This window comes from Sphingomonas pseudosanguinis (assembly GCF_014196255.1).
GTDB classification, from domain to species: Bacteria; Pseudomonadota; Alphaproteobacteria; order Sphingomonadales; family Sphingomonadaceae; genus Sphingomonas; species Sphingomonas pseudosanguinis.
Window position 1 is genome coordinate 678,648 of sequence record NZ_JACIDH010000001.1, and the last position, 55,369, is coordinate 734,016.

Annotated in this window: 59 protein-coding genes and 1 tRNA gene (2 of these 60 only partly in view); 38 read left to right on the plus strand and 22 right to left on the minus strand. The window is 66.6% G+C overall.

Going from position 1 to position 55,369, the window contains the following annotated elements:
- Together GGR48_RS03180 and GGR48_RS03185 are read right to left on the minus strand one after the other, a co-directional pair.
- A protein-coding gene (locus GGR48_RS03180; RefSeq protein WP_183950425.1) for an AAA family ATPase crosses the window boundary here: on the minus strand, positions 1–2,838 show its 5' portion. The gene continues 549 nt to the left of window position 1, outside the view; 2,838 of the gene's 3,387 nt are visible here — the first part of the coding sequence; its start codon is at positions 2,836–2,838; the stop codon falls past the left edge of the window.
- A gap of 107 nt (positions 2,839–2,945) precedes the next feature.
- Positions 2,946–3,356 (minus strand): hypothetical protein, encoded by a 411-nt coding sequence (locus GGR48_RS03185; protein ID WP_183950426.1) that lies wholly within the window; start codon positions 3,354–3,356, stop codon positions 2,946–2,948.
- Positions 3,357–3,446: 90 nt separating this feature from the next.
- Between GGR48_RS03185 and GGR48_RS03190 the strand changes: the two genes are divergently transcribed.
- Positions 3,447–3,785, plus strand: coding sequence for a hypothetical protein (locus GGR48_RS03190; protein ID WP_183950427.1), 339 nt, complete (start codon positions 3,447–3,449; stop codon positions 3,783–3,785).
- A 220-nt stretch (positions 3,786–4,005) separates the two neighbouring features.
- On the opposite strand, the gene GGR48_RS03195 is transcribed toward GGR48_RS03190, so the two are convergent.
- The gene (locus GGR48_RS03195) at positions 4,006–5,241 is read right to left on the minus strand and encodes an NAD(P)/FAD-dependent oxidoreductase (RefSeq protein ID WP_240456171.1); all 1,236 of its coding nucleotides are present in this window, start codon (positions 5,239–5,241) and stop codon (positions 4,006–4,008) included.
- 75 nt (positions 5,242–5,316) lie between these two features.
- Between GGR48_RS03195 and GGR48_RS03200 the strand changes: the two genes are divergently transcribed.
- Complete coding sequence (locus GGR48_RS03200) at positions 5,317–6,330, plus strand: 4-hydroxyproline epimerase (RefSeq protein WP_206362546.1); 1,014 nt, start codon at positions 5,317–5,319, stop codon at positions 6,328–6,330.
- 86 nt (positions 6,331–6,416) lie between these two features.
- On the opposite strand, the gene GGR48_RS03205 is transcribed toward GGR48_RS03200, so the two are convergent.
- The 3 genes from GGR48_RS03205 to GGR48_RS03215 form a co-directional block, all read right to left on the minus strand.
- Positions 6,417–7,619, minus strand: coding sequence for a M24 family metallopeptidase (locus GGR48_RS03205; RefSeq protein ID WP_183950429.1), 1,203 nt, complete (start codon positions 7,617–7,619; stop codon positions 6,417–6,419).
- Between the two features lie 51 nt (positions 7,620–7,670).
- Entirely contained in the window at positions 7,671–11,015 is a 3,345-nt protein-coding gene (locus GGR48_RS03210) for a class I SAM-dependent DNA methyltransferase (RefSeq protein ID WP_183950430.1), read from the minus strand.
- A gap of 237 nt (positions 11,016–11,252) precedes the next feature.
- Positions 11,253–12,758 carry a S10 family serine carboxypeptidase-like protein gene (locus GGR48_RS03215; RefSeq protein ID WP_183950431.1) on the minus strand — a complete coding sequence of 502 codons (1,506 nt, stop codon included), beginning with the start codon at positions 12,756–12,758 and terminating at the stop codon, positions 11,253–11,255.
- Between the two features lie 149 nt (positions 12,759–12,907).
- Between GGR48_RS03215 and uvrA the strand changes: the two genes are divergently transcribed.
- The 3 genes from uvrA to GGR48_RS03230 all read left to right on the plus strand — a co-directional run bounded on the left by uvrA (position 12,908) and on the right by GGR48_RS03230 (position 17,205).
- The gene (gene uvrA, locus GGR48_RS03220; RefSeq protein WP_183950432.1) at positions 12,908–15,808 is read left to right on the plus strand and encodes an excinuclease ABC subunit UvrA; all 2,901 of its coding nucleotides are present in this window, start codon (positions 12,908–12,910) and stop codon (positions 15,806–15,808) included.
- A gap of 379 nt (positions 15,809–16,187) precedes the next feature.
- Positions 16,188–16,595, plus strand: coding sequence for a glycine zipper 2TM domain-containing protein (locus GGR48_RS03225; RefSeq protein ID WP_183950433.1), 408 nt, complete (start codon positions 16,188–16,190; stop codon positions 16,593–16,595).
- A 286-nt stretch (positions 16,596–16,881) separates the two neighbouring features.
- Positions 16,882–17,205 (plus strand): hypothetical protein, encoded by a 324-nt coding sequence (locus GGR48_RS03230; RefSeq protein WP_240456172.1) that lies wholly within the window; start codon positions 16,882–16,884, stop codon positions 17,203–17,205.
- A 4-nt stretch (positions 17,206–17,209) separates the two neighbouring features.
- Here GGR48_RS03230 and GGR48_RS03235 read toward each other — a convergent pair whose 3' ends face one another.
- The 14 genes from GGR48_RS03235 to GGR48_RS03300 all read right to left on the minus strand — a co-directional run bounded on the left by GGR48_RS03235 (position 17,210) and on the right by GGR48_RS03300 (position 31,732).
- On the minus strand, positions 17,210–18,205 hold the full coding sequence (locus GGR48_RS03235; RefSeq protein WP_183950434.1) for a cell wall hydrolase: 996 nt from the start codon (positions 18,203–18,205) through the stop codon (positions 17,210–17,212).
- A 159-nt stretch (positions 18,206–18,364) separates the two neighbouring features.
- Positions 18,365–21,208, minus strand: coding sequence for a M16 family metallopeptidase (locus tag GGR48_RS03240; RefSeq protein ID WP_183950435.1), 2,844 nt, complete (start codon positions 21,206–21,208; stop codon positions 18,365–18,367).
- Between the two features lie 25 nt (positions 21,209–21,233).
- Positions 21,234–21,446 carry a hypothetical protein gene (locus GGR48_RS03245; protein ID WP_183950436.1) on the minus strand — a complete coding sequence of 71 codons (213 nt, stop codon included), beginning with the start codon at positions 21,444–21,446 and terminating at the stop codon, positions 21,234–21,236.
- Positions 21,447–21,469: 23 nt separating this feature from the next.
- Positions 21,470–22,600, minus strand: coding sequence for a tRNA guanosine(34) transglycosylase Tgt (gene tgt, locus GGR48_RS03250; RefSeq protein WP_183950437.1), 1,131 nt, complete (start codon positions 22,598–22,600; stop codon positions 21,470–21,472).
- Positions 22,597–23,106 carry an EF-hand domain-containing protein gene (locus GGR48_RS03255; RefSeq protein ID WP_183950438.1) on the minus strand — a complete coding sequence of 170 codons (510 nt, stop codon included), beginning with the start codon at positions 23,104–23,106 and terminating at the stop codon, positions 22,597–22,599. The genes tgt and GGR48_RS03255 overlap by 4 nt, the downstream gene beginning before the upstream one ends.
- Complete coding sequence (queA, locus tag GGR48_RS03260) at positions 23,103–24,140, minus strand: tRNA preQ1(34) S-adenosylmethionine ribosyltransferase-isomerase QueA (protein WP_183950439.1); 1,038 nt, start codon at positions 24,138–24,140, stop codon at positions 23,103–23,105. Before queA ends, GGR48_RS03255 begins: the two co-directional genes overlap by 4 nt.
- Entirely contained in the window at positions 24,137–24,889 is a 753-nt protein-coding gene (locus GGR48_RS03265; protein WP_183950440.1) for a peptidylprolyl isomerase, read from the minus strand. Before GGR48_RS03265 ends, queA begins: the two co-directional genes overlap by 4 nt.
- A 226-nt stretch (positions 24,890–25,115) precedes the next feature.
- A complete protein-coding gene (coaD, locus tag GGR48_RS03270) occupies positions 25,116–25,619 on the minus strand; it encodes a pantetheine-phosphate adenylyltransferase (RefSeq protein ID WP_183950441.1) in 504 nt (167 codons plus the stop codon).
- The gene (locus GGR48_RS03275; RefSeq protein ID WP_183950624.1) at positions 25,616–26,503 is read right to left on the minus strand and encodes a polyprenyl synthetase family protein; all 888 of its coding nucleotides are present in this window, start codon (positions 26,501–26,503) and stop codon (positions 25,616–25,618) included. Before GGR48_RS03275 ends, coaD begins: the two co-directional genes overlap by 4 nt.
- 17 nt (positions 26,504–26,520) lie before the next feature.
- Complete coding sequence (locus GGR48_RS03280) at positions 26,521–26,760, minus strand: exodeoxyribonuclease VII small subunit (RefSeq protein ID WP_007406073.1); 240 nt, start codon at positions 26,758–26,760, stop codon at positions 26,521–26,523.
- 70 nt (positions 26,761–26,830) lie between these two features.
- A complete protein-coding gene (locus tag GGR48_RS03285) occupies positions 26,831–27,028 on the minus strand; it encodes a hypothetical protein (protein ID WP_183950640.1) in 198 nt (65 codons plus the stop codon).
- A 24-nt stretch (positions 27,029–27,052) separates the two neighbouring features.
- The gene (locus tag GGR48_RS03290; RefSeq protein WP_183950442.1) at positions 27,053–28,777 is read right to left on the minus strand and encodes a diguanylate cyclase domain-containing protein; all 1,725 of its coding nucleotides are present in this window, start codon (positions 28,775–28,777) and stop codon (positions 27,053–27,055) included.
- A 241-nt stretch (positions 28,778–29,018) separates the two neighbouring features.
- Positions 29,019–31,334, minus strand: a complete 2,316-nt coding sequence (clpA, locus tag GGR48_RS03295; RefSeq protein ID WP_183950443.1) for an ATP-dependent Clp protease ATP-binding subunit ClpA — start codon at positions 31,332–31,334, stop codon at positions 29,019–29,021.
- A 203-nt stretch (positions 31,335–31,537) separates the two neighbouring features.
- The gene (locus GGR48_RS03300; RefSeq protein WP_183950444.1) at positions 31,538–31,732 is read right to left on the minus strand and encodes a DUF1192 domain-containing protein; all 195 of its coding nucleotides are present in this window, start codon (positions 31,730–31,732) and stop codon (positions 31,538–31,540) included.
- Between the two features lie 99 nt (positions 31,733–31,831).
- Here GGR48_RS03300 and GGR48_RS03305 point away from each other — a divergent pair, with 99 nt between their 5' ends.
- From GGR48_RS03305 to GGR48_RS03320, 4 genes are all read left to right on the plus strand, one after another.
- Complete coding sequence (locus GGR48_RS03305) at positions 31,832–32,851, plus strand: NAD(P)H-quinone oxidoreductase (RefSeq protein WP_183950445.1); 1,020 nt, start codon at positions 31,832–31,834, stop codon at positions 32,849–32,851.
- Positions 32,852–32,957: 106 nt separating this feature from the next.
- Positions 32,958–33,662: a hypothetical protein gene (locus GGR48_RS03310; RefSeq protein WP_183950446.1), complete on the plus strand. Its 705-nt coding sequence runs from the start codon at positions 32,958–32,960 to the stop codon at positions 33,660–33,662.
- A gap of 168 nt (positions 33,663–33,830) precedes the next feature.
- Entirely contained in the window at positions 33,831–34,508 is a 678-nt protein-coding gene (locus tag GGR48_RS03315) for a cell cycle transcriptional regulator TrcR (protein ID WP_183950447.1), read from the plus strand.
- 124 nt (positions 34,509–34,632) lie between these two features.
- Positions 34,633–34,953, plus strand: a complete 321-nt coding sequence (locus GGR48_RS03320) for a hypothetical protein (protein WP_183950448.1) — start codon at positions 34,633–34,635, stop codon at positions 34,951–34,953.
- Between the two features lie 188 nt (positions 34,954–35,141).
- Here the strand turns inward: GGR48_RS03320 and GGR48_RS03325 are convergent.
- Positions 35,142–35,217, minus strand: a tRNA-Trp gene (locus GGR48_RS03325).
- Positions 35,218–35,522: 305 nt separating this feature from the next.
- Here GGR48_RS03325 and rpsL point away from each other — a divergent pair.
- From rpsL to GGR48_RS03465, 28 genes are all read left to right on the plus strand, one after another.
- Entirely contained in the window at positions 35,523–35,894 is a 372-nt protein-coding gene (rpsL, locus tag GGR48_RS03330) for a 30S ribosomal protein S12 (protein ID WP_007406072.1), read from the plus strand.
- A gap of 66 nt (positions 35,895–35,960) precedes the next feature.
- Entirely contained in the window at positions 35,961–36,431 is a 471-nt protein-coding gene (rpsG, locus tag GGR48_RS03335; protein ID WP_042491196.1) for a 30S ribosomal protein S7, read from the plus strand.
- 147 nt (positions 36,432–36,578) lie between these two features.
- The gene (gene fusA / locus GGR48_RS03340; protein WP_183950449.1) at positions 36,579–38,654 is read left to right on the plus strand and encodes an elongation factor G; all 2,076 of its coding nucleotides are present in this window, start codon (positions 36,579–36,581) and stop codon (positions 38,652–38,654) included.
- 135 nt (positions 38,655–38,789) lie between these two features.
- Positions 38,790–39,983 carry an elongation factor Tu gene (tuf, locus tag GGR48_RS03345; RefSeq protein ID WP_183950625.1) on the plus strand — a complete coding sequence of 398 codons (1,194 nt, stop codon included), beginning with the start codon at positions 38,790–38,792 and terminating at the stop codon, positions 39,981–39,983.
- Positions 39,984–40,596: 613 nt separating this feature from the next.
- A complete protein-coding gene (gene rpsJ, locus GGR48_RS03350; protein WP_007406109.1) occupies positions 40,597–40,905 on the plus strand; it encodes a 30S ribosomal protein S10 in 309 nt (102 codons plus the stop codon).
- Positions 40,906–41,189: 284 nt separating this feature from the next.
- Positions 41,190–41,924, plus strand: coding sequence for a 50S ribosomal protein L3 (gene rplC / locus GGR48_RS03355; RefSeq protein WP_056430750.1), 735 nt, complete (start codon positions 41,190–41,192; stop codon positions 41,922–41,924).
- A gap of 3 nt (positions 41,925–41,927) precedes the next feature.
- Positions 41,928–42,554 (plus strand): 50S ribosomal protein L4, encoded by a 627-nt coding sequence (gene rplD / locus GGR48_RS03360; RefSeq protein WP_183950450.1) that lies wholly within the window; start codon positions 41,928–41,930, stop codon positions 42,552–42,554.
- A complete protein-coding gene (locus GGR48_RS03365; RefSeq protein WP_042491181.1) occupies positions 42,547–42,858 on the plus strand; it encodes a 50S ribosomal protein L23 in 312 nt (103 codons plus the stop codon). The genes rplD and GGR48_RS03365 overlap by 8 nt, the downstream gene beginning before the upstream one ends.
- A gap of 4 nt (positions 42,859–42,862) precedes the next feature.
- Positions 42,863–43,714, plus strand: coding sequence for a 50S ribosomal protein L2 (gene rplB, locus GGR48_RS03370; protein WP_183950451.1), 852 nt, complete (start codon positions 42,863–42,865; stop codon positions 43,712–43,714).
- Between the two features lie 6 nt (positions 43,715–43,720).
- On the plus strand, positions 43,721–43,999 hold the full coding sequence (gene rpsS / locus GGR48_RS03375) for a 30S ribosomal protein S19 (protein WP_037569384.1): 279 nt from the start codon (positions 43,721–43,723) through the stop codon (positions 43,997–43,999).
- Positions 43,999–44,376: a 50S ribosomal protein L22 gene (rplV, locus tag GGR48_RS03380; RefSeq protein ID WP_007406087.1), complete on the plus strand. Its 378-nt coding sequence runs from the start codon at positions 43,999–44,001 to the stop codon at positions 44,374–44,376. Before rpsS ends, rplV begins: the two co-directional genes overlap by 1 nt.
- The gene (rpsC, locus tag GGR48_RS03385; protein ID WP_007406047.1) at positions 44,376–45,086 is read left to right on the plus strand and encodes a 30S ribosomal protein S3; all 711 of its coding nucleotides are present in this window, start codon (positions 44,376–44,378) and stop codon (positions 45,084–45,086) included. The genes rplV and rpsC overlap by 1 nt, the downstream gene beginning before the upstream one ends.
- Positions 45,087–45,098: 12 nt before the next feature.
- The gene (gene rplP, locus GGR48_RS03390; protein WP_007406071.1) at positions 45,099–45,533 is read left to right on the plus strand and encodes a 50S ribosomal protein L16; all 435 of its coding nucleotides are present in this window, start codon (positions 45,099–45,101) and stop codon (positions 45,531–45,533) included.
- Entirely contained in the window at positions 45,533–45,733 is a 201-nt protein-coding gene (rpmC, locus tag GGR48_RS03395) for a 50S ribosomal protein L29 (protein ID WP_007406063.1), read from the plus strand. The genes rplP and rpmC overlap by 1 nt, the downstream gene beginning before the upstream one ends.
- A gap of 12 nt (positions 45,734–45,745) precedes the next feature.
- Complete coding sequence (gene rpsQ, locus GGR48_RS03400; RefSeq protein ID WP_183950452.1) at positions 45,746–46,018, plus strand: 30S ribosomal protein S17; 273 nt, start codon at positions 45,746–45,748, stop codon at positions 46,016–46,018.
- A gap of 232 nt (positions 46,019–46,250) precedes the next feature.
- Entirely contained in the window at positions 46,251–46,619 is a 369-nt protein-coding gene (rplN, locus tag GGR48_RS03405; RefSeq protein WP_007406105.1) for a 50S ribosomal protein L14, read from the plus strand.
- Complete coding sequence (gene rplX, locus GGR48_RS03410) at positions 46,619–46,936, plus strand: 50S ribosomal protein L24 (RefSeq protein ID WP_183950453.1); 318 nt, start codon at positions 46,619–46,621, stop codon at positions 46,934–46,936. The genes rplN and rplX overlap by 1 nt, the downstream gene beginning before the upstream one ends.
- On the plus strand, positions 46,929–47,510 hold the full coding sequence (gene rplE, locus GGR48_RS03415; protein WP_037569379.1) for a 50S ribosomal protein L5: 582 nt from the start codon (positions 46,929–46,931) through the stop codon (positions 47,508–47,510). The genes rplX and rplE overlap by 8 nt, the downstream gene beginning before the upstream one ends.
- 57 nt (positions 47,511–47,567) lie before the next feature.
- Entirely contained in the window at positions 47,568–47,873 is a 306-nt protein-coding gene (gene rpsN, locus GGR48_RS03420; RefSeq protein ID WP_007406083.1) for a 30S ribosomal protein S14, read from the plus strand.
- Positions 47,874–47,885: 12 nt separating this feature from the next.
- Positions 47,886–48,281 carry a 30S ribosomal protein S8 gene (rpsH, locus tag GGR48_RS03425; RefSeq protein WP_037569377.1) on the plus strand — a complete coding sequence of 132 codons (396 nt, stop codon included), beginning with the start codon at positions 47,886–47,888 and terminating at the stop codon, positions 48,279–48,281.
- A complete protein-coding gene (gene rplF, locus GGR48_RS03430; RefSeq protein WP_183950454.1) occupies positions 48,281–48,814 on the plus strand; it encodes a 50S ribosomal protein L6 in 534 nt (177 codons plus the stop codon). The genes rpsH and rplF overlap by 1 nt, the downstream gene beginning before the upstream one ends.
- Positions 48,814–49,170, plus strand: a complete 357-nt coding sequence (gene rplR, locus GGR48_RS03435; RefSeq protein WP_058733095.1) for a 50S ribosomal protein L18 — start codon at positions 48,814–48,816, stop codon at positions 49,168–49,170. The genes rplF and rplR overlap by 1 nt, the downstream gene beginning before the upstream one ends.
- A gap of 1 nt (position 49,171) precedes the next feature.
- Positions 49,172–49,888 (plus strand): 30S ribosomal protein S5, encoded by a 717-nt coding sequence (gene rpsE, locus GGR48_RS03440; protein WP_007406126.1) that lies wholly within the window; start codon positions 49,172–49,174, stop codon positions 49,886–49,888.
- A 6-nt stretch (positions 49,889–49,894) separates the two neighbouring features.
- Positions 49,895–50,071 carry a 50S ribosomal protein L30 gene (rpmD, locus tag GGR48_RS03445; protein WP_183950455.1) on the plus strand — a complete coding sequence of 59 codons (177 nt, stop codon included), beginning with the start codon at positions 49,895–49,897 and terminating at the stop codon, positions 50,069–50,071.
- A 239-nt stretch (positions 50,072–50,310) separates the two neighbouring features.
- Complete coding sequence (gene rplO, locus GGR48_RS03450; protein WP_183950456.1) at positions 50,311–50,841, plus strand: 50S ribosomal protein L15; 531 nt, start codon at positions 50,311–50,313, stop codon at positions 50,839–50,841.
- A 157-nt stretch (positions 50,842–50,998) separates the two neighbouring features.
- On the plus strand, positions 50,999–52,363 hold the full coding sequence (gene secY, locus GGR48_RS03455) for a preprotein translocase subunit SecY (RefSeq protein WP_183950457.1): 1,365 nt from the start codon (positions 50,999–51,001) through the stop codon (positions 52,361–52,363).
- A 43-nt stretch (positions 52,364–52,406) separates the two neighbouring features.
- Positions 52,407–53,054: an adenylate kinase gene (locus tag GGR48_RS03460; RefSeq protein ID WP_183950626.1), complete on the plus strand. Its 648-nt coding sequence runs from the start codon at positions 52,407–52,409 to the stop codon at positions 53,052–53,054.
- Positions 53,055–53,297: 243 nt separating this feature from the next.
- Entirely contained in the window at positions 53,298–54,176 is an 879-nt protein-coding gene (locus GGR48_RS03465) for a tyrosine recombinase XerC (RefSeq protein ID WP_183950458.1), read from the plus strand.
- A gap of 6 nt (positions 54,177–54,182) precedes the next feature.
- Here GGR48_RS03465 and GGR48_RS03470 read toward each other — a convergent pair whose 3' ends face one another.
- The gene (locus tag GGR48_RS03470) at positions 54,183–54,788 is read right to left on the minus strand and encodes a DedA family protein (protein WP_183950459.1); all 606 of its coding nucleotides are present in this window, start codon (positions 54,786–54,788) and stop codon (positions 54,183–54,185) included.
- Positions 54,789–54,899: 111 nt separating this feature from the next.
- Between GGR48_RS03470 and lepB the strand changes: the two genes are divergently transcribed.
- A protein-coding gene (gene lepB / locus GGR48_RS03475; protein ID WP_183950460.1) for a signal peptidase I crosses the window boundary here: on the plus strand, positions 54,900–55,369 show its 5' portion. Its footprint extends 328 nt past the window's final position; 470 of the gene's 798 nt are visible here — the first part of the coding sequence; it begins with the start codon at positions 54,900–54,902; its stop codon lies off the right edge, out of view.

The following is a 55,369-nucleotide window of genomic DNA, read 5'->3' on the forward strand; positions in this document are numbered from 1 at the left end:
GCGCTCGGCGGCATTGGCGATACCGGCGGCCTCCAGTTCGGCCAACTCGCGCTCAGCGACCAGATTGACCGGGCCGATGCGTTCGCGGTCGGCGGAGAGCTTTTCGTGCAGGCCCCCTTCGACCTGGGGCGAGCCGACGCTGGCCGCCTCGAACGCCAGCCGTTCGGGCAGCACCGGCGCGGGACAGGCGAAGCGCTCGCCCGACACGCGGCCCAGTTCGACCCGGCGCAGTTCATGATTTTCCACCCGCGCCAGCGCCCCCGCACGCGCTTCGCGCGCGGCGGAGAGCAGGGCATTGGCGCCGGCATGCGCGGCCTCGGCGGCGCGAAGCGCGCGCTCGGCGTCGGCCTCCTCCGCCTGGGTCCGCTCGGCATCGGCGCGCGCGGCGTCATGCGCGGCGGCGAGCGTCGCGATCTCCTCGGCGAGCTGTGCGGGGCGATCGGCGAGCGCGGCGGCCTCGGCGGCGAGCGTCGCGGCGCGCGCATCCATCTCGGCGATCCGGCCTGCCGCCTGACCCTCGCGCTGGTCCCAGCTCTCCGCCTCGGTCGTCGCCGCCTCCAGCCGGTCGCGGGTCTGGGCCAGACTGCGGTCGAGCGTCGTCCGCTCGGACCGGGCCAGCGCCACGGCGGAGCGCGCCAGCTGCGTCTCGGTCTGGAGCCGCGCCGTCTCCGCCGCGCTGGCCGAACCGTCGGGCAGCGCCTCCAGCGCGGCGGCGGCGCGTTCGCATTCGGCCAGCGCCTCGTCCATCTCGGCAGCGATACGCTCGGCCCGGGTGGCGAGGTCGGCGCGCTGGCCGGCCAGCCGTTCGACCTGCGCCTGGGCGCGATCCTCCGCCCGTTGCGCGTCGCGGTGCGCGGCCTCCGCCTTGGCCAGCAGCGCGCGTGCACTGGCGGCGGCCAGGCGCGCGCGGGCGATACGGTCGTCGATCGCGGCGCGCGCCTCGGTGGCGACGCGCAGGCTGGTCTCCACCGCCGGCCGTTCGGCCTCCAGCTTGGCCAGCCGATTGCGCCGCTCCATCCGCTCGGCCGCCGCCGCGCCGCCGCCTTCGCCGATATAGCCGTCCCAGCGCCGCAGCCGCCCTTCGCGGGTAACCAGTCGCTGTCCGACCGCCAGCGCCTGTCCCGAATCGGCTTCGACCAGGAAAATCTGCGACAGCCGCCGGGCGAGCGTCGGCGGCGCCTTGATCCGCGCGCCGAGCGACAGCGTCCCGACCGGCGCGGGCGGATCATCCTCCGCCATCTCCGAGCCGTGCCAGTCGGCCAACGGCGTATCCAATTCGTCGCCCAGCGCGGCGGCGAGGGCGCGTTCGAACCCCGGCTCGGCCTGCACCTCGTCCAACAAACGGTCGCCGCCCTTGCGCTCGGTGGCGCGGATCAGCGTCGCGACTTCGGCGTCCAGCGCGGCGAGCGCGGCGATCGCCTGTGCCCGTGCGGTCTCCGCCGCATCGCGCTCGGCGGTGGCGGTCAATTCGCTTTCCTCGGCCCAACCGAGCGCGGCGCGCGCCTTGTCGGCATCGATGCGCGCGGCGGCCTGGGTGGCGATGGCGGCTTCGCGCTGTGCCTCCTGATCGGCCATGTCGGGCAGCGCGGCGATGGCGGCGGCGACCCCGCGCGCGTCGCGTTCCGCACGTTCGTGGCGACCGCGCGCCGCCGACAGCGCGCCCTCGGCGATCCGGCGTTCGGCCGCCTCGGCGGCTTGGGCGGACAGCGCCTTGGCCAGCGCGATCTCGGCATCGCGGTTCCGGCTTTCCGCCTCCGCCAGCAGCGCGTCGAGCCGGGGCATGGCCTGTTCGGCATGGGCGATGCGGGCGTTCAGGTCCTCGCGCTCGTCGGCCAAGCGGCGGATCGCGGCGGCGGCGTCATGCGCCAGCGCATCCTCGCGCGCGCGATCCTCGTCGATGCGGGTGCGCGTGGCGGCCAGTTCCTCGATCCGGCGTTGCAGGCCGTGGCGGCGGTCGCGCGCGCGGGACAGCGCATGGCCCGCCTCGCTTAGGGCATCGCGGGCGGCGAGTGCGGCGGCGCGGGTACGCGCGGCGAGCGCGACCGCCTGTTCCTGTGCCTCCGCCGTGCTGCGCTCGGTGGCGGTGGTCGCCTCCACCTGCGCCTCGGCAACGGCGGCTTCAGCCTTGGCGGTGGTCGCGGCGGCGGCGGCATCGCGCCAGCGGGCGAAGATCATCCGCCCCTCGGCTACCCGGATCTGGTCGGACAGCAGGCGATAGCGTTCGGCCGCGCGTGCCTGTCGCCGCAAGGCAGCGACGCGCGCGTCCTGATCGGCGATCGCCTCGTCCAGCCGCGCCAGATTGGCCTCGGTCGCGCGCAGTCGCGTTTCGGCATCGCGGCGGCGGACGTGCAGGCCCGAGATGCCGGCGGCTTCCTCCAGCATGGCGCGGCGCTCGGCCGGCTTGGCGGCGATGACCGCGCCGATCCGGTTCTGGCTAACGAGCGCGGGCGAATGCGCGCCGGTCGCGGCATCGGCGAACAGCAGCGCCACGTCCTTGGCCCGCACGTCGCGGCCGTCGATCCGGTAGGCCGAGCCCGCGCCGCGTTCGATCCGGCGGACGATCTCGGTTTCCTCGCCCTCGCGCTCGGCCAGGATCGTGACCTCGGCGAAGTCGCGCGGCGGGCGGGTGGCGGTGCCGGCGAAGATCACGTCTTCCATACCGGCGCCGCGCATCGACCGCGCGCTGTTCTCACCCATCGTCCAGCGCAACGCCTCGAGCAGGTTCGACTTGCCGCAGCCATTGGGCCCGACAACGCCGGTCAGCCCCGGTTCGATGACCAGATCGGCCGGATCGACGAAGCTCTTGAAACCCGAAATGCGAAGCCGCTTGATCTGCACGGACCCGGTCGCTGCCCTCACGTCGATACGTGGTTAATCGATAGCGAATGGGGGGGGATTGTCGAGGGGGGCGTCGACACAAGTCGCACGCGGTATCCGGCGGCGATCTACCGCGCCGGTCCTTCGCGCGCGACGAGGCTGTCGCGAAGAAGGACCATGCTGGAGACTGCGCTGATCAGCGTGAGGGCAAAGCCGATGGCCTCCGGCATCCCATCGCCGCTATCGATCGCCAGCGCCAGGACGGCGCCCGCGATGACGACACAGAGGAGCATGGCCGGTTTCCACCAGCGGACGGGCCGGGGTTCGAACCGCGCCAAGCCGGTCGACCACCAGACCGCCGGGAGCATCAGTATCCAGTAGAGCGGATTGGTGCGCGCCTGATACTGGCTGCCCTCCACCAGCAGACCGATCAGCATGACGGATGCCGCGATCGCGGCGAGCGCCGCCATCCCCGCCGCCCAGTTGGAGCGGGGGTCTTTGCGGAGCCGTTGCCAATAGTCCTTGTCCCGACGCATCATCGACCTCGTCCAGCCGCTTTCCCGCCATTCGAACCATCTACGACCGATGACGGGCAGGGAGCCGATCGCATATTGTCGTGTTTCCGGACCATGAAGTGCAAGCTGCTCCTGCTCTGTCTGCTGGCATCGTGCGGTTCGCAAGAGCGCGAGGTGTGGACATCGGTCGCGATGGACGGGCGGCGACGATCCGGTTTTGAGATCGTCACGCAGGACGGACAGATCGTTGCGGGGTTTGACGGCTGCAACCGATGGGCCGTGTCCGCGCAAAAGGATATGATCAACACCGAGCTGGAAGAGTGCGCATCCGATCCGCTGCGGGCGGCCTATTGGGCTCTGGTACGGGATGGAGGGGCAAAGCCGGTACGCCAGGAGCGCCAGCTTCTGTTGCGACGAAGCGGCCATCAAGGGATATTCATCCCCAAGCAATAGGTGCGGTCAGCCGCCAGGCGAGTGTTGGCCTAAGGGTGGATCGACATTCATCCTGTTCCTCCCCTGGAAGGGGAGGGGGACCATCCAAAGGATGGTGGAGGGGTGCCCCCGGTCGGGGATGCGGCTCAACCTCTCAGACCAAGACACCCCTCCGTCAGGCCTTTCGGCCTGCCACCTCCCCTTCCAGGGGAGGAAGGAGATGAATGTCGATCCGGCCGTCTTAGCTGAAGCGTTCCAGACCGAATGGGGTCAGCGACACCGCTGTCGCATCCCCCTCCAGCATCCCCGCGACCAGCTCCCCCGTAATCGGCGCCAGCGTCAGGCCGAGATGGTTGTGCCCGAAGGCATAGGACACCCCCCGCACGCCCGGCACCCGGCCGATGGCGGGCAGATAGTCCGGCAAGGTCGGGCGTGCGCCCATCCAGGGCTTGGCGTCCTCGCCGATCGGCAGGCCGAGCGCCGCGATGTGGTGGCGCAGGCGGTTCCACTTGGCCGGGTCGGGCCTGGCCTTGGCGCGCGCGAATTCGACGATACTGGCGGCGCGTAAGCCCCCGGCGAAGCGGGTGACGATCATCGAGCGATCCTCGAACACCACCGGGGGCAGGTCGGCGGGCCAGTCGACCTGGGGGCCGGTCTGCAGGTGATAGCCGCGCTCGGCGATGATCGGGGCTTTCAGGCCGAAGGGGCGGAGTAGCGTGGCGCTCGCCACGCCCGCCGTCACGACGATCTCGCGTGCCGACAGGCGGCGGTCGTCGGTCAGGCGGACCTCGCCGTCGCCGATCGCTGCGACCCGACCGGTCAGCAGCGTGCCGCCGTCCGCCAGGAAGCGCGTCCGTGCGATGTCGGCGAGCTGGGTCGGGTCGGCGATCTGGCCGCTGCCCTCGAAGCGGATGCCACCCGCGATCGGGCTGGCGATCCGGCTTTGCCATTGCGCCAGCTCCGCCTCGGTCAATGCCCGGAAACGTGCTGTGCCGGTGTCCGCCGCCTGCCAGCCGGCCAGTCCGCATGCGGCGCTCTCGGGCGTTTCCCACAGCACGACATGCCCGTCCTCGCGCAGCAATCCGGGGGTGTCTAGCGCCGCGACATGCCGCCGCCAGGCGGGCATCGCCTCCGCCAGCAGCGCGGCCAGCGCGGTATGTGCCCGCGCATAGCGATCCGCACGCGCCGCCCCCAGCAGTCGCAGCGCGAAGGGCAGCCAGGTCCCGATCTCACGCGGTGGAAGCGCCAGCGCACCGCCCCGGCAGAACAGCCTGCCGGCAAAGCCGCGCACCATCTTGGGCGAAGCGATCGGCTCGGCCTGTTCGGTGGCGATATGACCGGCATTGCCCCAGGATGCGGCGCGGGGGTTCTCTTCCGCCTCGACCAGCGTCACCGTCCAGCCGCGCCGTTGCAGCATCAGCGCGGTCGTCATCCCCACGACGCCGCCGCCGATGATCAGCGCGGTTCGATCGGACATGGAGGGAGACGCATTTTCCGGCTTGGGCATATGCCATATGATACCGTATACGGATTGTGTAGCAAGGAAATCCCGATGACGACACCGACGATCCGCCACACCTTTTTCTGTATCGACGGCCATACCGCCGGCAATCCCGTCCGGCTGGTAGCGGGCGGTGCGCCGCTGCTGCGCGGGGCCAGCATGGCCGAACGGCGGCTGGATTTCCTCGAACGGTTCGACTGGATTCGCACCGGGCTGTGCTTCGAGCCGCGCGGGCATGACATGATGTCGGGCGGCTTCCTCTATCCGCCGTGCGAGGCCGACAGTGACGCGGCGATCCTGTTCATCGAGACCAGCGGCTGCCTGCCGATGTGCGGCCACGGTACGATCGGCATGATCACCTTCGGCCTGGAAAACGGCCTGATCACCCCGCGTGAGCCGGGCAAGCTGAAGGTGGAGGTGCCGGCGGGCACCATCCATATCGAATATGAGAAGCAGGGCGCGAAGGTCACGGCGGTGCGCATCCGTAACGTGCCCGCCTATCTGGCGGCCGAGGGGATCGAGATCGACGTGCCGGGCTTCGGCCCGCTGACGCTGGATGTCGCCTATGGCGGCAACTATTATGCCATCGTCGAGCCGCAGGGGGCCTATACCGGCCTCGACGATCTGGGCGCGTCGCGGCTGGTGGAACTCAGCCGCACGATCCGCGAACTGGTGCGCGAGAAGTTCGAGCCGGTGCACCCGCTCGAACCCTCGATCCGGGGGGTCAGCCATGTGCTCTGGGCCGACAAGCCCTCGGCCGAGGACGCCGATGGCCGCAACGCGGTCTTCTATGGCGAGCGGGCGATCGACCGGTCTCCGTGCGGCACGGGCACCTCGGCGCGCCTCGCGCATCTGGCGGCGAAGGGGCGGCTGAGCGTCGGCGACCGCTTCGTCCATGAAAGCTATATCCGCAGCCGCTTCATCGGCCGGGTCGAGGAAGCGACCGAACTTGGCGGGCAGGCGGCGATCGTCCCGTCGATCCAGGGTTCGGCGGTGTCGACCGGCTTCAACACCATCTGGATCGATCGTGAGGACCCGTTCTGGGCCGGGTTCACGGTGGTGTGAACCCCTACAGCCGTTCAGCCTGAGCGAAGTCGAAGGCCGAGGGAAGGCGCTTCGACTTCGCTCAGCGCGAACGGTTCGGGATTGGCTCAGCCCAGATCGTCGATCGCGGGCTGGGGCTCGGTGAACCAGGCGGCGCCCGTCTCGGTCACGTAAAAGTGATCCTCCAGCCGCACGCCGAAGCGTTCGGGCACGACGATCATCGGCTCGTTGGAAAAGCACATGCCCGGCGTCAGCGGCGTCGTGTCGCCGCGCACCAGATAGGCGGGCTCATGGATCGACAGGCCGATGCCGTGGCCGGTGCGATGCGGCAGGCCGGGCAGGCGATAGTCGGGGCCGAGGCCCGACCGGTCGAGCACCGCGCGCGCGGCATAGTCGACCGCCTCGCAACGTACACCCGGGCGGACGGCGGCGAGGGCGGCGGCCTGGGCTTCCTTCTCGATGTCCCAGATGCGGCGGACCTCGTCGCCGACATCGCCGAACGCATAGGTGCGGGTGATGTCGCTGTGATAGCCGTCGATCAGCGTGCCGGTGTCGACCAGCACGACATCCCCGTCGCGCAGCACATCGTCCTGCGGCAGGCCATGCGGGAAGGCGGTCGAACGGCCGAACTGCACCGCGCAGAAATAATTGCCGGTCGACGCGCCCAGCGCGCGGTGCGCGGCGTCGATGAAGCGGATGACGTCGGACGCGCGAATGCCCTCATGCAGGATACGCGCGGCGCGGCGATGCACCTCCAGCGTGATGTCCATCGCCTGTTGCATCAGCGCGATTTCGGCCGGCGACTTGATCATGCGGCACCCGTCGACGACCGGTGCGCCGCTGACCAGCGCGACGCCGGGTGCTGCGGCGCGGATACGCTCGACGAACAGGAAGGCCATCGCCGGATCGATGGCGAGCGTGGTCGCGCCCGCCGCCCTCAGCGCGTCGGCGACCAGCGCGGAGGGGCTTTCATCCTCCTCCCAAAGCCGGATGTCGGTGGCGGGGATGGACAGGCTCGCCTCGAACGATCCCAGTTCGAAAGCCGGGCAGATGAAGATCGGATCGCCCGCGATCGGCAGGAGCATCGCGACCAGCCGCTCGGTCGCGCCCCAGGCGACGCCGGTGAAGTAACGCAGGCTCGCACCCGCGCCGATCAGCAGCGCATCGGCGCCCATCTGGCCCATCCGTTCGCGCGCACGGTCGATGCGGCGGGCGCGTTCCTCGGCGCTGATGACGGGGGCGGGGTTGGCCCAGGGCGACAGGCTCGCCAGTTCGCGCTCCGCAGTCGATCCGCCGATCATCCCTGCCATGTCATTCGCTCCGTTTCGTATACGGTTGCGGCTCTAGCGTGGAATGGATGCTCATGCCACCCGGCGCAAGCGATAGCCCTCCGGCCCGTGCGCGACATAGCCGAGCCGGACCGCCCCCTGAAGCGCCGCGACCACCGCGCGTTCGACCTGGCGGCCTTGCGCGAAATGCCGGGCGATCTCGGCGGCGGTGAGGGGGCGGTCGGTGGCGAGCAGCGCGAAGACGCTGGCGATGCGCCCGCCCAGATCGCGCGGGAAACTGGGCTTGGCATCGGCCGGCTCGGCGAGCGGCAGCGTGCGGTCGGCCTGGGCGAGCGGGGTCGCGCCGGCGCGGCGGCTCTGGAAATCGGGGCGCAGCCATGGCACGCGGCCGCTCCGTTCCTCACCGCGTCGCTCGGCATTGAGCGCGACCAGCCGCGAGACCATCTCCGGCGCGGCGATGTCGGCGGGCCAGCCATAGGCGGCGATGACGGCGGCATCGATCTGGTCGTGCAGCCGCGCGATCAGGTCGACCGAGCCGATGCGGCGCTGGCCCTCTTCCTCGGCGGTCAGGGGCTGGCCGGCGACCAACTTGGCGCGCAGATTGTACAGGCCGGTCAGGGTCAGGTCGGGCGTCCCGGCCAAGATGCGCTTGCGGGTGGCATCGAGTTCGTTGGCCAGATCGGCGATCGTTCGACCGCTGGAGTCGCTGGCATCAGGGAAAGGGAAGGGATCGAAGACCTGCGTCTTGGTATATCGATGCCCTTGCTCGAACTTCGCCACGCCCATCAGCCCGCAATTGGCATAGGTCCATGCCAGACTGGCGGAGGAAGACAGGACGCCCAGATGATGCGCATCCTCGCTGGCGACACAGACCAGCATGTTGTCTGGCAGCGTATCTGAATCGAGAAACTGGAAGATGCGGTGCTTGGCGGTCTCGACCGTCGCGATATAGCGGGAGAGGCCGTCGAGAGCCGAGCGCAATTCGGTGCGGGGTTTGCCCATGATCCACCAGCTATCGAGATAGGCCCGGGCATCTGCGGTTGGTGATTTGTTGAATTGCTGTTGTCTGGCCTTTCGAACCGTTCGCAGCAAATGCCCATACACCTCGGGAAAGCGCTGCCGCACCTCGGCTTCGGACAGGCCGAGCAGGTCGATCACCATCGCACCCCGCGTCCGCGCGGTCAGGTCGCGGCCGTGGCAATAGGGGCGGATATGGCGCTCCAGCCCTTCGCGGCGGCCAAGACCCAGCATCTCCGCCTCCGCCCGTGACACGATGAAGCCCGCACCGTGGAGCGATACGCCGCGCGAGCACAGCCATTGGTTGGCGAGCAGCGGCTTGGCGCTTGCGACATCGGCCCCCACCGACAGGTCCGCATTGATCCGCCCGATCGTCTCGGTAAAGCGGATGTCCGGCGTGTCGCTGTCCAGCCCGCCTTCATGCACGATGCGCAGACGGCGGCCGTCCTGCCTGCCGCGCGCGATGACCGTCATCGCGATCCGCACCATCGCGGCGTCGGAGGTCGCCTTGGTCCAGGGATGGTCGGGGATGGCCAGCAGGATCGACAGCGGCGGCGACGCCTCCAACGCACGCGCGATGACGCGGCGGCCAAAGGTCTGGGTGATCGAATTGGTGGTGACGAAGCCGAAGCGGATCAGCGGGGACCCCCTGGCGGCCAAGGCCTGCGCCGTGCGCTCCCACCAATAGAGCACATAGTCCGCCGCGCGCGGCATCTTGGGGTAGGCGCACCACAGCGCCTCGGCCATGCCCGCAGGAAGTCGGCCGCGCAGATCCTTGCCGCCGATGAAGGGCGGGTTTCCGATGATGAACTCCGCCTCGGGCCAGGGCGTGCGGGCGCCCGACGGGGTGAGCAGTGCATCGCCGGTGACGATCGACTGGACATCCTCCAGCACCGGGTCGGACACCTGCCCGCCATTGCGCAGCTGCCAGCGGATATAGCCCAGCCACAGCACCAGCTGCGCGATGGCGGCGGCGCGGGCATTGACCTCGATCCCGTGGAAATTGCGCGGATGTACCGTCTCGGTGTCGAGATGGAGGATTTCCTCGCCCGACAATTCGGCGAGCACTTCCAGCACCTCGCCCTCCAGCCGCTTCATCAGCTCGAGCGTGACATAGAGGAAATTGCCGGTGCCGCAGGCGGGGTCGAGGATGCGCGTCGCCGCCAGCCTGCGGTGGAAATCGCGCACCCGCTGCACGGCGGCGCGGGGATTGTCGGTCCGCTCATTCTCCATCGCGCTCAGCACCTGCGCCCAATCGTCGCGCAAGGGCGCGATGACGGTCGCAGTCACCAGCCGCTCGACATAGGCACGCGGCGTATAATGCGCGCCCAGTCGCCGCCGCTGGTCGGGATCGAGCGCCTGTTCGAGCAGCGTGCCGAAGATCGCCGGCTCGACATCGCGCCAGTCGCGCCTGGCGGCGGCGAGCAATTCGCCGATCTCCTCGCGATTGAGCGGCAGCGCGTCGGCGGTGTGGAACAGCCCGCCATTGAACCGCCGCACGGCACAGCGCAGCACATTGGCCTCGCCGCCCCGGTCCATCGAGCGCCACAGATCCTCGATCCACGGCACGAAGGCGTCGGGCCGCTCGCGCGCATCGGCCAGCAGCGTGACGAAGCCGTCCGGCGGCAACAGCCCGCTATGCTCGGCGAACATGGTGAACAGGCAGCGCATCAGGAACAGCGCCACCTGTTCCGGGTCATGCCCGCGCTCCTCCAGCAGCTTGGAGATGCTCGCCAGCCGCGCGGCCACGTCGCGGGTGACGGCGGCGGCGTGGCGGGTCGGATCGAGCGCAAGCGGCGCTTCCCAGATCGCCGCCAGCCGCTGGCGCACCTCCTCGCGCCGCAGATCGTCCAGCGTGATGCGGAAGCGGGCACGGTCGGGGAATTGCTTGTAATGTTTGCCCTGGCCGGAAAAGTCGGCGAACAGTTCGATCACCCGGCCGACATCGACGACGATCAGGAAGGGCGGCCAGCCATGCTCGACCGGCAGCGCCCTGGCATATTGCTCGGCCTGTTCGCGCGCGCGGCGCATGAGGAGGTCCCATTGCCGCGAGCGGGGCGCGGCACCGGGTTCGTCGGGCAGCAGGCCGGACAATATGGGGCCGAGATCGGCGAGCGATTTGGCGCCCAGCCCCTCGCGGCTCTGCTTGGCCTCCAGCACGAAACAGCCGCGCTTGTAGAGGTCGATCCGGCCGCGCCGATCCTCCTCGCCCGGCAGGACGACCGCGCGTTCGAAGACATAGTCGTTGCGCGCGCTGGTGGCGTGGGCGGGTTGGGGCGGGGCGACGCCGATGATCGCGCACAACTCGGTCAGGAACAGCGCATAGTTCGCGCGCTCCGCCCCGCCTTCGCAGGCCTGCCAGCGCCGGATGAACGCCTCGATCGCCGTCGGGGTCGCCATATGTTGAAATCCTCCCGATGGGGATCATCGGGAGGATTTGGATTTACGCGAGCAAATGCCGGGCCGTTTCGGATGTCCGAAACGGATCTTTTTATGCATCGCCGCGCGCTCCGTTCAGCCTGAGCTAAGTCGAAGGCCAAGGGAATCACCGGGCCAAGCACGAACCGGCAAAGCGTACGCTTCGACTTCGCTCAGCGTGAACGGCGGCGGGATATTGTCGGGTAATGATTTGGAGGCTCACCCCCCATACATCGCCATCGCATCCCGGCGGAACGCGGCCCCGCTGTCCGACCGGCTGTAGAACATATGCCCGCCCGGATAGACGTTCAGCGTCACCCGCTGCGCCACGCCGTAGCTCGGCATCTGGTCGACGATCAGCCGCGACGCGAAGTACGGGCAGGACAGATCGTCCCAGCCATGCACGATCATCACCTTCATCTTCGGATCGTTGGCGATCGCCTTGCGCAGGTCGGTAACGGGCGTGTCCTCGGGCCGGCCGCGATCCCAGGCGGCGTTCACCTCATAGGACAGCGCGTGATAGCGGGCATCGGTCTTCCAACCCACTTCGCGCGTCACGAAATCGACCATCGCGCTGGTCGTCGGCGCGATCAGCGAGTCGAGCAGCGGGTCGTTCGATTTCTGCTGCGACGACCAGGGGAAGGGGTCGAAGGCGGTGACGTTGGAGTCGTAGATGCTGCCGATCGTCGCGTCATTGCGGTGAATCTCGCGCAAATAGGTCCGCGTGTCGATCCGCCCGCCCAGCTTGCGAACGAGGGCGGGGTCGAGCCCGGTCAGCTCGGTGACGCGCGTCACCATCCGGTCGACCGCCTGGGTGTCGGACCGGCCACGCATCAGGTCGCGTAAGTAATCGCCGCGGGCATAGGCCTCGACCCCCGCCATGGCTTCCGGCGTCAGCTTGCCCTGACGCTCCAGTTGCGCGGCGGCCATCGAGGGCAGGTCGATCATCCACGGCAAGGGCGACAGCGCGGTGGCATCGTCGCCCGAGGCCGGGTCGAGATAGGGCGACACCATCACGATGCCGTTGACGCCGACGCCGATCTGCGACTGAAGCTCATAGGCGATGCGCGGCGCGCGATAGCCGCCATAGCTTTCGCCCATGATGTATTTGGGTGAGCGCAGCCGCCCTTCCTTGACCAGCCAGTCATAGACGGTCTTGGACAGATACTTGATGTCCGGGTCGTTGGCGTAGAAAGCCTTTTTCGTCTCGCCCTCATCGACCAGGCTGCGGCTGAAACCGGTGCCGATCGGATCGATGAAGACCAGATCGGTGAAGTCCAGCCAGCTATTGGCATTGTCGGTCGTGACCGGCGAGTCGGAGGGGGCATCGCCCTGCGCGCCGAACTGGACCCGCTTCGGCCCGACCGCGCCCATGTTGAGATAGACCGAGGCCGCCCCCGGCCCGCCGTTGAAGGCGAAGGTGACGGGGCGGCGGACATCGCCGCCGGGCACGGTATAGGCGGTATAGACGACCTGCCCGATCTCCTTGCCCTTGTCGTCGCGCACCGCGATCTTGCCCACGGTGGCCTTGTAGCTGACCAGCTTGCCGCCGATCCGCGCGGTCTGGGTGATCGTCTTGTCGGCGGGCAGCGGCGGGCGCTTGCTGTCGTCGTCCTTGGTCTCGGTGGTCGTCTTGGTTTCGGTCTTCTCGGCCTTTTGCGCGACGGCGGGCGTCGCGCCGGCGGCGATCAGCAGCAGCGCGGACAGATGCAGGATTTTCGGCACGTTCGGAAATACTCCCCCACGGACATTCGCTCGGCCGGGATCATGCGCCCAGTCCGCGCGTTCCCGCAACCCCGCCCCCTCGAAACCCGGACCGCCGCTTCCTATCTCGTCTCTGGCATTCCTCCCGGAACAGAAGTAGAACCTGCCCCATGCTGACCAAGATTTCCGTCCGCGGCGCGCGCGAGCATAATCTCAAGGATGTCGACATCGACATTCCCCGTGACACGCTGACGGTGATCACCGGCCTGTCGGGGTCGGGCAAGTCTTCGCTGGCCTTCGACACCATCTATGCCGAGGGGCAGCGGCGTTATGTCGAGTCGCTGTCGGCCTATGCGCGCCAGTTTCTGGAGATGATGCAGAAGCCCGATGTCGACCATATCGAGGGGCTGTCGCCCGCCATCTCGATCGAACAGAAGACGACCAGCCGCAATCCGCGCTCGACCGTGGCGACCGTCACCGAAATCTATGACTATATGCGCCTGCTCTGGGCGCGCGTCGGCATCCCCTATAGCCCCGCCACCGGCGAGCCGATCGCGGCGCAGACGGTCAGCCAGATGGTCGACCGGGTGATGACGCTGCCGGAGGGCACGCGCCTCTATCTGCTCGCCCCCGTCGTGCGCGGCCGCAAGGGCGAATATCGTAAGGAAATGGCCGAGTGGCAGAAGGCCGGCTTCACCCGCGTCCGCATCGACGGCCAGCTCTACGAGATCGACGAGGCCCCCGCGCTCGACAAGAAGTTCAAGCACGACATCGAGGTGGTCGTCGACCGTCTGGTCGTGCGCGAGGATATCGCGACGCGTCTGGCCGACAGTTTCGAGACCGCGTTGAAGCTGGCGGACGGGTTGGCCTATGTCGACCCCGCCGATCCGGTCGAGCCCGCAACGCCCAAATCCGCCGTGCTGGGCAACAACGCGCCTGATGGCCGCATCGTCTTCTCCGAGAAGTTCGCTTGCCCGATCTCCGGCTTCACCATTTCCGAGATCGAGCCGCGCCTGTTCTCGTTCAACGCGCCGCAAGGCGCCTGCCCGGCCTGTGACGGGCTGGGCGAAAAGCTGATCTTTGACGAAGACTTGGTTGTCCCCAATCACGAACTGTCGATCAAGAAGGGTGCGGTCGTGCCCTGGGCCAAGTCCAACCCGCCCAGCCCCTATTATATGCAGGTGCTGGGCAGCCTGGCGCGCGAGTTCGGCTTCTCGCTGGAGACGCCGTGGAAGGATCTGGAGGAGAAGGTCCGCGAGGCGATCCTGCACGGGACGAAGGGCAAGGCGGTCACGCTGACCTTCGTCGACGGCAAGAAGTCGTACGACGTGAAGAAGCCGTTCGAGGGCGTGATCGGCAATCTCAACCGCCGGATGCTCCAGACCGAGAGCGCCTGGATGCGCGAGGAACTGTCCAACTACCAGTCGTCGCAGCCCTGCGAAGTCTGCCACGGTGCGCGGTTGAAGCCCGAGGCGCTGGCGGTGAAGATCGCCATGCAGGACATCTCCTACGCCACCCATTTGTCGGTGGTCGATGCGCTGGCCTTCTTCACGGGGCTCCCCGAACACCTGACCGACCAGCAGCGCGCCATCGCGCAGCCGATCCTGAAGGAGATCATCGAGCGGCTGGGCTTCCTCAACAATGTCGGGCTCGATTACCTAAATCTCGACCGGACCAGCGGCACGCTGTCGGGCGGTGAGAGCCAGCGGATTCGGCTGGCGTCGCAGATCGGGTCGGGCCTGTCGGGCGTGCTCTATGTGCTCGACGAACCATCGATTGGCTTGCACCAACGCGACAACGACATGCTGCTCGCGACGCTGCGGCGTTTGCGCGACCTGGGCAACACCGTGCTGGTGGTCGAGCATGACGAGGATGCGATCCGCACCGCCGACTATGTCATCGACATGGGGCCGGGGGCGGGCGTGCATGGCGGGCAGATCGTCGCGCACGGCACGCTGAAGCAACTGCTGAAGTCCAAGACCAGCGTCACCGCCGATTATCTGAACGGCACGCGCGAGGTCGCCGTGCCCGCGAAGCGCCGCAAGGGGTCGGGCAAGAAGCTGACCGTCCACAAGGCGACCGCCAACAACCTGCAGGGCGTGACCGCGAGCATTCCGCTCGGCACCTTCACCTGCATCACCGGCGTGTCGGGATCGGGCAAGTCGAGCTTCACCATCGACACCCTTTACGCCGCCGCCGCGCGGTCGCTGAACGGTGCGCGCATTCTGGCGGGCAAGCATGAGAAGATCACCGGGCTCGACCATCTCGACAAGGTGATCGACATCGACCAGTCGCCGATCGGCCGCACCCCGCGCTCGAACCCGGCGACCTATACCGGCGCCTTCACCCAGATTCGCGACTGGTTCGCCGGGCTGCCCGAGGCGCAGGCGCGCGGCTACAAGCCGGGCCGGTTCAGCTTCAACGTCAAGGGCGGCCGGTGCGAGGCGTGCCAGGGCGACGGCGTGCTCAAGATCGAGATGCACTTCCTTCCGGATGTCTACGTCACCTGCGACGTCTGCCACGGCGCGCGCTATAATCGCGAGACGCTGGAGGTGAAGTTCAAGGGGCACTCGATCGCCGATGTGCTCGACATGACGGTCGAGGACGCCGCCGAATTCTTCCAGGCGGTGCCGCCGATCCGCGACAAGATGGCGATGTTGGTCGAGGTAGGGCTCGGTTACGTCAAGGTCGGTCAGCAAGCGACGACCCTGTCGGGCGGCGAGGCGCAGCGGGTGAAGCTGGCCAAGGAATTGTCGCGTCGCGCGACGGGCAACACGCTCTACATCCTCGACGAACCGACCACGGGGCTTCACTTCGAGGATGTGCGCAAGCTGCTCGAAGTGCTCCATGCGCTGGTCGAACAGGGCAATACGGTGGTGGTGATCGAGCATAATCTCGACGTCATCAAGACCGCCGACTGGATCGTCGACCTCGGTCCTGAGGGCGGCGTGAAGGGCGGCGAGATCGTCGCGGTCGGCACGCCCGAAGTGGTCGCCGCCGAACCGCGCAGCTTCACCGGCAAGTATCTGAAGCCGCTGCTCGACAAGCGGCAGGCGCAGGCGGCGGAGTAACGATCCTCCCCGGCACGGGGAGGGGGACCGCCGCCCAGCGGTGGTCGAGGGGGGCTTGCCGACAGGGATGCCTTATGTGGCGCTCCCCCTCCGTCAGCGCTTTGCGCCGCCAACTCGGCGTGCCGGGGAGGACCTGGTCCCGTGGCCTTCGACTTCGCTCAGGCTGAACGGGGCAGGGGGATGGGCCTGCGGTCCGTCGTAAAGGACGGAGGTTGGTTACCAGACAACCCCACCCCCGTTCGCACTGAGCGAAGTCGAAGTGCACGCTCCGCCTTTGCTCCCGAACCAGCAAGCTCCCTCACACAAAACCCACTTAACATATCGCAACCTTTCCCCACGCCGCGCGCTTCCACCGGCATCACCCATGAGAGAGGATGTGATGCGTGCACTGACACTCGGCCTGGTTGCGGCCGCGACTCTCGTTTCCGGTTGCTCGACCTATGGTGGTGGCCTGGGCGGCTTTGGCGGTCCCCGCTACGCCTATGACTATGACCGGCCCGATCCCGCTTATGGCGGCTATTATGCCGACCGCTATTATGTCGACAATGCGCGTTACCGCGAGCGCCGTCTGGGTGCGAACGACCGCGTCTATGTCGGTCAGGACGGCCGCTATTATTGCCGCCGCAACGACGGCACCACCGGCCTGATCGTCGGCGGCATCGCGGGCGGTGCGCTGGGCGCGGCGATCACCTCGGGCGGTTCGCAGACGCTGGGTACGCTGCTCGGCGCGGCCGGCGGCGCGCTGGCGGGCCGTTCGATCGAGCGGAACAACGTCCGCTGCCGTTGATCGACTGATCCGACCATCGGTCGTGAAGGGCCGACCAGTCTCCGCCGTTTCGGATGGGGCTGGCCGGCCTTTTCGCATTCGCATGAAGAGCCGGCCGGCCCGCTCTAAACGTGCAATTCATAGGCCTTGCGTGGCTACGCGAACTGCCGCCGCAAAGATGAACGAACCGCGCCGACCTGCGACAATTGGTGACAGTTTTGCCGGTCCCTCGTCACAGCTTTGCGAATGGCCGTTCCCATATTGCGAAGCGGGCCAGTATTCGCCCGTTTGCTATGGGAGTAACATGATGAAAGCCATGATCCTTGCGACGCTGGGCGTTGCCACCATCGCGGTTCCGACGATCGCCGAGGCGCAGCGCTGGACGCCGATCGCGCAGCGTCAGGTGCAGTTGGACCGCCGGATCGATCAGGGCATTCGCTCGGGCGCGCTCAACCGGCGCGAGGCGGTTCGCCTGCGTGGCGAACTGCGCCAGCTGAACCAGCTCGAATATCGCTATCGCCGTTCGGGCGGCGGGCTGTCCGTCTCGGAGCGTCGCGATCTCGACCGCCGCTATGACATACTGAGCCGTCAGGTCCGTTTCGAGAAGAACGACCGCAACTATCGCCGCTGATCGGTCAGCGTGGTGCCGCGCCCGAACCCGTCGGGCGCGGTGCCTCGGCGGGGGTGAGGGGGCGGCCGCTGTCCTTCCACTTGTCGAGAATCTCCCCCGACCGGGCCAGGCGGTCGCTGATGATGGCGCCGCTGGTTGGCGCGGTCGGCGGTGAAGTCGGTGCGACGCGTGCCGTTGCGACTGGTGGCGTGGCGGCCGGCGTAGGAACTACCGGGGTCGGCAGTGCGGCGGGCAGATCGGCTGCCACGACCTCTCTGGTCGATGGTGCGGTCGGGATCACCTCGCCACCGGTATAGCCACGCCCCATGGCGGCGGCGGTCCCCCAATAGCCCTTCCACCGATGAAACAGATGCGCGCCGACCATGTCGGTCATCACCATCGCCCGGTTCCAGGCCGGAGTGACCGCAAAGGTGTGGTAATGGGTGGCCAGACCCACCGGCGCATAGACCCCGCCGGCAAGCGCGGCAGCGGCGATCTGCGCGGCGCGCGCCCAGCCGCCGGTCGCAGGGGTGCGCGACAACGCGCCGTCGCAGACGAAGCTGAACTGGCAATGCGCGCGCTCGACGCCCTGATAGACGACGCCGCAGACGCTGGCCGGGAAGGCGGGATGACGAACGCGGTTCAGCACCACCTGCGCCACCGCACGCTGCCCGTCGACGCTCTCGCCACCGGCTTCATAATAGATGGCGGCGGTCAGGCACTGCATTGCACGGGCACGGTCGATCGCGGCGGAGGCGCCCCAGCGAAAGGGCTTGGCGGCGACGACCGTCGCGTCGGTGCCGGCCGCACCGGGCGGGATCGGCAGGGCGGGGAGGGCGACCGTTCCCGTGCTGCCGTCCGAGGCGGGCAGGACGTCGCTACCCGGTGTGGGCATGGCGCCGGGCGATGATACGGCGCTGACGGCCGTCGCGCGATCGTCGCCCGGCCGCCCTGATCGCATGACGGCGATGACACCGACGAGCAGCATCAGGCCCAGCAGGATTAGCCAGGCCTGGATCATCCGCCTTATCGTCCGCCTCGCCACCCGCAACGCGCTATCGCCCTTCCGATCGATCCTTTCGCCGCAAAAGCGATAGGGGAGAGAGGGTTAAGGAATTCGCGTCATGCGGCCGCGCATGCCCCGTGCCCGATCGAAACCGGGCATGGAGTCATCGGGAGATCAGCGCAGCTTCGGCGAGTCCAGATTGATCTGGCCCGCCGGGATCACCTCGACCTCCGGATGCGCCTGGCGGAGCGCGGGCAGGAACTGCTTGGCGTCGCCCACCACGATCACGCTCGCCGCCTTGGGATCGAGCAGCGCCGCGGCGTTCGTCTGGACCGCCGCCGGGTCGACCGCCTGGACGCGCGGGATATAGCGGCTCAGCTCGTCGAGCGGCACGCCCTGCAGCGTATAGCCCGCCAGGATGCTCGCCACGCCGTCGGTGGTTTCGATCGTGCGGCCGAAATTGCCGATCAGCACCGCCTGGCGCGTCTCCAGCTCGGCTGGCGCCACCGGCGCGGTGCCCAGCCGGCGCATCTCGGCGTCGATCAGCCCGACCACCTCGGCGGCGGAGGGGTTCTTGGTCTGGGTCCGTGCGGAGATCAGGCCGACATCGCGACCTGCCAGCACCGAGCTACCCGCGCCGTACGCCAGGCCGCGCTTGATACGGATTTCCTGGTTCAGCCGCGAAGAGAAGCCGCCGCCCAGCACCGTATTGGCGACCGCCAGCGGATAATAGCGCTCGTCGGCGCGACGGATGCCGGGACGTGCGACGACGACGCCGGCCTGTCCGGCATCGGGCATGTCGACGACGATGACGCGCGGGGCGGGGAAGGCGGGCTCAGCCGACGTCGCGGCCGTTGCCGCGCCGGCGGCGCGCCACTGGCCAAGGTGCTTTTCCGCCAGCAACCGCGCCTGGGCCGGCGTCACGTCACCCACCAGCAACAGGGTCGCCTGACCGGGCTTCCAGCTGCGCGCATAGGCGGCGGTCAGGTCGGCGCGGGTCAGCCCCTTCAGTGAGGTCGGCGTGCTGACCTGACCATAGGCACGGGTGCCGTACACGACGCGGTCGGCGACCATGCCCGACAGCTGTGCGGGGTTCTTCATCGCGACGTTCAGCCCGTCGATCGTCTGGCTGCGCGCGCGCTCGATCTCAGCGGGGGCGAAGGTCGGGCGGGTGGCGACATCGGCCAGGATGGTCATCGCGGTATCCACCTGCGCCGAGGGCACGGTCAGGTCGATGCTGGCGCCGTCATCCGACGCGCTGCTCTCGATCGAGCCGCCCAGGCTTTCGACCGCGCGCGCGATCTCGGTCGCCGAGCGGGTCTGCGTGCCCTTGGTCATCAGGTCGGCGGCCAGGCTGCTGGCACCCGCCTTGCCCGCCGGATCGGTCGCGGACCCGCCCAGCGCCACCAGCGAGGCGGTGACGAGCGGTAGGTCGTGCCGCTCGACCGTCACGACGCGGATGCCGTTGGACAGGGTGGCGACGACCGGCTGCGGCAAAGTGGGCGCGATCGGCGCGCCGGGGGCGGGGGGCAGGATGCGCTGTCCCTCGGGCGCGGGCGTCACCACTGCGATATTGGCGGGCGGGGTGAGCGCGGCGACCTGCACCGTCGGCGCGATGGCGATCGGCGTGTCGGTGGTGCCGGCGGGCTTGCCCTCGGCCGGCAGGTAGCGGATCGTCGCGCTCTGCTGGTCCTTGAGATATTCGCGCGCCACCCGCTGCACATCGGCGGCGGTGACGGTCTGGATCGCGGCGATCTGGCGATCGGCGGCGGTGGGATCGCCGTTCACGATCACGCTGTTGGCGATCAGGCTGGCCTTGCCCTCCGCCGTCTCGCGCTGCTTGAGCGCGGAGGTGAGCAGCTCGTTCTTCGCCTCGGCCAGTTCGGCGGGGGAGACGGCCGTATCGCGCACGCGCGCGATCTCGCGCTTCAGCGCCGCTTCGCCCTCGGCCGCCGTCTTGCCGCTGGCCAGCATCGCATAGGCGACGAAATTGCCGGTCGACTGCTTGGTGTCGAGGAAGGTCGAGGCCGACTGCGCCAGCTGGTCGCGGTAGACGAGGCTCTCGTACAGGCGCGAGCTTTCGCCCGCCGACAGAATGGCGTTCAGCACCATCAGCGCGGGCGTGTCCGCGCTGCGCTCAGGGGGTACGTGATAGCTGATGAGGACCGCCGGCAGCGGCGTATTCGCCTCATAGACGGTGCGCGACACCGCGGCCGTGCGGGCCGGCTCCTGCACCGTCACGCGCGGGATGGGCGCCGAGGGGCGCTTGATGTTCGCGAAATATTCGTCGACCCAGCGGTCCAGCTGCGCAGGGTCGAAATTGCCCGATACGACCAGCACCGCATTGTCGGGGCGGTAATAGGTGGCGTGGAAGGCGCGGACATCGTCGATGCCGGCCGATTCCAGTTCCTCTAGGCTGCCGATGCCCGGCCGCGCATAGGGATGCACCGAATAGGCGAGCTTGGGATAGTAGATGGAGAACAGCTTGCCATAGGGCTGGGCGAGGGTGCGCTGGCGCAGTTCCTCCTTCACTACGTCGCGTTCGCTGGCGAAGCTCTTGGGCTCGACGACCAGCGCGGCCATGCGGTCGGCTTCCGCGAACAGCAGGCGCTGCAGGTGGTTGGCGGGCACCACCTCGTAATAATTGGTATAGTCGTCGGCGGTGGAGGCGTTGTTATAGCCGCCGACATCCTCGGTCAGGCGATCCATCTGTTCGGGGACGAGGTTCCTCGTCGCCTTGAACATCAGATGCTCGAACATGTGCGCGAAGCCCGAGCGGCCCTTGGGATCGTCCTTCGACCCGACATCATACCAGACCTGGACAGAGACGTTGGGCGTCGTCGTGTCGCGAATGGCATAGACGCGCAAGCCATTGGGCAGGGTGCGCGTGCTGAAGTCGATCGGCTTCACGCTTTCCGTGCGTGCTCCCGTGGCCGTTTGCGGCGGAGCACTCTGCGCCCCGGCCAGAGTGGGAAGGGCGGCGACGCCGAGCAGGAGCGCGGCACGGAAAAGGCGCATGAAGACCCTCTTTATGGTTTGCGGATTACTTGGACTTGTTGCGCGTGCCGTACAGCACGGCGGCGGCGATCGCGGCCGAACCGATGCCGACGCCCAGCCCGATCTTGCCCATCGGCCAGTTGCGCGTCTTGTCCTTTACCGAGGCGGCGGTCGCTTCGGCGGCGGCGACGGCGTGGTCCTTGGCCTCCTTGGCAGCGGCGAGGATCTCGTTGGGGGCGTCTTCGGTGTGATCGGTCATGTTACTCTCCTACTATCCCCGGATTACTGGCCGGCAGCGTAGCGCGCCCGGAAGTCGTCCGCAAAGGCCGTGAGGCGCCCTTCGGCGATCGCGGCGCGCAGATCGGCCATCATCTGCTGGTAGAACCAGATATTATGCTCGGTCATCAGCATCGCGCCCAGGATTTCGCCTGCGCGGACCAGATGGTGCAGATAGGCGCGGCTCCAGGTCGTACAGACCGGGCAGCCACAGGCGGGGTCGAGCGGCCCCTGATCCTCGGCGAAGCGCGCGTTGCGGATGTTGATCGGGCCCTGGCGCGTAAAGGCCTGCCCCGTGCGGCCTGAGCGGGTCGGTAGTACGCAGTCGAACATGTCGACCCCGCGCTCGACCGCGCCGACGATGTCGGTCGGCTTGCCCACGCCCATCAGATAGCGCGGCTTTTCCACCGGCAACTGGCCCGGCGCGAAGTCGAGGCAGCCGAACATCGCCTCCTGCCCCTCGCCGACCGCGAGGCCGCCGATCGCATAGCCGTCGAAGCCGATGTCGATCAGCGCGTCGGCCGAGCTCTTGCGGAACCCCTCGTCCAGCGCGCCCTGCTGGATACCGAAGATCGCATTGTCCTCGGCATGCTGGCCGCCCGCGTCGAAGGCATCGCGGCTGCGCTTGGCCCACCGCATCGAGCGTTCCATCGCGCTGGCCTGTACCTCGCGGGTCGAGGTGGTCGGGACCAGTTCGTCGAACGCCATGACGATGTTCGAGCCCAGCAGCCGCTGGATCTCGATCGAGCGTTCGGGGCTGAGCAGATGGCGCGTGCCGTCCAAGTGGCTCTTGAACGCCACGCCGTCCTCGGACCGCTTGGTCAGCTCAGCCAGGCTCATCACCTGATAACCGCCCGAGTCGGTCAGGATCGGCCGGTCCCAGCCCATGAAACCGTGCAGGCCGCCCAGTCGGTTCACCCGCTCCGCACCGGGGCGCAGCATCAGGTGATAGGTGTTGCCGAGGATGATGTCCGCACCGCTCGCGCGTACGTCGCCGGGCTTCATCGCCTTGACGGTGGCGGCGGTGCCGACGGGCATGAAGGCGGGGGTGCGGATCTCGCCCCGCTTCATGGTGATGGTGCCGGTGCGGGCGCGGCCGTCGGTGGCGTGGATGTCGAACGAAAAGCGGGCGGTCATTTTCTGTCTCTGGGGCGCTCGCCCTTGGGGCGGAGCGGGCCGGTCGGGCCATTGGCGTCGACGGCGGTGGTACGGATGGTCAGCGCTTCGGCCCGGCTGATCGCGCCGTCACGGTCGCGATCGAAGCGGGAGAAGAGCCGCGAGAAATGCGCCTGCAATTCGAGCAGGGTGATGCGGTTGTCATTGTCCTTATCGACATCGAACGGGCTGGGCAGCGCGTTGCGGTCGCCCAGCCAGCGCTCGGCCCAGTCGGCGAACTGGAGATAGCCGAGCGAACCGGCGTGCGCGGTATCGATCGCGTCGAACGAGCGCTTCACGCCCGCCTCCATCTCCTCGCGGCTGGTCTTGCCGTCGCCATCGGCGTCGAGCGTCGCGATCATCATCGCCACCGGCTCGACCACCATGGTGGCGGGCGTCTGCGCAAAGGGCTTGGGCGGCGCGGTGACGGTCACCGTTTCGTTCGCCCCCGGCGTCGCCGCCTGGAGCAGCAGCGCCAGCAGGATCACGAGGACCGCCCCGGCAACAGCAGCGAGGCGTCGCCATAGGAGTAGAAGCGATAGTCGTGTCCGATCGCATGGGCATAGGCCGACTGCATCCGCTCCAGCCCCATCAGCGCGGAGACCAGCATGAACAGCGTCGAGCGCGGCAGATGGAAATTGGTCATCAGCCCGTCGATGCCGCGAAAACGATAGCCCGGCGTGATGAAGATCGCGGTGTCGCCTTCGAACGGACGGATCACGCCGTCTTCTCCGGCCGCGCTCTCGATCAGGCGCAGCGAGGTGGTGCCGACCGCGATCACCCGGCCGCCGCGTGCCTTCACCGCGTTCAGCCGGTCGGCGGTGGCGGCGTCGATGCGGCCCCATTCGGCGTGCATCTTGTGGTCGACCGTATCCTCGGCCTTGACCGGCAGGAAGGTGCCCGCGCCGACATGCAGCGTCAGCGTGGCATGCTCGATCCCCGCCGCCGCCAGCGATTCCAGCAAGCCGGGCGTGAAGTGCAGCGCCGCCGTGGGCGCGGCGACCGCGCCCGGTTCGTTGGCGAACATCGTCTGATAGTCGTCGGCGTCCTTCTCGGTCACGCCACGCTTCTGCGCGATATAGGGCGGCAGCGGCATGGTGCCGGCGCGTTCCAGCAGCAGTTCGACCGGCTCGTCGCCGGCGAAGTCCAGCGCGAAGCTGCCATCCTCTGCGCGGTCATTGGCGGTCGCGTTGACGCCCGCGCCGAAGTCGATGACGTCGCCTTCGCGCAGGCGCTTGGCGTTGCGGATGAAGGCGCGCCAGCGGCGGGTGCCCTCGCGCTTGTGCAGCGTCGCGCCGATCTTGGCGTCGCCGCGCGTGCCCTGCAACTGGGCGGGGATCACGCGCGTGTCGTTGAAGACCAGCAGATCGCCGGGGCGCAGCGCGGCGGGCAGGGCGCTCACCCGCTCGTCACGGGTGGCGTCACCGTCGAGGACCAGCATCCGCGCCGAGTCGCGCGGCGATGCCGGATAGAGCGCGATCCGCTCGGGCGGCAGCGCGAAGTCGAAGAGATCTACGTTCACTTGGTGGCCGTTGCCGCCTTCTTGGCCGGTGCCGCCTTGGCGGCGGGGCGGCGTACGGGGGTGGCGGGCGCGGCGCCGGGCAGGGTCACGGGCGCGCCCAGGCTTGGGGCAGGCGCGGGCGCGAGGGGCACATAGGCCGGGGGATTGTCCGCCGCGATATAGGCATGAACGATCCGGCTGGGGTTCGCGGGCGGCTCGCCCCGCTCGATCGCATCGACATATTGCATACCGTCGAGCACGCGGCCGAACACCGTGTACTTCTTGTCGAGCGCGAAGCGCGGCTGGAAGACGATGTAGAACTGGCTGTTGGCGCTGTTCGGATCGTCCGCACGCGCCGCCGCCACCGATCCGCGCACATGCGGCAGATAGTTGAACTCGGCCTCGACATTGGGGAGGTCCGATCCGCCGGTGCCGTCGCCCTTGGGATCGCCGCCCTGCGCCATGAAGCCGTCGATCACGCGGTGAAAGGCCAGGCCGTCATAGAAATGGCGCCGCGTCAGCGTCTTGATCCGCTCGACCATCTTGGGCGCGACATCGGGGCGCAGCCAGATCGTCACGCGCCCGCCGGTCGACAGGTCGAGCAGCCAGAGATTGTCCTTGTCGGTGATCGGCGGCGGGGTCGGGCGACCGGTGACATTGTCCTCCAGCACCTGCGCGACCTTGGCCGGCGTCTGAATCTTGGATTGCGCCTGCGCCGGAACGGCAACCAGGCTGGCCATCATCATGGCAAGAGCGGCGAGAACGCGCATCACATCTCTATCGACAAGGAAAGGAACGAGGGCGCTGTAGAGCAAATCCCGCCTTGCGCCAAACTGAACCTTCGATCCCCAATTCCTCCCCTGGAAGGGGAGGTGGCAGGCCGAAGGCCTGACGGAGGGGTGTCGCCCGTGGTTGTCTGGCAACTCCATCACGACCGGGGACACCCCTCCACCAGCTTCGCTGGTCCCCCTCCCCTTTCAGGGGAGGAATAGAGGGTCACGATCCCTTGCGGCCGATCTTCTCGACGCGCGCGACCACGTCCTCGCACACCGCCGGGGTCACAAACTTGGCGATGTTGCCGCCATACACGGCGATTTCCTTGACCAGGCGGCTGGCGATCGGCTGCAGCGCGACATCGGCCATCAGGAAGACGGTTTCGACACGCGGATTGATCTGCTGGTTCATGCCCGCCATCTGATATTCGTACTCAAAATCGGCGACGGCGCGCAGGCCGCGAACGATCACCTTCGCGCCCTCGCGCTCGGCGAAATCCATCAGCAGCGAATCGAAGGCGACGACATGGATTTCGCCCGCGACACCGGCGACCTCGCGCCGGACCATCGCCATGCGCTCGTCGAGCGTGAACATCGGCGACTTGGACGGGTTCGTCGTGACGCCGATCACCAGCCGGTCGACCAGCTTCGCGCCGCGCCGGATGATGTCCATATGGCCGAGCGTCACGGGATCGAAGGTGCCGGGATAGACGCCGATCCGGGTCACCGGTCGCGCTCCACGACGTAAGCCGCGATGGCGCGCAGCAGATCGGCCTCGGGGCCGTAATCGCGCAGGTGCGCAATCGCCTGGTCGACCAGCATCCGGCATTGTTCGCGCGCGCGCTCGACCCCCAGCAGGCTGAGGAAGGTCGCCTTGCCGGCATCCTCGTCCTTGCGCAGCTTCTTGCCCGCCGTCGCCTCGTCACCCTCGGCATCGAGCAGATCGTCGGCGATCTGGAAGGCGAGGCCCAGATCATGCGCATAGCCGCGCAAATGGGTGCGCCCCTCGGGCGGCACGCGGCCCAGGATCGCGCCCGCCTCGACCGCCGCGCAGATCAGCGCGCCGGTCTTCATCTGCTGGAGCCGGGTGACGGTGGGCAGGTCGAACACCTGCCGCTCGGCCTCCAGGTCCATCATCTGGCCGCCCGCCATGCCGCTGGGGCCGGAAGCGCGCGCCAGGTCGAGGATCAGCTCGGACCGGACGAAGGGATCGGGATGGGTCGACGGATCGGCCAAAATCTCGAAGGCGAGCGCATGGAGGCAGTCTCCCGCCAGGATCGCGGTGGCCTCGTCGAACGCCTTGTGCACGGTCGGCTTGCCGCGCCGCATATCGTCATCGTCCATCGCGGGCAGATCGTCATGGATCAGCGAATAGACGTGGATCGCCTCCAGCGCGGTCGCCACCCAGCCGGCGCAGTCGCGGTCGACATCGAACAGCCGCGCGGTCGCGAAGACGAGCAGCGGGCGCAGCCGCTTGCCGCCGCCGATCGCGGCGTGGCGCATGGCGGCATAGAGCGAGGCGCGCGGATCGCGGGGATCGGCGAGCAGCTCGGCAAAGCGGCGATCAATGTCCTGCGCGACGTCGTCGAGCGCGTCGCGCAAGCTCGGCATGACGGTGGTCGCCACGCTCAACCGGCCTGGAAGGGGCGGGTGCCCGCGGCCTTGCCCTCGGCGTCGAGGCGGATCGCCTCGATCCGGGCCTGGGCGGCGTCGAGCCGTTCGGCACAGCGCTGGCGCAGACGATCGCCGCGCTCGTAGAGGCGGATCGATTCGTCGAGCGTCGCTTCGCCGCTTTCCAGTCGGCCGACGATCCTCTCCAGTTCCTTGAGGGCGTCCTCGAACGTCAGTTCTTCGATGGGCGTATCCATGACGCCGCTATGGGGCAGCCCCGCGACACGCGCAAGCAGCGTCGCGCGGGGAAATCGCGCGGAGCCCGGCCTATCGCAGGCGCCTGACCGTCCAGGTGTAGAGAAACGAGACGCCGAAGGCGCCCAGGTCGAACGCGGCTTGCACCCGGCGCGGCGACCGGTCGGTCAGGTCATGGGTGATCAGGCGGATGTCGGCGGTCGGATGACGCTGCGCCATGGCGATCACCGCCACCAGTATCGCCACGATCGTGATCCGCCGTCTGTCCAACGTCCCGCTCCCCCGTCGGCGACGTTACGGCGTGGCGTGGTGGCGGACAAGGGGGGCGATGACCGGCAAAGGCGGGGTCGGCACATGCAGTTCGGGTGCCCAGCAGGCGCGGTCGCGCCCGCCATTCTTGGCGGCGAACAGCGCCTGATCCGCCTCGCGATACAGGCGCCGCCAATCCTCCTCGTCCTGCAGCAGGCCGGAGCACAGCCCCAGGCTGGCGGTCACCTTCAATCCGGCCGGATAGGTGGCCGTGCGCAGCCGCTTCAGGAGGACTTCCGCGTCAGGGGCATGATCGGCATCGGCCAGCAGCGCGAATTCCTCGCCGCCGATGCGGGCCGCCAGCGTACCGGGCGGCAGCGTGTCGATCAGCGCCTGGGCGAAGCCGCGCAGCACCTCGTCGCCCTCGTCATGGCCCAGCGTGTCGTTGATCCGCTTGAAGTGATCGATATCGGCCAGGATCAGCGTCTGCGGACCGCTGCGCCCCACCGCCTGGTCGAGCAGGGCGCGGCGGTTGAACAGCCCGGTCAGCGGATCGGTGTCGGCCAGGCGGCGCGCGGCACGCTCATGCGCGCGGGCCTGATCGCGCTCGCGGCTGAGCAGATAGATGCGATAGGCGACGCCCAGGCTGGCGATCAGCGCCTCGGCCCCCATCGACAACAGCGTCGACTGGTCGATCCAGGGGCGCCACTGGATCAGGTGCAGCGCATGCAGCACGCGGAACATCGCCAGGATGATCGGCGTGCCCCAGGCAATGGCGAAGGCCCATAGGAAGTTGCTGCGCCGCCGCCACGCGCTGACCAGCACCGCGATCAGGAACACCAGCAGCACGAGGAAGCCGATGACGACGGCGGTATCGAGCGGGCGTATCCAGCGGGGGGCGAGCAGCGCGAAGGCGGCGTTGGGAATGGCGATCAGCACGAAGGTGACGATCGCCCAGCGATCCAGCCAGCCCTCGAACACCTTTCGCTCGAAGAAATGGCGCGCGAAGATCACCAGCGTCAGCGCGACGCCGCCGAGCATGATCGCATTCCACCGATGGCGCTCGTTATTGTCGAGCCAGGGCAGCCATTGCCCGATCAGTCCCGACGAACACAGCGCATAGCCGGTGATGAAGAACAGCAGCATGCAATAGACCGGCTGCAAGGGCTGGCGCAGCGCGGGCCAGAGCGCGAGATTATAGACGGCCAGGCCGACCACCAGCCCCATGATGATGCCATAGACCAGGCTGAGCGACGATTCGACCGCGAGCGCATCGGCATGGTGGACCAGATGCGCGCCGCGCACCACGCCGCGCATATTGGCCGCGCCATGCGCCTCCCACAGGATGCGGACCGGCCGTGTCGTCGCGCGCGGCAACGGCACGGCGATGACCGCGCCGAGCAGCAGATAGGGGGCGGTGGTCGCGCTGGTATAGGCGACGTCGCGGATGCTGCCATCGGCATAGAGGATGTGCAGCGTCGTCGCGTCCTGCCAGGTGCTGGCGAAGGTGACGGCCAACCGCTCACGCGGATCGCCGGGCAGGACAGGCAGGGGATCGGAAAGGATCCAGAAATCGCCCGCGCCATAATCGGATTGATCATGCGCGCAGTCGAAGCGTTGCGGCGCAAGGAAAAGCGCGTGCGGCGTATCGCCGGGTTGAATGGGGCGGATACAGCCGCGCAGAACATCGCCCTTGTCGGCCCGCGCGGGGGCGAGCGGCAACAAGGCGACAAATATCGCCAGAATCAGCGCGCCAATTCCGTATCTCACCGCCCCCATTGGCAAGCGCATAGCAGAATATGGTAAATATGGCGTTAAATTTTTGTCGGCTGCTCTCTCGTCAGCCGAGCCGAAGTCGTATGACAGTTTGCTTACACCGCATGACGTCAGTCGGCGCAAGCAAACACCAGTGGCCGATCCAACATCGATTACTGTCGGCGCGCGGTTCGACAATAAAAGGGGCCGGGTATCGCTACCCGGCCCCCGATCACTTGCTTGCGGTCCCGGATGATCAGCCGGCGTCGACCGAGGCGGGCTTGCCGCCCTTCTTCGGCTTCTTGGGCGCCGCCGGTTCGATCGCGAAGGACAGCGCGCCATCCTTCATCTTCACCGTCACCTCGCCGCCATGGACCAGCTTGCCGAACAGCAGTTCCTCGGCCAGCGGCTGCTTGATCTTCTCCTGGATCAGGCGGCCCATCGGACGCGCACCATAGAGGCGGTCATAGCCCTTTTCGGTGAGCCAGCTCTTCGCCGCCTCGTCCAGGCTGATATGGACGTTACGGTCCGCCAGCTGGAGTTCGAGCTGGAGGATGAACTTGTCCACCACCCGCGCCACGACTTCGGGCGGCAGGTAACCGAAGGGCACGATCGCATCCAGGCGGTTGCGGAACTCCGGCGTGAACATCTTCTGCACGGCCTGCTCATCCTCGCCCTCGCGGGTGAGGTTGCCGAACCCGACCGTCTCGCGCGCCATGTCAGCGGCGCCCGCATTGGTCGTCATGATGATGATCGTGTTGCGGAAATCGACTGTCTTGCCGTGGTGGTCGGTCAGCTTCCCATTGTCCATCACCTGCAACAGGATGTTGAACAGATCGGGATGCGCCTTCTCGATCTCGTCAAGCAGCAGCACCGAATGCGGATTCTGGTCGACCGCATCGGTCAGCAACCCGCCCTGGTCATAGCCGACATAGCCCGGAGGGGCACCGATCAGACGGCTGACCGAGTGACGCTCCATATATTCGGACATGTCGAACCGCTGGAGCGGAATGCCCAGGATGGTCGCCAGCTGACGCGCGACCTCTGTCTTGCCGACGCCGGTGGGGCCGGTGAACAGATAGTTGCCGATCGGCTTGTCGGGATCGCGAAGGCCCGCCCGGCTCAGCTTGATTGCCGAGGACAGATTCTCGATCGCGGCATTCTGACCGAACACCACGCGCTTGAGATCGGTCTCCAGCGTCTCCAGCTGCTGACGGTCGTCGGTCGACACGCTCTTGGGCGGGATGCGCGCCATGGTGGCGATCACGGCCTCGATCTCCTTGGGCGTGATCGTCTTCTTGCGCTTGCTGACCGGCACCAGCATCTGCATCGCGCCGACTTCGTCGATCACGTCGATCGCCTTGTCGGGCAGCTTGCGGTCGTTGATGTAGCGCGCCGACAGCTCGACCGCCGACTTGATCGCATCAGGGGTGTACTTGACCTGATGATGCTCCTCGAACGCGGTGCGCAGGCCGGCGAGGATCTTGATCGTATCCTCGATGGTCGGCTCGTTCACGTCGATCTTCTGGAACCGACGCAGCAGCGCGCGGTCCTTTTCGAAGTGGTTGCGGAACTCCTTATAGGTGGTCGAGCCGATGCAGCGGATCGTGCCGCCCGACAGCGCGGGCTTGAGCAGGTTCGACGCATCCATCGCCCCGCCGCTGGTCGCGCCCGCGCCGATGACGGTGTGGATCTCGTCGATGAAGAGCACCGCGTGGGGCAGCTTCTCCAACTCGTTGACGACCGCCTTCAGCCGCTCTTCGAAATCGCCGCGATAGCGGGTGCCGGCCAGCAGCGCGCCCATGTCGAGCGAGTAGATGACGGCCTGACGCAAGACCTCGGGCACGTCGCCCTCGACGATCTTGCGCGCCAGGCCTTCCGCGATCGCGGTCTTGCCGACGCCGGGATCACCCACATAGAGCGGGTTGTTCTTCGACCGGCGGCACAGGATCTGGACGGTGCGGTCCACTTCCGGCCCGCGACCGATCAGCGGATCGACCTTGCCGAGCTTGGCCTTTTCATTGAGGTCGACGGTGAACTGCTTGAGCGCGCTCTCGGCCTTGCCCTTCTCATTAGGCTTGGCGGGCTTTTCCTCCTCGACGCCCTTGGGCGGGGTCGATTCGCTCGTCGCGCCGCCCTTGCCGACGCCGTGGCTGATGAAGCTGACGGCATCCAGGCGGCTCATGTCCTGCTGCTGCAGGAAATAGACGGCGTAGGACTCCCGTTCGGAGAACAGCGCGACCAGCACATTCGCGCCGGTCACTTCGTCGCGGCCCGAGGACTGGACGTGCAGGATCGCGCGCTGAACCACGCGCTGGAACCCGCTGGTGGGGGAGGGGTCGGTCGCCGCCTCGACCTTCAGCGCGTCGAGTTCGGTATCGAGATACTGGGCGACCGTCGCCTTCAGCTCGCCCAGGTCGACATGGCACGCTTCCATCACCTTGGAGGCGTGTTCGTCGTCGATCAGCGCGAGGAGGAGGTGCTCCAGCGTGGCATATTCGTGGCGCCGCACGGTCGCGGCTTCCAGCGCCTTGTGAAGCGTGGTCTCGAGCGCGGGGGCGAAAGATGGCATCTATGATACTCCTTCCGAAACGCCCCGGACGGACGCCTCGTTTCGACCAATGTCGGGATGGTGAGGCCCGGCATCAAGCTGGTGTAACGCGCGGCCGCTGAACAAAGCGTATCGCGCAAACAAAAACTGTCGGGGTGAAAAGCGCAGGTGCGAGACGGATCGGGCCGGGCCGGCGAAGGGGTACGCGCGGAGGCCCGGCTGCCTCACCGCTTGAAGAGCGCGTCGGCGCTGGCGCGGTGGAGCGCGGCGCGTTCCATATGGCGGCGGGTGCGTCCGATCTCCTGTTCCAGCACCGCGATTCGCGTCTCCAGCTCGGCGAGCGAGAGCGGTTCGAGATCGGCCTGGACCAGCGCGGTCAGGCTGTCGGGAATGCGGAGCGGGGAGTCGTCCTGTTCCATAATGGGATGCAGCGTTGACCCGACCGCCGCCGATGTCAATAACAGGTGCGAGAAAGCCTGGACGAACGGGGGAGCAGCGTAATGCAGGCGGATGGCGGAATGACGGGGCAGGTCCCCGAGACGATGGTCGCGATCGATCCGGACGCCGCCGGCGGTCCCGAGGTGCTGGTCCCGACCACCCGCGCGGTGCCCCGGCCGGGCAAGGGCGAAGTGCTGATCCGCGTCGCGGCGGCGGGCGTCAACCGGCCCGACGTCATGCAGCGCCAGGGCCTGTATCCGCCGCCGCCCGGCGCGCCCTCGATCCCCGGACTGGAGATCGCCGGCGAGATCGTCGCGGTCGGCGACGATGTCGGCGCGGAGATGCTGGGCCAGCCGGTCTGCGCGCTGATCTCGGGCGGCGGCTATGCCGAATATGCGCTGGCCGATGCCGAACATTGCCTGTCGGTGCCGCCGGGCCTGTCGATGGTGCAGGCGGCGGCTTTGCCCGAGACGCTGTTCACCGTGTGGACCAATGTGTTCGAGCGTGCCTATGCACGCGATGGCGAGACGCTGCTGGTCCATGGCGGCACCAGCGGCATCGGGACGATGGCGATCATGCTCGGCAAGCTGTTCGGCTTGCGGGTGATCGTGACAGCCGGATCGGACGAGAAATGCGCGGCGGCCGAAAAGCTGGGCGCGGCCAAGGCGATCAACTACCGGGCCCAGGATTTCGTCGAGGGGGTCAAGGCCTTCACCGAGGGCAGGGGCGTCGACATCGTCCTCGACATGGTGGGCGGCGACTATCTGCCGCGCAATCTGCAATGCCTGGCCGAGGAGGGGCGACACGTCTCGATCGCGGTGCAGCGTGGGCCCAAGGCCGAGGTGCCGATCTGGGAGATCATGCGCCGGCGCCTGATCCTGACCGGCTCGACGCTGCGCGGGCGCGACCGGGCGTTCAAGGCGATGGTCGCCGACGAGATCGCCCGCATCGTCTGGCCGCATGTCGAGGAGGGGCGTTTGCGCCCGCTGATCGACAAGACTTTCCCACTGGCCGAGGCCGCCAAGGCGCATGAACGGATGGAGGGCGGCGATCACCTGGGCAAGATCGTGCTGGTCGTCCGCGAGGCGCAGGCCGGCTGACTTAACATAGGCTTGAACAATCCTTTGTGGCCTGCGATGGACCGAAAGGCCGGATCGGCCGTTTTGCCGGGCTGATCCGATAAGGGACGTCCGGGGGCATGGTTGAATGAAGCAGCGTTATCGCCGGGTGATTCCGATCATGGTCGCGGCGATGATCGCGGGGCTGGGCTCCATGCCGGCGGCGGCGCAATCGGCACGCGACATCCTGACCCAGGCGTCCTTCTCCGACGGCGATGAGGCGAGCGCGCTGCGCCGGGTCACCGCCGCCTATGCCGCGGCGGGTGCGACGCTGGCGCGCAAGCCCGACGATCACGAAGCGCAACTAATGCGCGCGACCGCGCTGGGCTACCGTGCCAAGCTGACCGGCAATCGCGCCGATGCGATCAGCGCGCGGCACCAGTTCGAGGCGATGGTCGCGCAAAATCCCCGTGATGCCGAGGCGCAGCTGGCGCTGGGCGCCTGGCATATCGGCGCGGTCAAGAAGCTGGGTACGATCGTCGGGCGCGCGGCGGTCGGCGCGCAGCGAGCGGTGGGGTTCGCTTCGCTCGACCGGGCGGTCGCGCTGGGTGGCGATCGCGCGCTGTTCCCGGCACTCTCCGCGCTGTTGCGGCTGGAACTCGATCCGCGTGACCCGCGCGGACGTGCCCTGGCCGAGGCGGCGGCGAAGGCCGATGTCGTGACGCCGATCGACCGTATCCTGCAGCGCGGCGCCGTCGCGATCCTGACCCCGCTGCGCGCCGGCGATGTCCAGGCGACCCGCAAACTGGCGTCGCGGCTGCTGCCCTTCGGCCGATTCGACGACGACAATTGACCAGCGGCCTTTGGCGGGCTACCGAAATGGGCTGGCGGCCCTGCGGCCGGTTTCCAAGACTTTGTGGCACCGCACCTTGCTCTTGGGAGCGGGTCGCATTAGGTTTGCCGCCGCTACGGCCGCTCCGATGAGGGGCGGCCCTTTTATTTTCCGACTGGAGTGATCCCCGTGGCCCAGCCGCTCATGCCCCATGCGACCGCTTCCTGGCTGGTCGACAACACCTCGCTCTCCTTCGAGCAGATTGCGGATTTCTGCGGCCTTCATATCCTGGAAGTGCAGGCGATCGCCGACGACACGGCGGCGACCAAGCTAACCGGTCGCGATCCGGTCCGCGCGCACGAAGTGACGCAGAGCGAGATCGAGAAGGCGCAGGCCAATCCCGATTATCGCATGAAGATGACCAAGGGCCCCGAGCAGGTCCGCCGTACCAAGGGGCCGCGCTACACGCCGGTCAGCAAGCGGCAGGACAAGCCCGATGGCATCGCCTGGATCATCCGCAATCACCCGGAAATTTCGGACGGCGCGATCTCGAACCTGATCGGCACGACCCGCACGACGATCGCCGCGATCCGTGACCGCAGCCACTGGAACATCGCCAACATCACGCCGAAGGACCCGGTGACGCTGGGCCTGACCACCCAGCGCGAGCTGGACTCGGCGGTGGCCAAGGCGGCGAAGGCGACCGGCGGCAATGCCGAGGCGCAGCCGACTGACACCCGCCTGGAGGGCGACCGCGAAGCGCTGCTCGCCTCGCTGCGCGCCGAGCGCGAACAGCAGAGCCGCGATGCCGACAGCGCCAGCCATGGCAGCGACATCATCGATCCGCACTCGCTGTTCCGCAGCTGATCGGCGGGGCTTCGGCCCGGCCGTCGCGATCAAGGGGGCGTCCACCGATCCGGTGGGCGCCCTTTTCGTTTGTCGGGAACGGCGTCTCCCGCGCTCCGTTGACGGGGGCGAAGGAGACTGCCCCATGTCCGAAGTGGAAAAACGCCCGTCCCAGCCTTTCGACCGCGACAAGGGCTATAGCGGTCAAGGCTATCACCGCGATGACGAAGCCGCACTGGGCCGCGCCGAGCCGGCCGGCAGCGTGACGACCAAACCATCCGTCGATAGCGGCGGCAATGCGGAAGCCAGCCTGCCCGACGACAATGGCAAGCGCGCCTCGGTCGATCCGAAGACGGGTGAAGTGCATGGCAGCGGGGCAGGGGCCGGCGGCGGCAATCGCGGCGATGAGATCGACGAGGTCGATCCCGCCACTCCGCCTGGTGTCGGGCCACGGCCGGTGAACTGACAATCCTCCCCGGCACGGGGAGGGGGACCATGCGCAGCATGGTGGAGGGGGCGTGCCGCCAGGGACCTCCCATGCGGAAGCCCCCCTCCGTCAGACCTGCGGTCTGCCACCTCCCCGTACCGGGGAGGATGCACGCGGAACACCCACCGCAACAGCGGCGCCGCTCAATCCATCGATGTCATGAAAAGTGGCAGGAGTGCACGGACTCGAACCGTGGGCCCTCGGTTTTGGAGACCGATGCTCTACCAACTGAGCTACACTCCTGCGAGGCGGCCGCCACTAGCCCGACTGGCGGGGCGAGGCAAGAGCCAATATGCGATTTTCGCAATGCGGACGAAAACGCCCACCCGGACCTGAAGTCGTCCCGACATTGACCCCCGACCGACTCCCGCGTATAGGCCGCCGCTGCACGAAGGCGATTTCTCGAGATTCGGGACTTATCCGTCGGGCAAGCTTGAACATTGCTGGATGCGAATAGGGCCGGGCGAAAGCCATGATGGCCCCTTTTTGTATTCCGAAGTGCTGTGATGGCTCCAGCAAAGTAACCTCATGGAAAGGTGAAGGCTTCAATGCCGACGATCAACCAGCTGGTCCGCAAGGGCCGCGAACTGCAGAAGGCCAAGTCCAAGGTCCCTGCAATGGAGCAGAACCCGCAGAAGCGCGGCGTTTGCACCCGTGTCTACACGACGACCCCGAAGAAGCCGAACTCGGCGCTTCGCAAGGTGGCCAAGGTCCGTCTGACCAACAGCCGCGAAGTCATCTCGTACATCCCGGGCGAAGGCCACAACCTGCAGGAGCACTCGGTGGTGCTCATCCGCGGCGGCCGTGTGCGCGACCTTCCCGGCGTGCGCTACCACGTGCTGCGCGGCGTTCTCGACACGCAGGGCGTGAAGGATCGCAAGCAGTCCCGCTCGAAGTACGGCGCGAAGCGTCCGAAGTAAGCCGGTCGGGCCTCAATTGAGGCTCCTCGACCATCAAAGGCTGAAGTTTTGTAAGGAAATACGAGAATGGCTCGTCGTCGTCGTCCCGAAAAGCGGGAAATTCTGCCGGACCCCAAGTTCGGAGATGAGGTCCTGTCGAAGTTCATGAATTCGGTCATGCTGGACGGTAAGAAGTCCGTGGCCGAAGCCATCGTTTACGGTGCTCTGGAAACCGTCGAGACGCGCGCCAAGCGCGATCCGATCGGCGTGTTCCACGATGCGCTGAACAACATCAAGCCGGGCATCGAAGTCCGTTCGCGCCGCGTCGGCGGTGCGACCTACCAGGTTCCGGTCGAAGTCCGTCCGGAGCGCGCCCAGGCTCTGGCCATCCGTTGGCTGATCGGCGCGTCGCGCGCCCGTTCGGAGAACACGATGGCCGCCCGTCTGTCGGGTGAACTGATGGACGCCGCGAACAACCGCGGCAACGCGGTCAAGAAGCGCGAAGATACGCACCGCATGGCGGAAGCGAATCGCGCCTTCTCGCACTACCGCTGGTAAGGGCCTTGCGGCGGACCGGATTTATTTCCGGTCTGCCGCAACCTTTTCAGGGTGCGGTGCCGGCGGTCTTCCGCTGGTCACGCAAACAGCCTATATAAGGGGGAGCCGGGCCAACCGGCTCCCCCCTACGCTTGAGGAAGATCGATCATGGCCCGCAGCCATCCGCTCGAGAAGTATCGCAACATCGGCATCATGGCGCACATCGATGCCGGCAAGACGACCACGACCGAGCGCATTCTTTATTACACCGGCAAGTCCTACAAGATCGGCGAAGTGCACGAAGGCACCGCCACCATGGACTGGATGGAGCAGGAGCAGGAGCGCGGCATCACGATCACGTCGGCCGCGACGACCTGTTTCTGGAACGACAACCGCATCAACATCATCGACACCCCCGGGCACGTCGACTTCACCATCGAAGTGGAGCGTTCGCTCCGCGTGCTCGACGGCGCGGTCGCCTGCTTCGACGGCGTGGCGGGTGTTGAGCCGCAGTCGGAAACCGTGTGGCGTCAGGCCGACAAGTACGGCGTGCCGCGCATGTGCTTCGTCAACAAGCTCGACCGCACCGGCGCCGACTTCTATTTCTGCGTGAACTCGATCATCGAGCGTCTCGGCGCGCGTCCGGCGGTCCTGTACCTGCCGATCGGCATCGAGGGCGGCTTCAAGGGCCTGGTCGACCTGGTCCACAACCGCGCGATCATCTGGCTCGAAGAGTCGCTGGGCGCCAAGTTCGAATATCAGGACATCCCTGAGGAACTGGCCGAGAAGGCCGCCAAGTACCGCAGCGACCTGATCGAAATGGCTGTCGAGCAGGACGACGCCGCGATGGAATCGTACCTCGAGGGCAACGAGCCGTCGGTGGACGAGCTGAAGAAGCTGATCCGCAAGGGCACGCTGGAAATGGCGTTCGTCCCCGTGGTCTGCGGTTCGGCGTTCAAGAACAAGGGCGTGCAGCCCCTGCTCGACGCGGTCATCGACTATCTGCCGTCGCCGCTCGACGTTCCGGCCATCAAGGGCGTGAAGCTCGATGGCGAGACGCCGGACGAGCGTCCTTCGTCGGACACCGAGCCCTTCTCGGCGCTGGCGTTCAAGATCATGAACGACCCGTTCGTCGGTTCGCTGACCTTCGCCCGCATCTATTCGGGCAAGCTCGAGACCTCGTCGCAGGTCCTGAACTCGGTCAAGGACAAGAAGGAAAAGATCGGCCGCATGCTGCTCATGCATGCGAACAGCCGTGAGGACATCCAGGAAGCCTATGCCGGCGACATCGTCGCGCTGGCGGGCCTCAAGGATACCACCACGGGTGACACGCTCTGCGCGCAGAACGCCCCGATCATCCTCGAGCGTATGGAATTCCCCGAGCCCGTGATCGAGCTGTCGGTGGAGCCCAAGACCAAGGCCGACCAGGAGAAGATGGGCGTCGCGCTCAATCGTCTCGCTCGCGAGGACCCCTCGTTCCGCGTGACCTCGGACGCCGAGTCGGGTCAGACCATCATCAAGGGCATGGGCGAGCTCCATCTCGAGATCCTGGTCGACCGCATGAAGCGCGAGTTCAAGGTCGAGGCGAATGTCGGTGCGCCGCAGGTGGCGTATCGCGAATACCTCAAGAAGCCGGTCGACATCGACTACACGCACAAGAAGCAGTCGGGCGGCACCGGCCAGTTCGGCCGCGTCAAGGTCAAGCTGACCCCGGGCGAGCGAGGTTCGGGCTTCGTCTTCAAGGACGAGATCAAGGGCGGTAACATTCCGAAGGAATATATCCCCGCGATCGAGAAGGGCTTCCGTGAAACCGCGGAAACCGGTTCGCTGGTCGGCTTCCCGATCATCGACTTCGAAGTCCTGCTGTATGACGGCGCGTACCACGACGTCGACTCGTCGGCGCTGGCGTTCGAAATCTGTGCCCGCGGCGCGATGCGCGAAGCGGCCCAGAAGTCGGGCATCACGCTGCTCGAGCCGGTCATGAAGGTCGAAGTCGTGACCCCGGAAGACTATCTGGGCGACGTCATCGGCGACATGAACAGCCGTCGTGGCCAGATCCAGGGCACCGACACGCGTGGCAACGCGCAGACGGTCGAGGCGATGGTCCCGCTGGCGAACATGTTCGGCTATGTGAACGCGCTCCGCTCGTTCACCCAGGGTCGTGCGCAGTACTCGATGCAGTTCTCGCACTATGACGAAGTGCCGCAGAATGTTGCGGACGAGGTCAAGGCGAAGATGGCCTAATCGCGTCCGTCGCGCCCTCGGGGCAACTGGGGGCGCGACGACGCTAGGGGCTGGCAATCGCTTCAAACACCCGCTATGGGGCCGCGTTCGCGTGGCCTCGGATGCGGCACCGAATTCGATTCAGAAGGTAGGAAAATGGCAAAGGCAAAATTCGAGCGGAACAAGCCGCACCTCAACATCGGCACCATCGGCCACGTCGACCACGGCAAGACCTCGCTGACCGCAGCGATTACCAAGGTTCTGGCCGACAACGTCGCCGGCAACGCGGCGGTGGACTTCGCGAACATCGACAAGGCTCCGGAAGAGCGTGAGCGCGGCATCACCATCTCGACCGCGCACGTCGAGTATGAGACCGAATCGCGCCACTATGCGCACGTCGACTGCCCGGGCCACGCCGACTATGTGAAGAACATGATCACCGGCGCGGCGCAGATGGACGGCGCGATCCTGGTCGTGTCGTCGACCGACGGCCCGATGCCGCAGACCCGTGAGCACATCCTGCTCGCCCGTCAGGTCGGCGTGCCCGCGATGGTCGTGTTCATGAACAAGGTCGACCTGGTCGACGACGAGGAAATCCTCGAGCTGGTCGAGCTGGAAATCCGCGAGCTGCTCAGCTCGTACGAATTCCCGGGCGACGACATCCCCGTCGTCAAGGGTTCGGCGACTTGCGCGCTGTCGGGTTCGAACGACAAGTTCGGCAAGGATGCCGTTCTCGAGCTGATGAAGCAGGTCGACGAATACATCCCGCAGCCGGAGCGTCCGCTCGACAAGCCGTTCATGATGCCGATCGAAGACGTGTTCTCGATCTCGGGTCGCGGCACCGTCGTCACCGGCCGTGTCGAAACCGGCATCATCAAGGTTGGTGAAGAAGTCGAGATCGTCGGCATCAACGACACCCGCAAGACCACGGTCACGGGCGTCGAAATGTTCCGCAAGCTGCTCGACTCGGGCCAGGCCGGCGACAACATCGGCGCGCTGATCCGTGGCGTTGCCCGTGACGAGGTCGAGCGTGGTCAGGTTCTGGCCAAGCCGGGTTCGATCACCCCGCACACCGACTTCCAGTCGGAAGTGTACGTCCTGTCGAAGGAAGAAGGCGGCCGTCACACCCCGTTCTTCGCGAACTACCGTCCGCAGTTCTACTTCCGCACGACCGACGTCACCGGCACCGTCGAGCTGCCTGAGGGCACCGAGATGGTCATGCCGGGCGACAACGTCGCTCTGGGCGTGAAGCTGATCGCTCCGATCGCCATGGACATCGGTCAGCGCTTCACGATCCGTGAAGGCGGCCGTACCGTCGGCGCGGGCGTCGTCAGCTCGATCGACAAGTAAGTCTCGGGCGAAAGCCTGAAACTCTACAGGAAAGGGCCGGCCCCGGCGACGGGGTCGGCCTTTTTCGTTCGGGATGGGCGTCGCTCCATAAATCCCGTCCGTCATTGCGAGCGCAGCGAAGCAATCCAGCGTCACGGGCAAGACGCTCTGGATTGCTTCGCTGCGCTCGCAATGACGGGGTAGGCACGACCTCCGTTCGCACTGAGCGAAGTCGAAGTGCTCGCCCGGCGGCACGACCAAAGCATGGCCTTCGACTTCGCTCAGGCTGAACGGGGCGGGGGAGGCGGGGCGGTGTTGTACAGCTCGGTGGTACGGATTGCGGTCGGTTCCATCCCCTCCCAACAAAAACCCGCACCCACCCCTTGCGGCACCCCCGGCATATGCGTATAGGCACACGCCTTGAGGGAATCGGCTGGCACCGGAAACACCGGAGTCGGCCGTTTGCTTTTAGTGAGGGCAGGGTGGTTCGCCGCTCCTGTCGTAACCCAGAGTTTGTTTCGGCCCAGGGTCGCCTTCACGGCGGACGGTCGAGTGCCTGGTCGGACAGACCGATCGCACTTGCCGCCGTCGTGATCGTGAGCCGAAAGCCCGCTCTTTCGCATCGGTAGGGATCATGGACAGCAATATCCGCATTCGTCTGAAGGCGTTCGACCATCGCGTGCTCGATCAGGCGACCGGCGACATCGCCGACACCGCGCGCCGCACCGGCGCTCTTATCCGCGGTCCGATCCCGCTTCCGACGCGCATCGAGAAGTTCACGGTCAACCGTGGTCCGCACATCGACAAGAAGTCGCGCGAGCAGTTCGAGGTCCGCACCTACAAGCGGATGCTGGACATCGTGCAGCCGACCCCGCAGACCGTTGATGCGCTGATGAAGCTCGACCTGGCCGCAGGTGTTGATGTCGAGATCAAGCTGGCGTAAGAGGGCCAGCGTTCCCGTGGTCGACGATACCGTCCCACGGGATTTTGGCGTTTCCCCGGCCTGAAGCTGCCGGGAAGCGCGCCGAGGTCGCTCCCGCGATCCGGCACTCTTAAGGGATACCGCCCGGCGATGTCGCGCAAGCGATAGGGTGCCGGGGCAGCGTCCCCCGTCTGACCGGTCCGCCGGTCGCCAGCCCGGGACGGGGGCTCGCTTCGCTTTATCCGGGCTGGATACGCCCCCCTTGAATGGTTCTTGGGGGCCTCTGTCGAGGAAGGAACAGGATCATGCGTACCGGCGTGATCGCGAAGAAGCTGGGGATGACCCGCCTGTTCCAGGACGATGGTCGGCACGTGCCGGTCACCGTTCTGGCGCTTGAAGGCGTACAGGTCGTCGCTCGCCGCGAGATGGATCGTGACGGCTACACCGCCGTCCAGCTTGGTGCAGGTGTCGCCAAGACCAAGAATGTTGCCAAGCCGCAGCGTGGCCACTTCGGCAAGGCCGAAGTCGAGCCTAAGCAGGTGCTGGTCGAGTTCCGCGTGAACGAAGACGGCCTGCTGGACGTCGGCGCGGAAATCTCCGCCGACCATTTCGTCCCCGGCCAGTATGTCGATATCCAGGGTCGTACCCAGGGTAAGGGCTTTGCCGGTGCGATGAAGCGCTGGAACTTCGGTGGTCTGCGCGCGACCCACGGCGTCTCGGTCTCGCACCGTTCGCATGGTTCGACCGGTAACCGTCAGGACCCGGGCCGCGTCTTCAAGAACAAGAAGATGGCCGGCCACATGGGCGACAAGAACCGCACGCAGCAGAATCTGGAAATCGTGTCGACCGACGTCGAGCGCGGCCTGATCTTCGTCAAGGGCTCGGTGCCCGGCTCGAAGGGTGGCTGGCTGATCGTCAAGGACGCGGTCAAGGTTTCGCGCCACGCGGACGCCCCGTTCCCCGCCAGCATCAAGGCGGCCGCCAACAACAACGCTTCTGCCGAGCCTGCTCCGGAAGCCACCGAGAGCCAGGAGGGCTAAGTCGTGAAGGTCAAGGTTCAATCCTTCGCCGGCACCGACGCCGCGGACATCGAGCTCAACGACGAGGTCTTCGGCCTCGATCCGCGCGCCGACATCCTGCACCGCGTTGTGACCTGGCAGCTGGAAAAGCGTCGCGCCACCGCGCGCGGCACCCGTGAGCGCGCCGATGTCGCCCGTTCGGGCAAGAAGCTCGGTCGCCAGAAGGGCGGCGGTGTCGCTCGTCACGGCGATCGTCGGGCCCCCGTCTTCATCGGCGGTGGTAAGGCGCACGGCGCCCGCGTCCGCGACTTCAACCCGGGCCTGAACAAGAAGGTTCGCGCTCTGGGCCTGAAGATGGCGCTGTCGAGCCACGCCAAGGCGGGTTCGCTGATCGTGATGAACGATCTGGCCGTCGAGGGTAACAAGACGAAGGCGCTGCAGGGCGATCTGGTGAAGCTCGGCTTCGGCAAGACCGCGCTGGTCATCGATGGCGACGCCGTCGAGACGTCGTTCGCACTGGCCGCAGGCAACCTGAAGGAAATCAACGTCCTTCCGGCCGCTGGCGCCAATGTCTACGACATTCTGAAGCATGACACCCTGGTGCTGACGCGCTCGGCTGTCGAAAAGCTGGAGGCCCGTTTCAATGGCTAAGCAGCAGAAGGCGGTCGATCCGCGTCATTACGACGTGATCGTCGCGCCGCACATCACCGAGAAGGCGACGCTCCTGAGCGAGCACAACGCCGTGGTGTTCAAGGTCGCCCCCGGTGCTACCAAGCCCGAGATCAAGGCGGCGGTGGAAGCGCTGTTCGACGTGAACGTCACCGGCGTGAACACCATCGTCCAGAAGGGCAAGACCAAGAAGTGGAAGGGCGCTCCGTACCAGCGCTCGGACATGAAGAAGGCGATCGTCACCCTCAAGGACGGTCAGTCCATTGACGTGACGACGGGGATCTGAGCCGATGGCACTCAAGCATTATAACCCGACGAGCCCGGCCCGCCGCGGCCTGATCCTCGTCGACCGCTCGGCGCTCTGGAAGGGCGCGCCCGTCAAGGCGCTCACCGAAGGCAAGCGCAAGACCGGCGGCCGCAACAACAACGGCCATGTGACCAGCCGCGGTATCGCGGGCGGCCACAAGCAGCGTTACCGCTTCATCGACTTCAAGCGTCGCCAGTGGGACGTCGAGGGCACTGTGGAACGGATCGAATATGATCCCAACCGCACCGCCTTCATCGCGCTGATCAACTACGGCGCCGATGCCGAGGGCAAGGACAACCTGGCCTACATCATCGCGCCGCAGCGTCTGGCCGTTGGTGACAAGGTCATCGCCGGCAAGAAGACCGACGTGAAGCCGGGCAACGCCATGGAGCTGGGCCAGATGCCGGTCGGCACCATCGTCCACAACGTCGAGATGAAGCCCGGCAAGGGCGGTCAGATCGCACGTTCGGCCGGCACCTATGTGCAGGTCGTGGGCCGCGACAAGGGCATGGTCATCGTCCGCCTGAACTCGGGCGAGCAGCGCTACATCCATGCGAACTGCATGGCGACCGTCGGCGCGGTGTCGAATCCCGACAACGGCAACACCAACCTGGCGAAGGCTGGCCGCAACCGTTGGAAGGGCCATCGTCCGCTGACCCGTGGTGTCGCGAAGAACCCGGTCGACCACCCGCACGGCGGTGGTGAAGGCCGGACCTCGGGCGGCCGTCATCCGGTCACCCCGTGGGGCAAGCCGACGAAGGGTGCGCGCACTCGTCACAACAAGGCGACGGACAAGATGATCATCCGTAGCCGTCACGCCAAGAAGAAGGGCTAACACGCAATGGCTCGTTCCGTTTGGAAGGGTCCTTTCGTGGACCTCCATCTCCTGAAGAAGGCCGAAGTGGCGCAGGATGCTGGCAACCGCGCAGGTCCGATCAAGACCTGGTCGCGTCGCTCGACCATCCTGCCGTCGTTCGTCGGCCTGACCTTCAACGTCTACAATGGTCGCAAGTTCGTTCCCGTCTCGGTGAACGAGGACATGGTCGGCATGAAGCTCGGTGAATTCGCGCCCACGCGCTACTTCCCCGGCCACGCTGCCGACAAGAAGGGTAAGCGCTGATGTCCAAGCCCGCATCCCCCCGCAAGGTCGGTGAGAAGGAAGCGCTGTCGGTCGGCACGCAGATCCGTGGTTCGGCGCAGAAGCTGAACCTGGTCGCGGGCCTGATCCGCGGCAAGAAGGCCGGCGACGCGATGAACATCCTCGCCTTCTCGACGAAGGCGATGGCCGTCGACGCGCGCAAGGTGCTCGCCTCCGCGATCGCCAATGCCGAGAACAACCACAACCTCGACGTCGACGCGCTCGTCGTCGCCGAGGCGTCGGTCGGCAAGTCGATCACCATGAAGCGTTTCGCGACGCGCGGCCGTGGCAAGTCCACCCGCATCCTGAAGCCGTTTTCGCGGCTCCGCATCGTCGTCCGCGAGCAGGAAGAAGCATAATGGGGCAGAAGAGCAATCCGATCGGCCTGCGTCTCCAGATCAACCGCACCTGGGACAGCCGCTGGTTCGCCGAAGGCCATGACTATGGCCGCCTGCTGCTGGAGGATCTGAAGATCCGCCAGTACATCATGAAGACGCTGCCCCAGGCCGCGATCTCGAAGGTCGTCATCGAGCGTCCGGCCAAGCTGTGCCGCATTTCGATCTTCGCGGCGCGTCCGGGCGTGATCATCGGCAAGAAGGGCGCCGACATCGAAAAGCTTCGCAAGAAGCTGGGTTCGATGACCTCGTCCGACGTGTCGCTGAACATCGTCGAAATCCGCAAGCCCGAGATCGACGCCAAGCTCGTCGCGCAGGGCGTGGCCGACCAGCTGGAGCGCCGTATCGCGTTCCGCCGCGCCATGAAGCGTGCGGTGCAGTCCGCGCTCCGTCTGGGCGCCGAGGGCATCCGTATCACCTGCGGCGGCCGTCTGGGCGGCGCGGAAATCGCGCGTACCGAATGGTATCGTGAAGGCCGCGTTCCGCTGCACACGCTGCGTGCGAACGTCGACTATGCCGAAGCGCAGGCGCACACCGCTTATGGCGTGTGCGGCGTGAAGGTGTGGATCTTCAAGGGCGAGATCCTGGGCCATGATCCCATGGCGCAGGACCGGCTGATGATGGAGGCTCAGACCTCCGGCGTGCGCCCGGCGCGCGACGATCATCGCCGCTAAGGAACATAAACCATGCTGCAACCAAAGCGCACCAAGTTCCGCAAGGCCTTCAAGGGCCGCATCCACGGCGATGCGAAGGGCGGCACCAGCCTGAACTTCGGTTCCTATGGCCTGAAGGCCATGGAGCCGGAGCGTATCACGGCTCGCCAGATCGAGGCGGCTCGCCGCGCGATCACGCGTCACATCAAGCGCCAGGGTCGTCTCTGGATTCGCATCTTCCCGGACGTCCCCGTCTCGTCGAAGCCCGCCGAAGTCCGCATGGGCTCGGGTAAGGGTTCGCCGGAATTCTGGGCCGCGCGCGTGAAGCCGGGTCGCATCCTGTTCGAACTCGACGGCGTCGACGGCCCGCTGGCCGCCGAGGCGTTCGAGCGCGCCGCGATGAAGCTGCCCATCAAGACCAAGGTCGTTGCCCGCCTGGGCGACACCTCGCACCTCGGAGGCGAGTAATGGCCAAGACTGAATATACCGGCCAGAGCGACGACCAGCTCGTCGAGGCGCTGGGCAACCTGAAGCGTGAGCAGTTCAACCTGCGCTTCCAGGCGGCCACCAGCCAGCTCGAAAAGCCCAGCCGGGTCAAGGAAGTCCGTCGCGACATCGCGCGGATCAAGACCATCCAGGCGCAGCGCACCGCTGCGGCTGCCAAGTAAGGACCGAGACACATGCCGAAGCGCGTGCTGACCGGGGTGATTGTCTCGGACAAGACCGACAAGACGGTCGTCGTCAATGTGGAGCGGAAGGTTAAGCACCCCCTCTACGGCAAGATCATCCGTCGGTCGAAGAAGTATCATGCTCACGACGAGAGCAATGAGTTCAAGGCCGGTGAGACGGTGCGGATCGAAGAGACCGCCCCGATCTCGAAGCTGAAGACCTGGAAGGTCATCGAGCGGGTCAACACCCACTCGACGCCCGAGCGGGCCTCGGCCGAAGGCTAAAGCCTTTGCATTTCGCGCCCCGCTTCTCCTGACGGAGGGGCGGGGTTCGGAATGAAGAGCCACCCCTCGGGGTGCAGAGCGGATTGGTCGAGGGGGCGAGCGACTCGCTTGCCTTTCGTATCAGGAGTGGCTATGGGGCCTCTCCCCCTGGCGCATGCCTCTGCGCCGGGGGTCGTTTTTTAAGGCGGGGTAGGGTCGGTATCCTCCCCAGAAGAGAGAAGGAAGCGGATCCATGATCCAGATGCAGTCCAATCTCGACGTCGCTGACAACAGCGGCGCGAAGCGGGTGCAGTGCATCAAGGTGCTGGGCGGCTCGAAGCGCCGTACCGCATCGGTCGGCGACATCATCGTCGTCAGCGTCAAGGAAGCGCAGCCGCGTGGCCGCGTGAAGAAGGGCGACGTTCACCGCGCGGTGATCGTGCGTACCGCCAAGGACATCCGTCGCGCCGACGGTTCGGTGATCCGTTTCGACGGTAACGCCGCCGTGCTGGTCAACAAGAACGAGGAGCCGATCGGCACCCGTATCTTCGGCCCGGTCGTGCGTGAGCTTCGCGGCAAGAAGCACATGAAGATCATCTCGCTGGCGCCGGAGGTTTTGTAATGGCCGCTGCACGCATCAAGAAGGGTGACAAGGTCATCGTCCTGTCCGGCAAGGACAAGGGCAAGACCGGCACCGTGTCGCTGGCGATGCCGAAGGACGGCAAGGTCGTCGTGGACGGCGTCAACATCGCCACCCGCCACCGCAAGCCGACCCAGGCGAACCCGCAGGGTGGCCTGGAGCGCGTTGCCGCTCCGCTGCACATCTCGAAGGTTGCGCACGTGACCGCCGATGGCAAGCCGACCCGCGTCCGTTTCGAGACGCAGGATGGCAAGAAGGTCCGCGTGGCCGTCAAGACCGGGGAGAAGATCGATGGCTGATTACAAGCCCCGCATGAAGGCTATCTATGACGATAGCATCATCAAGGCGATGACCGACAAGTTCGGTTACAAGAACGTCAACGAGATCCCCCGGATCGAGAAGATCGTGCTCAACATGGGCGTGGGCGAAGCGACGCAGGACAAGAAGCGCGTCGACCAGGCCGCCTCCGAGATGGAGCTGATCGCGGGTCAGAAGCCCGTCATCACCAAGGCGAAGAAGTCGATCGCGCAGTTCAAGCTGCGTGAAGGCATGCCGATCGGTGTGAAGGTCACGCTGCGTCGCGAGCGCATGTACGAATTCCTGGACCGCTTCATCACGATCGCGCTGCCGCGCGTTCGCGACTTCCGCGGCCTGAATCCGAAGTCCTTCGACGGTCGCGGCAACTATGCCTGCGGCATCAAGGAACAGATCATCTTCCCCGAAATCAACTATGACCGCATCGACAAGGTGCGCGGCATGGATGTGATCGTGACCACCTCGGCGAAGACCGACGACGAAGCGCGCGAGCTGCTGCGTCTGTTCGGCTTCCCGTTCCCCAAGGAAGACGCTGCCGACGAGAAGAAGGCGGCGTAACCGGACTGCCCCCTCTCCACGCCGGGGAGGGGGTCCTTACAGAAAGAGCTTAAGTCCATGGCGAAACTGAGTTCAATCAACAAGAACGAGAAGCGTCGTCTTCTCGTCAAGAAGTATGCCGGCAAGTACGCGAAGCTGAAGGCGATCGCGAACGACCAGAGCCTCGATGAGACCGAACGTCTGATCGCGCGCCTGAAGATGGCCGAGATCCCCCGCAACGGCAATCCGACCCGCATCCGCAACCGTTGCGAGATCACGGGCCGCCCGCGTGCGTATTACCGCAAGTTCCGTCTCGCTCGCGTCATGTTGCGTGATCTGGCCAACAAGGGCCTGATCCCCGGCGTCACCAAGTCGAGCTGGTAAGGACCATTTGAGATGGCAGTGACCGATCCCCTGGGTGACCTGCTCACCCGCATCCGTAACGGCCAGCGCGCGCGCAAGGACTCCGTCCTGACGCCTGCGTCGAAGCTGCGCGCCCGCGTGCTCGACGTGCTCCAGCGCGAAGGCTATATCCGTGGCTACAGCGAAGAGCAGATGGGCCCCGCGGCCGGCATCCGCATCGAGCTGAAGTATTTCGAAGGCCAGCCCGCGATCAAGCATGTCGCGCGCGTGTCCAAGCCCGGCCGCCGTATCTATTCGGGCGCGCAGGAGCTTCCGCGCGTTCGCAACGGCCTGGGCATCACCATCGTGTCGACGCCGCGTGGCGTTCTGTCGGACGCCGAAGCGCGCGAGCAGAATGTCGGTGGCGAAGTCCTGGCGGAGGTGTTCTGATGAGCCGCATCGGTAAGAAGGCGGTCCCGGTTCCGGCCGGCGTCACCGCGACCATCGCCGACAAGGTGTTGAGCGTGAAGGGTCCCAAGGGCACCCTGTCCATGCCGCTCGCCGACGAGATCACCTATGACGTCCAGGCGGACGCCATCGCGGTGCAGCCTGCCAATGCCACGAAGCGCGCTCGCGCGTTCTGGGGCATGCAGCGCACCATGGTGCAGAACCTCGTCACCGGCGTGACCGCAGGCTTCTCGAAGAAGCTGGTCATCACCGGCGTCGGCTACCGCGCCGCCGCGCAGGGCAAGACCTTGAAGCTGCAGCTCGGCTACAGCCATGACGTCAACATCGACGTGCCGGAAGGCATCGAGGTGAAGACGCCGGACGCCACCACCGTCGAGATCAGCGGTTCGGACAAGCAGAAGGTCGGCCAGCTGGCCGCCGAGATCCGCCGCTGGCGCAAGCCCGAGCCGTATAAGGGCAAGGGCATCAAGTACGACGGCGAGTTCATCTTCCGCAAGGAAGGGAAGAAGAAGTAATGACCAAGGGTCTCTCTCTTTTCGAGAAGCGCCGTCGGCGCAACCGTACCGCGCTGCGTGCGCGTGCGGGCACCCGTCCGCGCCTGTCGGTGCATCGCTCGGGCAAGCACATCTATGCCCAGGTGATCGACGACGAGGCAGGTCGTACCGTGGCTTCGGCTTCGACGCTGGAAAAGGACGCACGCGGCCAGTCGGGCGCGAACGTCGCAGCGGCGACCGAAGTCGGCAAGCGCGTGGCCGAGAAGGCCAAGGCCGCCGGCGTCACGCAGGTCGTTTTCGACCGTGGCGGCTTCCTGTTCCACGGTCGCGTCAAGGCGCTGGCCGAGGCGGCACGCGAAGCGGGATTGGAGTTCTAATATGGCTGACGAGAACAACGTGGCCGTTGCCGGTGCCGAAGGCGCCGCGCAGGACGCGACCCAGGGTCGCGGTCCCCGGGGCGGCCGTGGCCGTGGTCCGGGCGGCGATCGCGGCCGTGGCGGCCGTGACGGCAACCGTGGTCGTCGCGACGACCGTCGCGGTGGCGCCGAGGAGCAGGGCGAAGAGCTGATCGAAAAGCTCGTCCACATCAACCGCGTCTCGAAGACCGTGAAGGGCGGTAAGCGCTTCGGCTTCGCCGCGCTCGTCGTGGTCGGCGACGGCAAGGGGCGTGCGGGCTTCGGTCATGGCAAGGCGCGCGAAGTGCCGGAAGCCATCTCGAAGGCGACGGCTGCCGCCAAGAAGGCGATGGTCCGCGTTCCGCTGAAGGACGGTCGCACGCTGCATCATGATGGCAACGGCCATTTCGGTGCGGGCCGCGTGACGGTGCGTTCGGCCCCGCAGGGTACCGGCATCATCGCCGGTGGTCCGATGCGCGCCATCTTCGAATCGCTCGGCGTCGCCGACGTGGTGACGAAGTCGGTCGGTACGTCGAACCCGTACAACATGATCCGTGCCACCTTCGAAGCGCTGGGCGACCAGACTTCGCCGAAGGCGGTGGCGCAGCGTCGTGGCAAGAAGATCGCCGACCTGCTGGGTCGCGGTCACGGTGCCACCCAGCAGACTGCCGAGGCGGAAGCCGCGGCCGTCGTGGAGTAAGCGACCATGGCTACCATCAAGATCAAGCAGACCGGTTCGCCGATCCGCCGCACCAAGGACCAGCGCGCGACCCTCGTCGGCCTGGGCCTGAACAAGATGCACAAGGTCGCCGAGCTTCAGGATACCCCTGAAGTCCGTGGCATGATCCGCAAGGTGCAGCACATGGTTCAGGTGGTGGACTGAGACCACAGGGGATTGCTCCCACGCTCCGTTCGCATCGAGCGAAGTCGAGTTTCAGGCCCTTGGCCTTCGACTTCGCTCAGGCTGAACGGCGGTTGGGAATAATCTCGGTCTCATATCCGTCACATTGAACAGTGACAAACACGGGGAAGGGGGCTATGCGGCCCCCTTCCTTTTATCTAGCGGCCGTGATTCTCAACGATCACGGCCATGCGCGAAACAAGCGAAAGCGAGTGCAAATCATGAAGCTGAACGAACTTTTCGACAACCAGGGTGCCCGCAAGTCCAAGATCCGCGTCGGTCGTGGTATCGGTTCGGGCAAGGGCAAGACCGGTGGTCGCGGCGTCAAGGGTCAGAAGAGCCGTGAGGGCGTGTCCATCGCGGGCTTCGAGGGCGGTCAGATGCCGCTCCACATGCGTCTGCCGAAGCGTGGCTTCAACAACATCTTCGCCAAGGACTATGCCGAGGTGAACCTGGGCGCGATCCAGAAGGCGGTCGACTCGGGCAAGCTGAAGACCGACGGCACGATCGACCACGCCGCGCTGAAGGCCGCCGGCCTGGCGCGTGGCGGCAAGGACGGCGTCCGTCTGCTCGGCAAGGGCGAACTGACCGCCAAGCTGTCGTTCGTCGTGCAGGGCGTGTCGGCCTCGGCGCGTGAAGCGGTCGAGAAGGCCGGTGGTTCGGTCGACGTGCCGCACATCGTGCCGGCCGCCGAGAAGGCCGCCGCGAAGAAGGGCCAGACCCGCGCCGCGAAGCTCGCCGCCAAGGCCTGAACCGGATAAGATCCGCCGCTGTTACCGGGCTCCGGTCCGAATGACAGCGGCGGATTTTGCATCCGGGTTAGACAAGCGCGTCTTCGCGCCTATATGAGCGGCGGGGCGGTTCAAAACGCATCCCGCCGTTTTTCGTTTCCAGGATAACGCAACAGCTATGGCATCCGCAGCCGACCAGATGGCGCAAAGCATCAGCCTGGCGAAATTCGCCAAGGCCACCGACCTCAAGAAGCGGCTGTGGTTCACGATCGGCGCGCTGATCGTCTTCCGCCTGCTCAGCTATGTTCCGCTACCGGGCGTCGACCCGACCGCGCTGGGCCTGCTGAGCCAGAAGACCACGGGCGGCGTGCTCGACTTCTTCAACACCTTCTCGGGCGGTTCGCTCAGCCGCATGTCGCTGATCGCGCTGGGCGTGATGCCGTACATCACGGCGTCGATCGTCGTGCAGCTCGCGACGTCGCTCAGCCCGCAGCTCGCCGCCATCAAGAAGGAAGGCGAGAGCGGCCGCAAGAAGCTGAACCAATATACCCGCTACGGCACGGTGCTGCTGACCGCGATCCAGGGCTATTTCATCGCCGTGGGTCTTGAAACGCTGGGCGCCAGCCAGGGTATTCAGGCGGTGATCGAGCCGGGCATGACCTTCCGCATCGCGGCGGTCATCTCGCTGATCGGCGGTACGATGTTCCTGATGTGGCTGGGTGAGCAGATCACCAGCCGGGGTATCGGCAACGGCGTGTCGCTGATCATCATGGCGGGCATCGTCGCCCATCTGCCGACCACGCTGGTCAACCTGCTCGAAGGCGGCCGCACGGGCAGCATCGATCCGGTCCGCCTGATCGGCATCATCGTCGCGGTCGTCGTCCTCATCCTGTTCATCTGCTTCATGGAGCGCGCGCAGCGCCGCATCCTGATCCAGTATCCCAAGCGCGCGACGCAGCGGGGCATGCAGGCCGATCGCAGCCACCTGCCGCTGAAGATCAATACCGCGGGCGTGATCCCTCCGATCTTCGCCTCGTCGCTGCTGCTGATGCCGCTGACCATCTCGCAGTTTGCGGGCCAGCGCGTCGCGGGTGAGAGCCGCTGGGGCGACTTCATCATCAGCCTGAACCAGTATCTGCAGCACGGCTCGCCCGTGTACATGCTGCTCTATGGCGCCGGCATCATCTTCTTCTCGTTCTTCTACACCGCGGTTGTCTTCAACCCGGAGGAGACGGCGGACAATCTGAAGCGCTATGGCGGGTTCATCCCCGGCATCCGTCCGGGCAAGAATACCGAGACCTATCTCGATTACGTGCTGACCCGCATCACCGTGATCGGCGCGGCCTATCTGACGATCATCTGTCTGCTGCCGGAATATCTGGTCTCGGCGTTGCAGATTCCCTTCTATCTGGGCGGCACCAGCCTGCTCATTGTCGTCAACGTGACGATGGACACGGTGACGCAGATTCAAAGCCACTTGCTCGCGCATCAATATGGCGATCTGATCAAGAAGGCGAAGCTGAAGGGTGGTCGCCTGCGCTGAGCGCGGGCGGATACAGGGCAAAAGAGGGGAGATTGACGTGGGCGTGAACATCATCCTGCTGGGGCCGCCGGGCGCGGGCAAGGGAACCCAGGCGCAGCGGCTGGTGGCCAATCGCGGCATGGTGCAGCTGTCGACCGGCGACATGCTGCGCGCGGCGGTCAAGGCGGGCAGCCCCGTCGGCCTCCAGGCCAAGGCGGTGATGGACGCGGGCGAACTGGTGTCGGACGCGATCGTCTCGGCGCTGATCGGCGAGCGGCTGGACCAGGCCGATGCCGAGGGCGGCGCGATCTTCGACGGCTATCCGCGTACCGAGGCGCAGGCCGAGGCGCTGGACATGCTGCTGGCCGAACGTGGCAAGTCGCTCGATCACGTTATCGAGCTGGCGGTCGACGAGGACGCGCTGGTCGAGCGTATCACCGGCCGTTTCACCTGCGCGTCGTGTGGGGCGGGCTATCACGACAGCTTCAAGCCGACCCAGGTGGAGGGCGTCTGCGACGTCTGTGGCTCGACCGAGTTCAAGCGGCGTCCGGACGACAATGCCGAGACGGTGCGCACCCGCATGGCCGAGTACCGCGCCAAGACCGCGCCAATCCTGCCGATCTATGAAGCGCGCGGTATCGTGACGCGGGTCGACGGCATGGCCGCGATGGATGCGGTGGGCGCGGAGATCGACGCGATCCTCGATCGCTGATTTCTTCGGCTTGGGTTTTGGGAAGGGGCGTTTCCGTGAGGAGGCGCCCCTTTCTCGTTTCGGTTTGTGAAGGGGCGAGGGGAGGGGTGCAGGGCGTGCGCTTCGACTTCGCTCAGCGTGAACGGAGGGTGGGACATGGCATGCATCCCGCTTCCATTTCCCCGCATCCCTACCCCCGTTCAGCCTGAGCGAAGTCGAAGGCCACGGGATGACCTCCGCCACAATCCAGCCTAAGTCCATGACATGACCGCGCTGATCGCCGACTATTATCGCCACCTCACCGTGGACCTGCGACGATCGGATCATACCGTGCGCGCCTATGTCGCCACCGCTGAGCGGTTGACCGGCTTTCTGACGCAGCATTGGGGGGAAGCCGTCGATAGCGGAACCCTGTCCCGCATCACCGCGGCCGACCTGCGCGCCTATCTGGCGGCGCGGCGCGGCGAGGGGCTGACCGCCGCGTCGACCGCGCGAGAATTGTCGGCGATCCGGACCTTCCTCCATTTCGCCGGCATCGAGCCGCCACCCCTCAAAGGCCCCCGCCGCAAGCGCAGCATGCCCCGCCCACAGACCCCGGCCGACATCATCGCGCTAGCCGAAGACGTCGCGGAGGATGCCGCCGAACCCTGGATCGCCGCGCGCGACTGGGCGGTGTTGCTGCTGCTCTATGGCGCGGGCCTGCGGATCGGCGAGGCGATGGCGCTGCCCGCCGCGATCCTGCCGCTTGGCGAGACGCTGCGGGTACGGGGCAAGCGTGGCAAGATGCGGATCGTGCCGCTGCTGCCGCAGGTGCGCGAGGCGATCGAGCGTTATGCCGCACAGATGCCCTTCGCCGTCGCAGGCGAGGAGCCGCTGTTCCGGGGCGCGAGGGGCGGTCCGCTTTCCCCCGCCATCATCCGCCGATCGGTGCGCGGCGCGCGCGAACGGCTGGGGCTGGGCGCGCGGACGACGCCGCACGCGCTACGGCACAGTTTCGCCACGCATCTGCTGGGGCGCGGGGCCGATCTGCGCCAGCTTCAGGAACTGCTCGGCCATGCCAGTTTGAGTTCGACGCAGATCTACACCGGCGTCGATGCGGCGCGGTTGCTGGATGTGTATCGCACCGCCCATCCGCGCGGGTGACGTCGCTCAGCGATCGCGGTGCGGCTTCCAGGTGACGACGCGCCAGACATAGCCGATGACGATGACGACGGTCATGACGATCGCGGCCGGCCCGACATAGCGATCGATCGCCTGGAAATTGGCGCCCAGCCACAGACCCGCATAGGCCAGGATCGCATTCCAGATGATGCTGCCGGCAAAGGTCCAGAGCAGGAACTTGCCCAGCGGCATGCGGGTGATCCCGGCGGGCAGCGAGATCATCGTGCGAAAGGCGGGCATGAAGCGGAACACGAACACCACCCAGCCGCCATGCCGCACGAAGAACAGGTGAAGCCGCTCGACATCGCGCCACTCCATCGTCAGCCAGCGGCCATGGCGCTCGACGAAGGGGCGGAACCGCTCATAGCCGATATAGCGACCGACCGCGTACCAGGCATAATTGCCGGCGGTCGTCCCCGCCGTGCCCCAGAGCAACAGCGGCGCCATCGCCATGTCGCCGCGCGCGACCGCCATCCCGCCCAGCCCCATGATGACCTCGGACGGGATGGGCGGCAGGATATTCTCCAACGCCATCAGCAGGAATATGCCGAAATAGCCGCCCCAGGCGATGAGGTTCAGGATGAATTCGGTCATGGGTGAGGGATGTACCGATGAAGGGACGGGCGGTTCCCCTATCGTCGATCCCGCGAAGTGGAAAGGCGAAGCGGCTTGACGGCGCGGGCGGGTTGCGCGAACCCGCTGAGCATGGCCGATATCCCCGAAAAATCGGAGACGAAGGACACGCTGCGCTTCCTCCTGAAGCTGGCGCTGTTCGTCTTCATCCTGCGCAGTTTCATCGTGACGTCGTTCGTCATCCCGTCGGAATCGATGCTGCCGCGCCTGTTGATCGGCGACTATCTGTTCGTGACCAAGTGGAATTACGGCTATTCGCGCTGGTCCTTGCCCTTCGGCCTGCCGTTGCTGCCCGGGCGTATCCTGGGCCGCGATCCGGCGCGCGGCGATGTCGTGGTGTTCCGCTCTCCGGGGCCGGACGATCATGACGTCATCAAGCGCGTGATCGGCCTGCCCGGCGACACCATCCAGGTGCGCGACGGTCAGGTCATCCTGAACGGCCGTCCGGTCCCCAAGCAGCGGATCGCCGATTTCGTCCTGCCGCTGACCCCCAATTTCAACGCCGACAAGTGCGGGGCCGAGCATCTCGATACGGTCGCGGG

Excerpts from the sequence above, each read along its gene's own strand:
- GGR48_RS03185 (WP_183950426.1), bottom strand. The coding sequence starts at position 3,356 with ATGATGCGTCGGGACAAGGACTATTGGCAACGGCTCCGCAAAGACCCC.
- GGR48_RS03190 (WP_183950427.1), top strand. The coding sequence starts at position 3,447 with ATGAAGTGCAAGCTGCTCCTGCTCTGTCTGCTGGCATCGTGCGGTTCG.
- GGR48_RS03195 (WP_240456171.1), bottom strand. The coding sequence starts at position 5,241 with ATGTCCGATCGAACCGCGCTGATCATCGGCGGCGGCGTCGTGGGGATG.
- GGR48_RS03200 (WP_206362546.1), top strand. The coding sequence starts at position 5,317 with ATGACGACACCGACGATCCGCCACACCTTTTTCTGTATCGACGGCCAT.
- GGR48_RS03205 (WP_183950429.1), bottom strand. The coding sequence starts at position 7,619 with ATGGCAGGGATGATCGGCGGATCGACTGCGGAGCGCGAACTGGCGAGC.
- GGR48_RS03210 (WP_183950430.1), bottom strand. The coding sequence starts at position 11,015 with ATGGCGACCCCGACGGCGATCGAGGCGTTCATCCGGCGCTGGCAGGCC.
- uvrA (WP_183950432.1), top strand. The coding sequence starts at position 12,908 with ATGCTGACCAAGATTTCCGTCCGCGGCGCGCGCGAGCATAATCTCAAG.
- GGR48_RS03225 (WP_183950433.1), top strand. The coding sequence starts at position 16,188 with ATGCGTGCACTGACACTCGGCCTGGTTGCGGCCGCGACTCTCGTTTCC.
- GGR48_RS03230 (WP_240456172.1), top strand. The coding sequence starts at position 16,882 with ATGAAAGCCATGATCCTTGCGACGCTGGGCGTTGCCACCATCGCGGTT.
- GGR48_RS03235 (WP_183950434.1), bottom strand. The coding sequence starts at position 18,205 with ATGATCCAGGCCTGGCTAATCCTGCTGGGCCTGATGCTGCTCGTCGGT.
- GGR48_RS03240 (WP_183950435.1), bottom strand. The coding sequence starts at position 21,208 with ATGCGCCTTTTCCGTGCCGCGCTCCTGCTCGGCGTCGCCGCCCTTCCC.
- GGR48_RS03245 (WP_183950436.1), bottom strand. The coding sequence starts at position 21,446 with ATGACCGATCACACCGAAGACGCCCCCAACGAGATCCTCGCCGCTGCC.
- tgt (WP_183950437.1), bottom strand. The coding sequence starts at position 22,600 with ATGACCGCCCGCTTTTCGTTCGACATCCACGCCACCGACGGCCGCGCC.
- GGR48_RS03265 (WP_183950440.1), bottom strand. The coding sequence starts at position 24,889 with ATGCGCGTTCTCGCCGCTCTTGCCATGATGATGGCCAGCCTGGTTGCC.
- GGR48_RS03275 (WP_183950624.1), bottom strand. The coding sequence starts at position 26,503 with ATGCCGAGCTTGCGCGACGCGCTCGACGACGTCGCGCAGGACATTGAT.
- GGR48_RS03280 (WP_007406073.1), bottom strand. The coding sequence starts at position 26,760 with ATGGATACGCCCATCGAAGAACTGACGTTCGAGGACGCCCTCAAGGAA.
- clpA (WP_183950443.1), bottom strand. The coding sequence starts at position 31,334 with ATGCCATCTTTCGCCCCCGCGCTCGAGACCACGCTTCACAAGGCGCTG.
- GGR48_RS03300 (WP_183950444.1), bottom strand. The coding sequence starts at position 31,732 with ATGGAACAGGACGACTCCCCGCTCCGCATTCCCGACAGCCTGACCGCG.
- GGR48_RS03305 (WP_183950445.1), top strand. The coding sequence starts at position 31,832 with ATGACGGGGCAGGTCCCCGAGACGATGGTCGCGATCGATCCGGACGCC.
- GGR48_RS03310 (WP_183950446.1), top strand. The coding sequence starts at position 32,958 with ATGAAGCAGCGTTATCGCCGGGTGATTCCGATCATGGTCGCGGCGATG.
- GGR48_RS03320 (WP_183950448.1), top strand. The coding sequence starts at position 34,633 with ATGTCCGAAGTGGAAAAACGCCCGTCCCAGCCTTTCGACCGCGACAAG.
- rpsL (WP_007406072.1), top strand. The coding sequence starts at position 35,523 with ATGCCGACGATCAACCAGCTGGTCCGCAAGGGCCGCGAACTGCAGAAG.
- rpsG (WP_042491196.1), top strand. The coding sequence starts at position 35,961 with ATGGCTCGTCGTCGTCGTCCCGAAAAGCGGGAAATTCTGCCGGACCCC.
- fusA (WP_183950449.1), top strand. The coding sequence starts at position 36,579 with ATGGCCCGCAGCCATCCGCTCGAGAAGTATCGCAACATCGGCATCATG.
- tuf (WP_183950625.1), top strand. The coding sequence starts at position 38,790 with ATGGCAAAGGCAAAATTCGAGCGGAACAAGCCGCACCTCAACATCGGC.
- rpsJ (WP_007406109.1), top strand. The coding sequence starts at position 40,597 with ATGGACAGCAATATCCGCATTCGTCTGAAGGCGTTCGACCATCGCGTG.
- rplC (WP_056430750.1), top strand. The coding sequence starts at position 41,190 with ATGCGTACCGGCGTGATCGCGAAGAAGCTGGGGATGACCCGCCTGTTC.
- GGR48_RS03365 (WP_042491181.1), top strand. The coding sequence starts at position 42,547 with ATGGCTAAGCAGCAGAAGGCGGTCGATCCGCGTCATTACGACGTGATC.
- rplB (WP_183950451.1), top strand. The coding sequence starts at position 42,863 with ATGGCACTCAAGCATTATAACCCGACGAGCCCGGCCCGCCGCGGCCTG.
- rpsS (WP_037569384.1), top strand. The coding sequence starts at position 43,721 with ATGGCTCGTTCCGTTTGGAAGGGTCCTTTCGTGGACCTCCATCTCCTG.
- rplV (WP_007406087.1), top strand. The coding sequence starts at position 43,999 with ATGTCCAAGCCCGCATCCCCCCGCAAGGTCGGTGAGAAGGAAGCGCTG.
- rpsC (WP_007406047.1), top strand. The coding sequence starts at position 44,376 with ATGGGGCAGAAGAGCAATCCGATCGGCCTGCGTCTCCAGATCAACCGC.
- rplP (WP_007406071.1), top strand. The coding sequence starts at position 45,099 with ATGCTGCAACCAAAGCGCACCAAGTTCCGCAAGGCCTTCAAGGGCCGC.
- rpmC (WP_007406063.1), top strand. The coding sequence starts at position 45,533 with ATGGCCAAGACTGAATATACCGGCCAGAGCGACGACCAGCTCGTCGAG.
- rpsQ (WP_183950452.1), top strand. The coding sequence starts at position 45,746 with ATGCCGAAGCGCGTGCTGACCGGGGTGATTGTCTCGGACAAGACCGAC.
- rplN (WP_007406105.1), top strand. The coding sequence starts at position 46,251 with ATGATCCAGATGCAGTCCAATCTCGACGTCGCTGACAACAGCGGCGCG.
- rplX (WP_183950453.1), top strand. The coding sequence starts at position 46,619 with ATGGCCGCTGCACGCATCAAGAAGGGTGACAAGGTCATCGTCCTGTCC.
- rplE (WP_037569379.1), top strand. The coding sequence starts at position 46,929 with ATGGCTGATTACAAGCCCCGCATGAAGGCTATCTATGACGATAGCATC.
- rpsN (WP_007406083.1), top strand. The coding sequence starts at position 47,568 with ATGGCGAAACTGAGTTCAATCAACAAGAACGAGAAGCGTCGTCTTCTC.
- rpsH (WP_037569377.1), top strand. The coding sequence starts at position 47,886 with ATGGCAGTGACCGATCCCCTGGGTGACCTGCTCACCCGCATCCGTAAC.
- rplF (WP_183950454.1), top strand. The coding sequence starts at position 48,281 with ATGAGCCGCATCGGTAAGAAGGCGGTCCCGGTTCCGGCCGGCGTCACC.
- rplR (WP_058733095.1), top strand. The coding sequence starts at position 48,814 with ATGACCAAGGGTCTCTCTCTTTTCGAGAAGCGCCGTCGGCGCAACCGT.
- rpsE (WP_007406126.1), top strand. The coding sequence starts at position 49,172 with ATGGCTGACGAGAACAACGTGGCCGTTGCCGGTGCCGAAGGCGCCGCG.
- rpmD (WP_183950455.1), top strand. The coding sequence starts at position 49,895 with ATGGCTACCATCAAGATCAAGCAGACCGGTTCGCCGATCCGCCGCACC.
- rplO (WP_183950456.1), top strand. The coding sequence starts at position 50,311 with ATGAAGCTGAACGAACTTTTCGACAACCAGGGTGCCCGCAAGTCCAAG.
- secY (WP_183950457.1), top strand. The coding sequence starts at position 50,999 with ATGGCATCCGCAGCCGACCAGATGGCGCAAAGCATCAGCCTGGCGAAA.
- GGR48_RS03465 (WP_183950458.1), top strand. The coding sequence starts at position 53,298 with ATGACCGCGCTGATCGCCGACTATTATCGCCACCTCACCGTGGACCTG.
- GGR48_RS03470 (WP_183950459.1), bottom strand. The coding sequence starts at position 54,788 with ATGACCGAATTCATCCTGAACCTCATCGCCTGGGGCGGCTATTTCGGC.